Genomic DNA, 53,724 nt, shown 5'->3' on the forward strand with positions numbered 1-53,724 from the left:
CAAATGAACAACGAATTACACAGTGCCAGATGCACTAAAGCCGCTGGTTCTAAAATGCGACGATCCAGCTAAAGTGCATGCTATTTTTTCTAGCATCGTTGAGGCGACTTACCAAAAGCAGGGCGCAAGTGAGGGATAAAACAATTTCTATTGATAAAAAAGGAGCCAGGATAAATGCCTGGCTTTTTGAATAAAGGGCTTGATATATACTACCAATATATACTAATATATATGGGTAGTATATATCCCAGGGAGGGGAGCATGAAAGTGTTAATAGATATCGACGAAAAGAGAATCCAGGCGCTTGCGGCAATCGGGGCTGCGCGCGGAAATAAGCCACGCACAGAGCTGATTGATGAGGCATTGGACAGCTACATAAATACACATAAAGTATTGCCTGCGTCTGTCTTTGGCTTGCTGGCAGCCAATAAGGTAGATGGTGTGGAATACCAACGAAAAGCGAGGAAGGAATGGGACGAGCAGTAAAGTTTGACGGGGATGTGGTGGACTCATGCATCCTGATTGACTATTTGAATGGTGAGGTTAAGGCTCAGCAGTTCCTTGATAGCACGCCAAAATTGGGGATAAGCCCGATTACCTGGATGGAAGTTATGGCTGGTGTGCCGGCTCAGAATGAGCACCAGGTCACAGCATGGCTTGAGCGGTTTACGATACTGCCAGTAGATGAAGCTGTCATGACTGCCACAGTGAAATTGAGGAAACTCAAAAAGCTGAAGCTACCAGATGCCATCATTGCCGCGACTGGCGAGGTGCATGATTGTGTGATTCATACCCGCGACATCGATGCTTACGCCGCACTGGATAAATTCAGTTTCAAGGTGAACATGCCTTATCAGCTTTAACCATTAACCCGCTTCGACGGGTTTTTGTTTATGTGCTGCTCTCATTGTCTTGGCAAACAAGCCTTGTATCACATAGATGCAGTAATGACGGTTCTTTATTTGCCAACTGCCTGACTTCACCTTGTGTTGATTAAGCGTTGGGCATTGTTGTGACAGATATACCCTGATATGTAGGACTCCACCGACCCATTTTTGAGAAAACCGCCATTTGCGCCGCGCTGGTGGATTGCTATGCTTGATGCACTGACTTACATGCATTTTTTACGCACAATTTACGCATATTCAATTCACTATCTGGAGCAAGTTCATGTTTACGCCATCTATCAATTTCATTTCTCAAATTGCTTTTCGCAGGCAAGTTTTCCGGCCTGCGCAGGTGATGGCAGTTTTGCTGGCTTGTACGGCAGGGGGCAGTGCTGTGGCGGCCGATGGGCCGCATGCTGTGTCACCTGCGCTGGACCGCATGAGTGTTTCTGTTGGTGCATTCAGTGCCGATACCAATTTCCAGCTCGGCGTCAATACCAACTCGGGTCGCTATGAAACCCCGTCTTATGATGGCGAAAGAGTGACCATACCCAGAGTGAAGGCAGATTTCTTGCTGGGTCGCAGCCAGGGTATTTCTCTGGATTATTATCGCTACGACAAATCCTACTCTTCCAATCTGAATGGCAGCACGACCCTGAATGGCCAGCCTTTGAGCGGCACTGCGGCACTTGCTGCCAATGCCAGGCTGGAAATTGGCCAGGCGGCTTACAAATGGTGGATAGGTGAGGGTGCAGATGTAGTGGGTGTGGGCCTGGGCGCTGCTTATTACAGAGCAAGGGTAGGCGGTACGGTTAGTGGCACTGTTTCTGGCTCAGGTGCGGGCACTATTGCTGGCGCAGATAACAGTGCTACAGATGCGTTTGAGCGCAGCACATTTGCACCCTTGCTTGAACTTGGCTGGCGTCATTCTTTCTCACCATCGACGCGCATGTTTGCAGAAGCTTCTGGCATCAAGAAAAATGGTGGCAGCATCAATGGACATATCTATACGGCGACCATAGGTGCGGAGTGGTTTCCGGTAGAGAATATAGGTATCGTGGCCGACTATGGCATTTCCAGAATCAGCCTGACACGTGACCTTGGCCGCGAGGACAGTGCGCAGCTGAATCTGCGCCTTAATGGCCCGTCCTTGTATGTCAAAGCGCGGTTTTAAAAAAACCGGGCTTGTTCAGGATTGACGCCGGGCAGTGAGAAGACTGCCTGGCGTCGCTTCATTCAGAACAGCGCCATATGAGCGGGTAGCCCACAGCAATGCCATTGATTTGCGGATGCAGAGATTACATGCAGCGCATTATGATGCGCCCTAGTCACGGTATATCACGGTATATCAAGGTATATAGCCGGTAACATTTGTTGATACAGCTTATTCCTTCAGTAAAAAATTCGACATGGTTTGCTTGCCCAGTTGCACAGGCGCTTCGGTTTCATCCTTCAAGGCGATTCCCGTTAATCCACGCTTGCGTGCTTCTGTCAGCAGATAATGCAGCTTGTAGGCAGCCTCGGCATAGCTGAGGCCATCGGGCCGTATATTCGAGATGCAGTTGCGGGCAGCATCGGTCAGGCCGGGCTGCGGTGCCCAACTGAGGTAGGCACCCATGCTGTCGGGTGAGCTCAGGCCGGGGCGCTCACCTATCAAGACCAGCACGGCGCTGGCATTCAGCAGTGCGCCAGTCTCATCGCCGATGGCAACCCTGGCCTGGGTGGCGATGACGATGGGGGCCAGGCTCCAGTTGTCCGGCGCGAGCATGGTGAGCAAATTTATCAGGAAAGGCAGGGCGTTTTGCGCGACGGCGGGGGCAGACAAACCGTCTGCGATGACGATGGCGAGGTCAGTTGCCGGAGACGATAATTGCCCCAGATGCTGACGTGCTTCTTCATTCAATCTGCGACCCAGGTCTGGTCGTTGCAAGTAGGTATTGCGGTCATGTGCGGCGCTGTTGACGTGCAGGCTTTCATGCCCGGCTTGCTGCAAGGCCTGCGCCAGTGTGGCGACATCAAGCGCCTTATGCACGGCATCACGGGCACGCGCATGGGCGAGCTGGAAATCCAGTTGCGCTCCGGTAGGTAAGCTGACACCGGCACGGCCCAGGGCAATGCGGGCCTGGGTAAACTGGCGCAGGGCTTGCCATGGGTTGGTATGAAGAGGAGGCTTGGCTGCGCTCATGTCAGTCTTCGCAGTGCAGTTTCAAAACCAGATGGCAGGGCATCATGCAAATGCAATTGCTCATTGTGCTTATGATCATGTTGGTATATTTCCATTTGCTTGAGCCAGGCTTCAAATTCTGGCGCAGCCCGCAAGCCGAGAACTCGCCGCAAGTACAGCGCGTCATGGAAAGACGTGCTCTGGTAATTGAGCATGATATCGTCCGACCCCGGCACGCCCATGATGAAGTTGCAGCCAGCGGTGGCGAGGGAGGTCAGCAGGATATCCATGTCGTCCTGATCAGCCTCGGCATGGTTGGTGTAGCAGACATCGCAACCCATGGGCAAGCCCAGCAGCTTGGCGCAGAAATGGTCTTCGAGACCTGCGCGTATGATTTGCTTGCCATCGTAAAGATATTCAGGCCCGATGAAGCCGACTACAGAATTGACCAGCAAGGGCTGGAATTTGCGTGCCACGGCATAGGCACGCGCTTCGCAGGTTTGCTGGTCCAAGCCATGATGTGCGTTCGCTGACAATGCACTGCCCTGGCCGGTTTCAAAGTACATGACATTCTGGCCCACCGTGCCGCGCCCCAGCGACAAAGCGGCACTGCGCGCTTCTGCCAGCAAGGCCAGGTTGATGCCAAAGCTGCTGTTGGCCGCCTCCGTGCCCGCGATGGACTGGAACACCAGATCGACCGGCGCACCTCGTTTTATAGCCGCCATGGTGTTGGTCACATGCGTGAGCACGCAAGACTGGGTCGGTATCGCATATTGTTCTATGATGGCGTCCAGCATGTGCAACAGCTTGATGACTTGCGGCACATTGTCACTGGCGGGGTTGATGCCTATGACGGCATCACCACTGCCATACAATAAACCGTCGAGTATGCTGGCAGCGATGCCGGTCGTATCGTCAGTAGGGTGGTTGGGTTGCAGGCGCGTGGCAATGCGGTTGTCCAAGCCCAGGGTATTGCGAAATGCGGTGACAACACGGCATTTCTTGGCCACCAGTATCAAATCCTGAACCCGCATGAGCTTGCTGACGGCGGCTGCCATTTCTGGTGTGATGCCGGGTGCCAGTGCCGTCAGCGTTGCTGTATCTGCTGCATCCGACAACAGCCAGTTACGAAAGTCCCCCACGCTCAGATGGCTGATGGAGTTGAACGCAGTCGCATCATGTTCATCAATGATGAGGCGGGTGACTTCATCGCTCTCGTAAGGCACCAGTGCTTCATTGAGAAAGGTTTTCAGCGGCAGTTCTGCCAGACACATTTGCGCCAGCACGCGTTCTTCAGCCGTGCTTGCAGCAACACCTGCCAGCAAGTCGCCAGAGCGCAAAGGCGTGGCCTTGGCCAGCAAGTCTTTAAGGTCGCGAAACTGGTAAGTGCGCGTGCCGACGATGTGGCTGAATTGTGCAGGCTTGATGCTCATCTTGCTGCGGTTTCCGTGGTCATGGGATTGCTGTCTGCTTCATCCTGCAAAAGCGAGCGTTTGCCGACTGTCATCGCATGATAAACATAAGCAAGTCCCAGAAACAGGCAAAAAATCCCGAATATCAGCAGATTGTAATAGATCATGGTCGCCATGCAAATGCAGGCACTGATCAGCGCAAACACAGGTGAGTAAGGGTAAAACGGTGCGCGGAATGGCCGCACAGTATCCGGCTCTGCGCGACGCAGTTTGAACAGGGCCAGCATGCTGACGATATACATCAGCAGCGCACCAAAGACGCTCATGGTGAGGATATTCGCTGTCAAACTCTGACCACCTATCTTGATCAGTTCATCGCTATATATCGCAGCGATACCGATGGCACCACCTGCCAGAATGGCACGGTGCGGCGTTTTGAAACGCGGGTGGATTTTGGCAAAAAAATGCGGCAGATAATTCTCACGCGCCAGTGCAAAAATCTGCCTTGAATAACCAAGTATGATGCCGTGAAAAGAAGCGATCAAACCAAACAGACCCAGCCACACCAGCATGTGCAGCCAGTTGCTGTTATTACCGACCACCAGCTTCATCGCCTGCGGCAGCGGGTCATTGATGTTCGCCAGCTTGGTCCAGTCACCCACACCACCGGCAAATACCATCACGCCTATCGCCAGCACCACCAGGGTGACGATGCCACCTATGTAAGCGATGGGTATCGAGCGTTGCGGGTTGCGCGATTCTTCTGCCGCCATTGCCACACCCTCTATCGCCAGAAAGAACCAGATCGCAAACGGGATGGCGGCAAACATACCGGGTAAAGAGGCGATACTGAAATGATCTTGCCCGGCCCAGCCACCCCTGGTGAAATTGCTCATGCTAAAACCAGGCGACACCACGCCCATGAACACCAGCAATTCAAATATCGCCAGCAAAGTGACGGCCAGCTCAAAATTGGCGGCGATCTGTATGCCCAGGATATTCAGTGTCATGAACACCAGATAAGCCCCCACCGCTGCCGTCTTGGGATTGATTTCAGGAAATTGCACATTCAGATAAGCACCTATCGCCAGCGCAATGGCGGGTGGTGCAAACACGAATTCGATGAGGGTAGCAGCCCCGGCAAAGAATCCACCGAGAGGCCCAAAAGCCCGCCTGCTATAGGCAAACGGCCCGCCTGCATGCGGTATGGCCGTGGTCAGTTCAGTGAAGCTGAAGATAAAGCTGGTGTACATCGCCGCAATGAACAGCGCCGTGACCGTGAAACCCAAAGTGCCAGCAGAAGCCCAGCCATAACTCCAGCCAAAATACTCGCCCGAGATGACCAGCCCCACCGCAATGCCCCACAACTGCAAACTACCCAGCGTAGGTTTCAACTGCGCAGTCGTGCCTGAGCTTGCCTGATCGGGTGTCATGGATAGCCTCACTGTGGGGTAGGGTGAGTCAAGTATCCATGATTCAGGGAGTTATCACAAGTGCCAGAATTGGGTTGGAGGGGAGGCTCTAGAGGCGCGGGTAGGGGCTATGGTACTTGCTCACCTCTGGCAATCTTGAATTCTTCATAGCGCTGCATCGCGCCAGTGTCACCTGCTTGTTCTGCGATATGAGATTTGGCATGACTGCTGCCATCCAGTCCAGGAATCGCTTGAATGTATTCGCCCCAGTGCCCGGTAAAAGCCTGTTCGCGCAGATGAGGTTTCAGGTAAGCGTCCAGTATGCCTTTGCCCGGCTTTGCCAGCTCATTGCTCAACGCTTGAAGATAAGCGCCTTTTGATGAAGCTTGCCAGTCTATGAAGATACCAGCTCTTGCACATAGTTCGGTATGCACAAGCAGCATTGTACGACCGTTACCGTCGAGAAAAGGATGGCCCCAGGCGAAATAACCCATCACCTCTCCTGGTCTGTTGCGCATGATTTCTATCTCATTTCCTAAATCAAGCCCATGCTCAATGGCCCGACGACTCAGCTCTGCCACTTCAAACTGTATTTGGCTACCTTTGTTGATCAGGCGACCAACGCCCAAGGCGTGTCTGTCCTGACCAGCCCAAGGGTAGAAATCAACAAAGAGAATGTTATGAACCTGAAGAAAATCCTGGTAAGAAATTGGACCGTCAATGGATTGTAAATAGGCGATTGCGTCTGGAAGATTTGCTTCGAAGAAGACATGTTCCTGGATTTTGATGATTTCCAGGTCTTTCAAACCCTCATGGTTGCGAAGATATCCAGCAGCAGCAAAATCACCAAACGGATCAAACATTGATTTCTTTGAGATGATTCGTCATCAAGCGGGCTAGTTGGCGTCCATCGATCAAATGGCGTCTTTTCAGCATGACCAGTAATTTGCCGGTATGGTCCAGTTTTACGTTGTCACCTGAGGCACGTGTCGCTGCTTCAGCCCAGTCATCCAGCCCTGATCTCAGATATTCAACGTGATGCTGACTTGCGAAAAGTTCGACAAATTCCTTTACCCTGATTTGCGGCAACAAGTGTAGCTCGGAGGGCATGGAGATACTCCGCTCAGCTGCATTTTCCGTCTTGATTGTGTGCTTGAATGACTCAGGACTTTTCATGAACCGGCTCATTTTTTAAGACATATTTATAGCAATATTTTCATAAATTCCCTTATTTGTCAATGACTTATGGTGCGCATGCGCATGCAGCGAGATTTTCCTGAGCTAAGACAATTTCTTCTTCCGCCGCTCATAAATCGTCTCAATCAAACCCATCATCCAGCACATGGGACAGCCGCGCATCAATAAGAATGCAACTATGAGTGCCAGCCCTTGCCAGATAACTGACAAGCCTGGCACCAAAAAGGCCAGCAGTAACAAGCCCAGTGCACCAATACCGCGCAACAAGTGCACCGTGACAGACGTGCTACAAAACATGATTGCCTCCATTTTTTTCCATGACTTCAGGCGCACCATCCTTCATCCAGTAACCACTATTGAGCAATTGCTCGCGCACCTGTGCACGGGCGCGGTGCAAACGGCTTTTGACGGCCTCGAGGCTCAGGCCCAGTTGGGCGGCGACTTCGGGGGCGGTCAGTTCATGCACGTCACGCAGTATCAGGACTTCACGGTAAGGTGGCGACAGCCTTTCCATCGCGCGTATCAGGTCCATGCGCAAGTCAGTAGGTACCATATTTGCCATGGGCATGTCGTGCTCATTGAGATCATCCAGGGCATCATGGTATTTCTTGATGCGGAATAGGCGGTAACATTCACGTTCAACGATGCGGAACATCCAGGTCGCAAAGGTTGCCGCACAACGCAGCGCGCCTACCTTGCGGTACAGCGACCACAAGGCCATTTGCACCGCGTCTTCGGCATCTTCTGCGTTCGAGCAGGTGCGGCGGGCGAAGCGCTTGAGGTCGGGCTGGCAGACTTCCAGCAATGCGGCAATGGCTTTGCCATCACCTTGCCGGGCGGCTTCCAGTAATTGAGGGCGGGACAGGCTCATTTCAGTTATCCAGATATTTGCGCCCCACCATTGCACAGGCGGGGCAAAAGCCGATAAAGGCAGTCATGAGCATGGTGACAGCGCTGGCGATGATTGCCCAGTTCAGCATGCCGCCAACTTGACCACTATATGCCAGCCAGAACAGCAACAGGCCGCTGATGATGCGCAGGGCGCGTTCCCAATGGGGCAAATTACGTTTGAAATGAAACATGGTGAACTCCTCTTTGTAATGAATGACATAGACCAAGAGTGTTCAGACACTTAAAAGGATTCAGGTTTTATTAAATAATTTAAAAATCAGTTCAAACCCAGGATATCACCTATAGATTGTTGCAATTGTTCTACCAGTTCAGCATCCATGTATTTGTATTCGTCAGGGATATCCAGCACATGCACAGGCTTGTGGCCTATCAGGTTACGGTAGCTGGCCATGAGGCGTGACTTGTGTTTTTCTTCCATGACAAAGATCACTTCTGCCCATTCTATGTCGGCAATAGAGACAGGGTGGCGGGCATTGGGGCTGGTGCCGCCAGAACGGGCGCGCACCATGGGGTGCCTGCGCCAGACCTGCTCGGCAGTGGGGCTGCGCCACTGGTTGCGGCTGCAGACGAAGAGGGCGTTGATGGGGATATCCGGCATGATGCGTGCGCTGAAGCAAAAGCGTCATCATGCCAGAATTAGCTATCTCTTGGTGACTTGCATCCGGGCATTGGCTACGTCTATGATTCCTGTGGTTTTGCAATTTTCAGGTGTGGCGTCAGCATTGCCTTCAATCATGCCAGGTTCACAGGTATCTGCATCAAGCCAGAGCTGCAGATGACCATCTTTTTTGAGATTGGTGACTGCCATCAGTGCGCTGGTTTCATACAGGTCGTCCAGGTTTTTTACTCCCTTGAGTTCAAACACGCCACCCAGGGTCACTGACAGCATGATGCCGTAACTGGTGTCGTAGTAAGGTTCTACATTGTCGTCACCAGTTTCTTTCAGATAGTAACAATCGCTGACCAGCAGTTTTTCTGCCATGCCCAGTTTGCTGTACACCGTGATTTTTGGGGACAGGCAATGCTGATGCTTCAGGGCAGCCAGGGTTTGCTTGTGCTGGGCAGGTGTCAGGTATTGCGACAGTGCTGCGGGGTCTTCAAGCAGGTGCATGGAAAATTTTTCTGCTTCAGGTGCGGCTTGCAAACCAGGGTGGTCTTCATTGCCTGGCATGAAGATGAGTTCATCCTGCGTGCTGGTCGCTACTGGAATGCTGGCGCTGGATGCGGTAGCGACGCTGGATGCACTGGCAACAGCGTTGACAGGCATGGCAGCATTGCTATGCCATGAGCGCCCAAAAAACGCCGCTGTCGCGAGGACAGCAGCGCCCAGGATAATAAACGGAACTGACTTGTTCATATGGTCTACGGATACGGGGGGAATTACAAAAGCCGCCACCATAAACGAGCAGCCACAATATCACCATGATTTTTACTCAAGGTAACATATATGCATGGCGGAAATAAGTGAGAGTAAAGCAGCTATGTTGAGCAATGAATAATGCCCGCCTGGGGTACTGAAATCAAGCGCAACGATACTCTGGTTGCCTCTGATTGCAGGAGCGGCTTTAGCCGCGAACATCTCAGCCGTGTCGGGCATTCGCGGCTGAAGCCGCTCCTACAGGATATTGCTGTAACTGATACATTGCCAGATGTGGCTCAATGCGTGACTCAATGCGCGGCTCAATGTTGCCCGCTGCCTGAAAACACATTCATTACAATCACACCCGCAATAATCAGTGCCATGCCCAGTAGCGCAGGCATATCCAGTTTTTGCCCAAACACCAGCCAGCCCACGGCAGTGATCAGCACGATACCCACGCCCGACCAGACGGCATAGGCAATACCCACAGGGATGACCTTCAGTGTCAGCGACAGGAAATAAAATGCCAGTGCATAGCCAAGCACTACCAGTACCGAAGGTGCCAGCCGCGTAAAACCTTCACTGGATTTGAGTGCAGACGTGGCAATGGTTTCTGAAACGATGGCAATAGCCAGAAATAGCCAGTTTTTCATGATAATGTCCTCGGTGAAAGGACATTATGCAACTTGATGGAGATGCTGAACAGTCTTGTCAGCTCATTGAATGTCTGCGCAAATTACTCTTCAATTATTCTGAAATTAATGCGTCGCACCCGGCATAAAAAATAAATGATGATGTTACTGCCCCTGCCATGAGCAGACAGGGGCTGCCTGGATTACTTCGCTCCGTCGTCATAGAGTGCAGCAATGCCACCCGCCAATGCATGCGGTTGTGAGCCTTGCAGATTGGTCAGCACCACCACAGTCAAACGCTTTTCTGGCAGATGCACACGCCAGGTGGCTGCGCCGCCACCGTAAGAAATGGCAGGTTGTTTACCAAAGGGCATGAACATGAAGCCCAGGCCAAAGTCGCCATCCTGGCCATTGCGCAGTTTGTAGGGTGTGCTCATTTCCTTTAGCGAGGCAGGCTTGATGAGCTTGCCGCTGGCCAGTCCTTGCTCAAAATTGACGAGGTCGTGGATATTGCCATTCAAGAGTCCGGCAGGGGCCATATAATCGGGCATGAACTTCGCGCCATAATGGTAAATCTTGTCTTGCATGACGACAGGGCGGCCATTTTTCATCTCCAGTTTGCTATGGTCTTTGCTGATATCGAGAGACGTATATAAGTCACTGCGACCAGGGATGATGGACCAGGCATCACCAAATTTTGTGCCTGTGATACCCATGGGCTGGAACAAACGGGTTTGCAGGAACTGTTCATACGGCATGCCACTGATTTTTTCTATGACCATGCCCAGCAAGACATAGCCGGTCTGGTTATACACAGATTTTTCACCGGCGGGCTGTAGCGGCAATTTTGCCAGCTCTTGCAAGAGAACATCGCGGTCACCGCTGATAGTGGTGATGTTAACGTCATCGGTAATTGCATCCGGCAAGCCAGACGTATGCGAGAGACAATGGCGCAGCGTGACGCCAGACCAGGCAGCAGGCAATTGTGGCAGGATTTTTGTGATGGAGTCATCGAGCGTAATGCGACCATCCTGTACCAGCAACATGATGCCACTCGCCGTAAAGGTCTTGGTCATTGATGCCAGTGTATAGGCCGTATCTGCCCTGGTTGCCACATTGTGTTCTATGCTGGCCAGGCCATAAGTGCTTTCCTTGATGAGTTTGTTATCACGCAGCACAGCCACTGTCATGCCGGGTATATGCCGCTTTTGCATCTCGGCTCGTACATAATCATCGACGGTATCGGCATGTGCCTGCATGGTGCTGGCAGCCAGGCCACCCAGCAAGGCCAGGCTGGCGGCAAGGGCACGGCAAGTGGGACGCAGGGATATTGCAGGGCGACGTATTGATGACATTGAGTTCTCCAGGTTTGTTTTTTTATGCAGGCGGGGTGGATAAGACCACATCGCCTTCACGCTGTTTTTCTGTCTGTTGACAGGTGCAGGCGTACTTTATGGCAAGACAAAACAGGCCGCCATGGAGAAAAGATAGATTACAAAAACAGGGGAATGAAATGCAAAAATCGCAGATGAAAGGCAGGCAGATCAATTGGAATTAAAAAGCTTGAAAAATCCACAGGCAGCCCAAAGATTTGATGTTCGCCTTCCCTGACCCTGTTCCTGAAAAATCTGCCATGACACCTGAAACGACAAACAGCCTGCCCCCCAGCATCAAACACTTCATCGCAGACGCGACGTTGGCAACAGATGAAGTCGGTGCATCGCCATGTCAGGTCTATCAATTTTCCAAAGGCAATGAGAGATTTTTCCTGAAAACCTCTACACCAGTCTATGCCCCGACGACATACAGCGTCTTGCGTGAAGCGCGCGCCATAGAATGGCTGACTGGACGTATCAAGGTACCTGAACTGGTGCTGCTTGCGGAAAATGAATATGGTGAGGCCATGATCACCCGTGCCGTACCTGCCCGCCCCCTGGCTGACCGCATACATGCCGGGCAGCCAGTGACGCACTTATTCCAGGAAGCCCTGCGTCAGTTGCAAGGTTTGTCCATCAAGGATTGCCCCTTGCATGCGGGCGCGGCTTTTCGTCTGAAAGAACTCGAATACCTGATCAGCAAGGGCTTGCATGAGCAAGAGTATGAGCTTGATCAATGGCCGGGCGTGCATAGCGAGCAAGACCTGCTCAGGCTTTTACATGCCAGCCTGCCTGAAGAAGACCTGGTATTTGCCCACGGTGATCTGGGTGACAGCAATCTCTTTGTCGACGACAAAGACCAGATCTATTTTCTCGACCTCGGTCGTGCTGGCCTGGCAGACCGCTGGATGGATATCGCTTTCGTCCATCGCAATTTGCGCGAAGATGTTTCTGAAAAAGTGGCAGATGAATTTATTAAGTCGCTGCCTTATGCTGATGTGCCTGCCAAGCGGGAATTTTTTATGCAGCTTGATGAGTTGTTTTAACAGCGTGCAAAGCGTGAGCAGATGTCAGCAACGCGCACCACTCATAACTTGCACAGGCCCGTGCATTCAGTTGCAGACATTGCATCAATAATTTTGCGCAAATTGCTGGCGATCTCACCTGACGCATTTTTTTGCGTAGCGGTCGCCATATCCACAATTTGCTTGCGTACCGCTGGTTGAATCATACTGGCAAATGGTATTGCAGCTTCGGCCAGGGCTTGAGAGCTTTTTTCCCTGAAAGATTGTTTTAATTCTTGGTAACTAATGGCCTGTAAATACCCGTAATAGGCAGTAAGTATGCCATCTCTTGCTTGTTGCAAGCCACTGCGGCGGACTTCGGTGAATTCTTCGGGTTTCAGTTTTGCTGTGAATTCTGTCAGCAATGGCACTGCCGTTGCCATGCAACGTATCACAAAGGGGTGTAACTGTTCCAGCTCATGCTGGTAGGCCATGATGTTCGTGCCCATCAGTTTTCTTATCTGCTGAACGACAACTGCCTGATCATCGCCTTTTTTGACATGAGACTTCATATCGAACAAGGCATAAGACATGGCGATTTCATTGGTTTTTGTGCACATACCCATTAACGCAAGAATATCACCCTGCTGATAGGACGCTGGATTCAAAAAACGCTTATTGTCCGACAGTGTGCTTATCAGCGCTGCCACACCCTTGTCTTCAAGTCTCGGCATACGGCCCTGTGCTGTTTTCTCTGCAGTTATTTTTTCAAATTCCTGGCTCACCGCAAGATAAGCATTGATTTCATGTGCGCCAGCGTTTGTACTTGCGCATGCGCACATCAACATCAGTGTTACCAATTTTTTCCAGACTCTCATGCCTTGCTCCACGTTCGGCTTGTTTGTGAGCAGGGAGTGTACTATGGGCGATAAAGGCGTGCAAATGTACTACGTGAAAGCTGGCTACTCATTCCAGTACCCCAACAAGGCATTGAAGATGTGTTCCCACTCATGACGAAAATCTTCATCGTCCAGCCTTAAATTGAGATAAGCAACGACGACTGCCCTTTGTGCATCATCCAGGAGTGCAAACTTTTCTTCCATAGAAATGCTTTGTGTCAGGTGATAGATCAAATCGTAATTGACTTGAGAATCAAGGTCTCCCTGCATAAAGGCCGGTAAGTGAAAACGCATGCCTGCTGCGTTAAAAAAAGACAGGCTGCTGCTACAGAGATTCATGTCATCCATGCTGATACGCCGCCAGTCAGTCTTCTCATCCTTAGCTCGGTAGGCAGCGCAGGTCTGTGCATCTGCGTAATCATCCAGCCCCTGGGCTTCGTGCAAGCCTGTGCCATTTTCTAGCTGGACATCCGCAAACGCCAGGTGTATGGCCTGTTTCAGCGCGCTTGCCCGTTCACCCAGTTGCTGCCGCGCTTGTGCCTGCGCGATGGTGGCTGCTTCATGGCCGTCTTCACGCATGGCATCGATATCCTGTTGTGTGGGGTAGCTCATCATTGCTGGCTGTGTTGATGAAGCTTGATCAGCGTTCTATGCTGTACTCTATCGTCACCACGACGCGGGCCACTTTGTCGATGGTGGTCTTGTCGTAAGTGCCGCCGTATTCGTCTGAACTGGTTTCTGTACCCACAGGCAGGATATAAAAAGCACCTTGGGAGGCTGAACGCATGCTGCCCACCTTGACTGCGCCGTATTTGGCAAATTCAGAGGCGCGCTTGTTGGCATTTTCGGTGGCGGCACCTATCAATGACATCTTGATGTCTTCCAGCTTCGATACCAAAAATTGTGGTGCGCTGTAAAAGACGGGCTGGCCATCGGCTTCGAGTTGCAGTGCGGCGCGGCTGACATTGGTGATCTTGGTCAAATCCTTGGAAGTGACCAGTATGCTTTGCGTTGCCTTGTAGCCGCGCTGCACCTGACGGTTACGGCCTTCTGGCAATTCTTCAACCACCATATTGGGTTCTACTGCTTCTTCAGATTCTTTCAGCGCTGCCTTGTCAAAGGCTTGCTTGCTCAAGAATTCATCCAGTACCGGGCGTGACTTACGCAGCTTGGCCAGTGCTTCGGCAAAGCTGGGGGCAACCACCGTCACACCTATGCGCCACTGTGCATAATCAGCTTGTATGGGCTTTTCTGCCAGGCCCTTGACAGAGATACTCTGTTTGCCTGAGCCTATGTGTTTGGCCTGCACACCAAAGATAAAGGCGGCGGCAGACATGCCCAGGGCCAGCAGTACACCGAGTATGACCAGGGCGCGGGATAAATCTTTGTTCATTGCTATCTCCAGAAAATGGAATGCTCGCAGCCATGCAAAAAAAATTAAGGCAATCGCTGCTAAAATAAGCTACCTGCATATACTGCGACAAAGCATTTATTTTCCCTATACACTTTGCATTTGGTTGCAAATTTTAAAAAGCCATGAATAAAAAATGGTCTGCTCTGGAGAACTTGCTCGCCTGGTTCAAGACTTTCGCGCCTGCACAAATTGGTACTGACAATCGTGAACGCCTGCGTGCCTGTGCCGGCATGCTGGCAGGTTTGTTCCTCACTGGCCTGGCCACCAGGGCCATGCTGGGTTCATATGCCGCCATCCCCATGTTGCTGGCACCCATAGGTGCTTCTGCTGTGTTGCTGTTTGGTGTGCCAGCCAGCCCGCTGGCGCAACCCTGGTCTATCGTTGGTGGCAATATGCTGTCGGCCCTGGTGGGTGTCTTGTGTGTGCATATGCTAGGCGCATCCATGGCCAGCGCGGCAGTGGCGACGGCGCTGGCGGTGGCTGCCATGTTTTTTTTGCGTTGCCTGCATCCACCCGGTGGCGCAGTTGCCCTGACTGCCGTGCTGGGCGGGCCGGTGATACTTGGTTTAGGCTATAAGTTCGTGCTGATACCTGTCGGTATCAATTCCGTCTTGCTGGCCTTGTTTGCACTGGCCTATAACAATGCCACTGGCCGCCGTTACCCGCATGCGGCCCAGCCTGATCATACTGGCAAACATGGCACCAGCGATGCCCGGCCCATAGACAGGCTGGGCTTCCAGTCACGTGATCTGGATGAAGTGCTGCAAAAATATAACCAGGTGCTGGACGTTAGCCGTGATGATCTCGAATCCCTGTTCATGCAAACCGAGATGCATGCCTACCGCCGCCGTTTTGGTGAAATCACTTGTGCCGATATCATGTCAAAAGATCTCGTCACCACAGAATATGGCGCCAGCCTGGAAGAAGCCTGGACCCTGCTGCGTCAGCACAGGATCAAGGCCTTGCCCGTTATCGACAAGGCGCGCCGCGTCGTGGGCATCGTCACTCTGGTGGATTTCATGAAAAATGCCAATCTGGATGTGTATGACAGTTTTGAAGAAAAGCTGCGGCAATTGCTGCGCCGTACCCGCCTCATGCATTCCAGCAAGCCCGAAGTCGTCGGCCAGATCATGAGCCACCCGGTACGTACCGCCCGCCACGATATGCATATCGTGGAACTGGTGCCCCTGCTGTCTGACCAGGGCTTGCATCACATCCCCATCGTCAATGAAGAACGTCGCCTGATAGGCATGGTCACACAATCTGACCTGGTGGCGGCCTTGTACCGGGGGCGGCTGGTGGATACCGGTGCTGAAAAGATTTCGCAAGCCTCTGTTTGACAGCATTCGCCAGACCATGACTATCTACACCCCACACATATTTGCCATGCGCCAGATGTTGTACAGGGCTATGCCACTCGTCGTATTGTTACTGGCATTCTTTGTCGTCTATCTGTTTATCGGCAATCAATTCAATACGATCATCGTCATCCTTTCATCAGGTGGTTTGGCTTTTGTTTACCTGGGATGGTTCCTGAGTGCCTATTCAAAAGGTTTGATCGATACCCCAAGGCGGCAATGGCATGTCGTATTTGAGAATGGCATGATAAAAATCAATGCGATGTGGGGCAGCACGGACATTCCTTTGGACCTTATCAAAAGCCTGACCCTGGTGTGTGACGATAACTGGGATTTGATCAAAGGGCTGGAAGAGCAATGCCTGAAAGTCGTCCCGCTCTATGGATTTTCCATCATCATCCCAGGTAGTTCCGCCAACTTTGACGCTACGCTGGAGGCGATCAAACAGTTCAGGCAAGTTGATACTGTCCTGGTGAATTAGAAATGTGAGTAGATGGCAAGTGCCGCTAGAAAATCGACAATGCTGGAATCTCAATGAATAAATTTATTTCAAGAATACAAAATGATGTCCAGGATAAAAACTCGCTGGCATGGAAAAAACTATGTGATTATGTCGATCAGCTAGCAGACAGCGGAGGGGAAGAATTTTCTCCGCGAGCGTTTTTGGGTAATGAGCTTTTTTCGCAGATACATACACTGCCTGCATCCATAGGCAAGTTGAGTAAAGTCAAAAAGATCTTGCTTTATGGTAGCAAGCTGAAAAGGATACCAGCAGAAATAGGGGGCATGACTTCGCTGGAAGATTTTGACCCTTATACGTCTTATGACCTGCATTGGCTGCCGTATGAAATCACGCTGTGCAAGAACCTGGTTTCCAGCCGTATCAGCACACGTGCCTTGTATGGAAATTATAAGCATAGAATGGGTTTTCCCAGTCTGGCGCGCAACCCGGTCAGATATGATGGTGAGACGCTGAAATGCAGCATCTGTCAGCGTGCCATCAGCTATGCGGAAACAAATCAGCTTTGGGTCAGCTTGCGTATAGGGACGGATGTAGTTCCCTTGCTGGTAAATGCCTGTTCATCGTCATGCGAAGAAAAGCTGCCTTGTCCTCCAGAGGATTACGTACAAACACCGCATAAGGGTGGAAGTTTACTGATACAACCGCCTGCAAGCGAGCTTCGTTCATAACAATGGCAGCGGCTTACGCTTTGTAGTTTGCTTCTTTGTTCAATGATATTTTGAAGATTGTGAAACTTAGCGTCGTATGGCCGGACGATGGTTTGCATCAAATGCGGCATCGCATTGGTTTGCTGTAAACAATTGCCACAGCAGTCACAAGAAGATGTGCAATATGCTAATAAAGGTGGTAGGGCTGGCAAGTTAGCGTATCGATTAAATACCACTGTGAGCTGAATTTTTAGGCGTTAAATAGTGCTGATAGCCACGGCGAAATGCTTACAGTATCATCACCCGGTTCTATACTCTTATAGATGATTTTGGTCACCGTCAGCAATAACAGCGTCATTTTTCGTCATCGAGCTAGACGTATGTCAGGCATTACGACTAGCAGGTCTATACCCGAGAAAACAAGCTTCGTACATGTGATGAATTAATGTCTCTGGGGCCTGGCTGCGATGCCATGAGGGTTTTATTTTTCTTTATTTTGATGAATGAGAGCAAGTATGAAATACATGATCATGGCAGGTGCATTGCTCTTGTCGTCCTCTATCTCCAGTGCGACTGGCGTGTACACAGTAGGGGCAGGAAAACTCACCTGTGAAGATTTTATCCGGAGCAAATCGAACCAGGCTGAATCTTTTCAGATTTCGCAATGGGTCGCCGGATTTATTACCAGCTTTAATTTTTATTCGACAGGCAAGCCAGCAACACCGGAAACGGCTGAGGCTATGCATAAAAGCCTGGAAGTTTATTGCACCAAAAATCCGAAAGAAATGATCGTTTATGCGGCCGCCGTACTTGTTAAACAATATCGCTCCGAGCAATAAAATGCGTTCAAAATCCATGGAAAATTTACATTCCGTTTGTTGTACCTGGATATTGAGTTGCCTGCTTGCGCTAGTCCCTGTGCACATGAGTTGGGCACAAGCACCCTTGTCTCCTGCTATTGATTCAAAACTCACTAAATACGCAAGAGAGATAGGGACAATTGCCTTCCTTGAAAAAAACAAAATGGGTTTATCGTATTGCGGCACGACTTACCAGGATCTTGCAGCAAAGGCAGCAAGAGAAAAAAACGCTTACGACATGCGAAACAAGGAATATGCAGCGTTGGTTGAAACTGGCCGGGCGGAATTCTACTTGTTGTTGGCAGAAGCTGAAGGTAATTCGCCTCGACATATTGCTGAATTTTGGGATTCCAAGACGGCAAAATCACAGGAACAGACTTTAAGTGATTGGAAGCAGGGTTTGCTAAAAGACTGGACCAAATGTCTGGCATTTATTGAAGCCGTACAGCGCAGCGAATACGATATCAAAAACATTTTCCCAGAGATACACCAGTCTGTCATGGCACGTAAAGAACCCAATAGTCAGAAGCGCTGATCAGGCAGGGTGACTGGCATAAAGTGTCTCAGCTTGTTTTCCGCTTTTGTATTTGATGGCAAAGCTTGATAGCGCAGCGCAAATCGTAATAACATCGCTTCCTACTTCAGGCTTGAATCAAGCCTTTAATTTTATTTGAAATCTACTTATGTTCAATTGGCTACGTTCATCAAAATCTTCAGCAACTCCTGAAAACGACATTACAGAAAACCTCACTGCTGAGGATGAGGCCGAGCAATTGTGGCAAACCGTTTATGATGCGCGGGCAGCGGCATACACTGCGCAGTTTGGCCCTTTGCCTAATGATATTTTGAAGATGATGAATCTCAGTGGCGTCTGGCCGGGTGGTGGTTTGTATCAACTGGCAGCACCGCAATTGTCTGCGACAAGCTGGCTTACCTCCAGTTTTGGGCTTAGCAATCCTGACATGCCAGCGACGATAGTATCAGAAGAAATCGTCACTGAACATGATGAGTTGGGGCGTCCTGTCCGCACTTCCATGCAGCTCAGGGGCAAGGAAAATGTCGCCACTTATCCTGGCCGCCCTGGCTATGGCTATGAATTTATGGTCTTGACGCATGAGCAGGCAGAATGGCCGCTGTGGTTGCTGCAGTGGGCAGTCAATAGCGAAATCCAGCAAGATGTGGATTTTCTGGGGCGTGTCGATAAATACCAGGGCATGACAGTCGAAGATATTTATGTTGGTGGCGAGCAGATGGTCAACATCCTCATCACCAGGGCGCGCGCGCCGCTGCCTGCAAGCATCAAGCTGCCTAACGGTGAGATGAGCCTGCTGCTGGCGACCACGATTACTGACGATGAAATGATCTGGTCCAAGACCAATGGTCGTAATGCCCTCATGGATATCCTGCAAAAAGCTGGTGTAGGGCAGTACAGCCTGCCAGACCGGCCATCGGTGATTCATCCCCAGGGCGTGGATTATGCCAGCATCAAGAGCCGCGAGCAGGCCGAAGCACTTGCTGAGCAAGGTTTGCTGCGCAGAGGCTTTTTATTCCCGCTGCAATTTGGCGGACAAGATGTGGACTTTAATATTGCCTACATGCCGCGCCAGGGTTATATGCGCAAGCTGTTTGCCGACAAACAAGTCAATGAACTGGTACAACAGGGCCAGATCCAGAACTACGAAGCGCATCCTGAATACCTGGGTGACAGCTTTATTCCCAAGCGCATACGCATACAGGCCTCAGGTGATGCGAGCCTGAAATTTGATATAGACATGTACTAAGACCTTGTCATGTTGAAAATGGTGAGAGTGGTATATTGCCTCCGGCGCATCAGCTTTCTGGCACTGTTCGCAGGCAGTAGCATGGCCCAGGCATCTGGCGGCACAGGTGAATATGAACTCGATTGGCCCGTTCGTGGTGAGCTGCTTGCCTATCGTTCCAGCGGCTGTGCAGATGATTGCTGGGTGGCTGAGGTGCGTAGCAAACGCAGCCGCCAGGTCAGGGCGCGTTTGCGTTGCGATGACGGCAAACTGTATTTCTCCCATCCAGCAAAAAGCAGAGAACTGCAATTGCCTGAAGACTGCACCAGTATCAATACCAGCAATGACAAACCTGCCAGTATCAGCAATAAACTGACGCAACTTCTACAGTCAAAAAAGGAAAAAAACTGATATGCATTTTAAAAACGCCGTACTGACGGTGCTGGTGGCACTCTCTGTCAGCGCTGTCAATGCTATCACTAATGCCAGCCTGGCCGCCAATGAGATCGCTGTCTCTGGTCGCTATGAATACCGGACCGATGCGCAAAGCCTGGAAATGCTGGGTGACATGCCCTGCTTTTATCCAGGCCCGGAGTCGGCCAAACTCTTGCCACGTACTGCTGGTGTTAAACGCCTGGCCTGGTTTTGTTTCAAGAATAAAGAGGAATCCAAAAAGCTGCTGAATATCCCTGAACAGATCAAGGGAAAAAATTGTGGCATCTCAGGCCAGGCAGTATTAAAAGTTGCTAATTATGTCAGTTATAATGGCGAGGGTGATGGTGTTGATACAGCAGTCCTGGTGGCCGTGACAGAAAAATCTGCCCCCAGAAAACTGGCTTGTAAATAACTTTGCTTAGCCGCTGGTCACGCTTTGTTGGGCTTTGTCGGGCGCATCATCACAAAATCCTTAAGCAGTAACATCAACCTGCCTATGATGAAGGAGCGTGATCCGTGAGTGCCGACAGAATCGACAAGCTATTGCAAGACATACGCCTGCTCAATGAAGACCATTACGCCCTGGTGCAGGCCTTGCGTGAACAGATACTCAAGCTGGACAAGGGCGTGACAGAAGAAGTCAAATATGGCGGCTTGCTGTTTTCCGTCAACAAGCCTTTCTGCGGCGTGTTTTCTTATGCCAAACATGTGACACTGGAATTTGGCCTCGGAGCCTCCCTGCCAGATAAATACAAGATGCTGGAAGGCGAAGGCAAATACCGTCGCCACATCAAGCTGACTTCGCAGCAAGACATAGAAGACAAGCATGTGCATGCCTATCTGCTGCTGGCAATGAAGGCGGCACAGCAGGCATGAACAAGCAAATCGCTCTCATTTTCTTAAAGATTGCCCTCACAGCACCAGTCGCTTATGGGCTGGCTTATCCTTACTTCCACCCCGAAGCCTCTGGCGGCGTTTTCAAGGAACTGGAAATGCTGGGCACCCTGGGCAGCATCGTGCTGGTGCTGGTATTTTTGGACCTGGTGTTTTTATACTGCCGTGATTTGCAATCATCACTCGCTCTGGTCAGGCCCGAAGCCCGCAAGGCAGAGCCACGCAGCGTCTGGCTGATGTTCTTGCTGCCCTATAATTTCGTTGAAGATTTTTTCATCATCGCCAACGTCGCCAGGTCTTTGCAGCAAGAGGCCAGGTCCAATGTGGCATTGCAGGGCTTTCGCAGTTTTGGCATGCTGACAGGCATGGGCTGGTGTGGTTTGCAAATCGTTTCTTTGCTGCCAAATGAGGCAGGCGCTGCTGCTGGCTTTTTGGCGCTGCCTTGCTGGATTCTGCACTGGAGGCTGATACGCCGGGCCAATGCGGCTTTGCTTGCTGGTGTCAAGTAAGCCTGGTTCTAAGACCAAGACCAAGCATCTCACCACAGAGGCACAGAGGGGGGCGCAGAGGCAGGTCTGGAGTGCACGCAGTTAAAGGCATCACCTTGATAGTGCGTGCCAAGTGTACCAATTTATATCTGTGTACAAGGCCAAGCATAAGGATAGTGGCGCGCACAGCTCGCCATCATTTGATAGCAGGCTCTCTGCTGAGTACGTTATGAATATCACACTGTCTTTCTAAGTCTTCCTCTATGCACCTCTGTGCCTCGGTGTCTCAGTGGTGAGCTTTTGGGTCTTGATTTCACCGCTTCACACAGGGCTCCGCAAAGGCGGTAGCCGCGCCTGCCAGTCTTTGCGCAATAAACCATACAAGGCAGAATCCGACACCTGGCCTTCGATGATCCAGCGTTCGCGCAAATAGCCTTCGCGTATGAAGCTCAGTCTTTCCAGTATTTTGGCTGATCCTTCATTGTCCGGGTGGATGTCAGCTTCGACGCGATTCAGGTTCAATTGATCGAAGCCATAATCCAGCAAGGCTGTCAGTGCTTCTTGCATATAGCCCTGGCCCCAGTAGGCGGCGTCCATGTCGTAGCCAATTTCAGCACGGCGACAGCCTTCATCGAAATGGAACAGGATGCAACTGCCAAGAAAGACATTGTCGTCCTTGCGTATCATACCCAGGCGCACCAGATCACCCTTTTGCAGGGCAGCCTGATCACGTTCTACCATACCCGTGGCCTGGGCAATGTCGGTCCATGGCCCTGTGGTCATGTAGCGCATCACTTCAGGGTTGGAACGCATGCGCAGGATGGCGGGTGCATCATCCATGCACAGCGGGCGCATGTGTATGCGTGGCGTGTCGAGGGTGAGCTGGTCGAAAGATGGCATGATGAAGGTCCCGGCTGCTGATGGAAGTCAGATTATAAGCAGATTATTAGCAACTGCGCTTACGTAGTTGCACATCGCCGCGCATCAAACTCTGTGTACAATGAGATTTCACAACAGGGGAAAAATGTCCATGAAAACCTATCACGGCAGTTGCCATTGCCAGGCCATACGTTTTACTGCCGATATTGATCTGGCGGACGGCAGCATGCGCTGTAACTGCAGCTTTTGCCGCAAGATACGTTGCTGGGCGACGGTGGTCAAACCAGAAAATTTTCGCTTGCTGGCGGGTGAGGCAGAACTGAGTGAATACCAGTTTGGCGCAAAGAATGAACGCCATTTTTTTTGCAAGCACTGTGGCGTGCGGCCTTTTGGCATTGCCCATTCACCACGGCGCGGGCGCTTCTATGGCGTCAGCGTGAGCTGTCTCGATGATGCGACAATTGCAGAGCTGATGGCCGCGCCCGTGACATATGTCGATGGCCTCAATGATAACTGGGATACGCCACCGGCCGAGACTGCTTATTTGTGATTTGCCAGTAGCCTGGCTTTCGCCAGCGCCGCCAGGTCTGCGATTTGTTCATCATACGGCAGATGCTGCTTCAGGTAAGCCATCAGCCTCCCCATGTCCCTGGGTGTGCAGGCGCTGGTGGCTTGCATACCGGCTTCCAGCAAGGCCAGCATGGCAGCGTGGTCCAGAGGCAGTTGCAGTGGCACGCTGAAGTTAAACTCCAGCGGTAGTGGCAGCTCTTCAAACTGTATGTTACCCGTCACTTCCAGCGGTATTTGCAGGTTTTTCTCCATCCCAAATGTCAGCCTGGTAACATCTACCGCTTGATGCCTGCCTTGCAGGTACACTGATCCATCGATATAGCCATATGCCGGGTTCACAGGAAACGAAAAACTGCGCCCAGCCAGTCGACGTGGGTCTGCTTCCAGGCCAGCGATATGATCCAGCCGTATGGTGCTGACTGCCTGGCCTTGTTCCAGTCCATGCAGCTTGATGTGGATGGCGGGCAGGTCGTCCGGCCCGCGATGGCTGAAATACAGCGCAAGGAAGGGTCGCAAATCATCTGCAGCAAGTTGAGACGCAAGTTGCTCAGGCAAGGACATCTTTATCTACACCATCACCGCTGCCGTCATCTCAGAAGCCAGTAACCAGCCCAGCGTGGTGTACAGCGCGCGGCCCTCGTCCGTGGCAACCAGCACGCCCTGTTCAGCCTGTTTGCTAACTGCATGGTTGGACAGGCTTTGCATGATGGCATTGGCCAGGCCGCGGCGTCTGTGTGCGGGTTCTGTGACGATCTGGTCAAACACCGCATGTGTGCCGTGGATGGCCATGCGGCCTGTGGCAGCATGCTTGCCTTCCTGGTTACACACACGTGCTGTCACGGCATGGCCATCGACAGTCAGGGCGATGCTATACGTCTCTGGCATGTTGACTGTGGTATGGCTGAGTATTTTGCTCATCAGGTACTCAGGCGGCTTGATGTGCCAGCGTTCTGGCAACAGACCCACGATACTGCTGTGCGGCGCGCATATTTTTAACCAGGTGTCAGGTGTGTCTATCTCTCGCGCCAGTTTTTGTATGGTGCCAGGGATATTGCCAGGCAGGATATAGCGTTCCAGGTGGCCGGGCAAATCTACCTGTATGCGATAGGCAGAATCGGCCAGCGGGATGGGGGCATCAGTGCAGCGCGAAATGGTCCAGCCATGCGCCCATGCACCGAGCAACTGGTTTTTTTCCTGTATGCTGAATTGGCTCATCAAAGTCCTTGGGTGGAAGGCCTGGGCTGATTAGGTAGCAGGAGCGCCAGATATAGAGCTGGCCTGAAGCATTAATGCAATTTTTTGCTGATCCTGGCGTCAATCATGCTAGTGCCAAAATAACAATTTTACACGCAAAGTAAGGTGTATTGCTGATTCGCAAAAAATTGTTACAAACAGATTCGACATCAACTTAATTTGATTTGGCAAACGCATCCACCCGTATGCTGTAGGAGCGGCTTTAGCCGCGAAGATGTGGCCGTGTCCGACATTCACGGTCGTGTCAGACATTCGCGGCTGAAGCCGCTCCTACGAAAGTTCGCGTAACGTCTCGCTCGACAAGGCTGCTTCTTGCTGCATGGTGTAGGAGCGGCTTTAGCCGCGAACAGCATGCCGTATCGGTTATTGCTGCTTGTGTCAGGTTTTCGCGGCTGAAGCCGCTCCTACCGGGATTTGCTCAGCGTCTCCACCCGCAATAAAACCGCATCTTGCTCATCATTGAGCGCATCCATTTCCACCCAGTGGGCGCTGATGGCCTTGCCTTCGCGCAGTACAAAGCGCAGGCGAAAGTCGGGGTTGTCGTCATAAAAAAACTCAGTGGCAGACAGGGCGCTGATGGGCATGGCGGGCGAATCGGCAGAAAACGCCGCATACAATTTGCCTTTTTCCAGCGTGATCTTGCCAGTCTCACCGCCGTTCTGATACAGGCCCACATAAGCGGCCAGTTTTGCTGTATCAAATGCGATGGCTTTTGGCGCTTGATACGCCTGACCAGTGGCGATCAGGGCCAGGCGCTTGACCATGCCTTGCAAGCCGGTGCGGGCCACGCCTTCACCATTATGCAAGACAGCGACAAATACCCGCTTTGCTGGCAGGTACACCGTTTCGCTATGAAAGCCGGGGATATCGCCATTGCTTTGTATATATGCAGCCTTGTTCAAGGTATGCGGGCGCAAACCATAGCCATAATGCACTTGCTTGCCGTCAGTGAGTTTATAGGGCGTGTTCATCAAGGCCAGGCTGGCCGGGCTTAGCACTTTGCCGTCTTGCAAGGCCAGGGTCCATCTGGCGATATCACTGGCGTTTGAATAATAGCTGCCACCACCATAGCCCAAGTGATGACTCAGATAAGGTGCAGTGGCAGGGCCAGCCGCATAAGGCGTGACCAGACCAGGCACGACGGCATTGCCGATGGAGAATACCGTGTGCTTCAAACCCAGGGGCTGGATGAATTGTTCATCCACATAGGCTTCATAGGGTTGACCCGCGACCTTGCTGATGACCATGGCCAGCAGCGTATAGTTGATTGTGGCATAGTGAAACTGGCTGCCAGGTGCAGCCAGCAAGGGCAGCTCTCTGGCGATGGCAAATAATTCTGCCGGTGCCAGGTCTTCACGCAAGCGCGGCTGCATGATGGGCAGACCATACAGATTGGGGATGCCTGAAGTATGGCTGGCCAGATGGCTCAGGGTCATCGCAGCCCAGGCCGGTGGCGTATCGGGCAAATACTGGCTCACGGGTGCCTGCACATCCAGCTTGCCCTGTTCTGCCAGTTTCAACAAGGCCGCGCCGGTGAATTGCTTGCTGACCGAGGCGACATGAAAAACGGCATCGGTCTGCATGGCCACATTCAATTCCAGGCTGGCCTTGCCATAGGCTTTTTTAAACACAGGCTGGCCATCACGCAAGACCAGCACAGCTGCACCAGGCAAACCAGGCTTAAAGGTGGTTTGCAGATAGCTGTCCATGGTTTTTCTCATGGCAGTGTTGCTGCTGATTGCATTGGCAGCAGCAGTAAAAGTCGCAGCAGCGGCAGGCATGCAGACATTGCCCAGCAAGGCTACACAAAAAATCGCGCTTAATCGTGGTCTCATGAGTTTTTCTGGCTTTATGAAAATCGGATCAATAAGTGGACTAAACCAGCAGAGCAGCAAAGAGCATGCCATACAGATATGCACTATGTAAATCATGCAAAGCATGCTGCAAACACCTGCGCGCGCAATAGTATTACACGCGCATGCCAGTCCAGATCACCATTTCTGTTGCACCCGATACCGCAGCTTGCAAGGACTTGCTGCACATGCTTGATTTTTCCAAATGCGTGGCAGACTGGTCATGATGCATTTGCTCTTCTGCGACAATGGCAGTGATCACTTCTACGGCTTCGGCATCCTGATTTGCCAGAGTGCTGATTTGTGATTGCAAGTGGCGTAAGACCACACGTTCTACAGCTACCGTCGTGGCGGCAATGGCGCGGCGGCCAAACAGCGCAGTGACCGCGCCCAACACAAACCCGCCAGCGGCACATAAAAAAACACTATGGCATGGCCGGCAAGAGCGGCGTTGCAAGGCTGCCGCAAACAGGGCTCGATGCTTTTCTTCATGTGCCTTGAACTCACGCAGTTCGGTCAGCATGGCAGGTGCAGTCAGCCTGGCGACGAGGATTTGCCCGGCATAGATATGCACAGCCCCATGCTCGCCAGCATGATTGACTTGCAAGATACGGTTCGCGTGTGAGTTGCCAGTTGCAATCATATTTTCCCTTGTCTACATCAAAAAAAACGCGACAGACTGAGTAATTTAGTACATTCCAGCTCCTATGCGCATGCTAGCCTTTTCCAGCTTCAATGGTAAAGTAATAGCTAGCTTGTGCTTAAAAAAATCACATTACCGAAATTCAATATGAACTATGGCAGAAAAACTTGAAATCTACTTTTTTATTCCCCCAAGAGTAGCACCAAATGTTGGGCTGCTCTGGAATCTTGCCGATAAATATGATCTTGAGCATGTAGTCAGTGGAGAGTGCTATAGCCATACGCTGAGCGAAGACAGCCAGGATATTGAGTACGAAAGCAGATGCGACGGCATCTTCGTCAATACATTCGCTGAGCTGATGACTCTGGATGCAGACCGACAATTCAGCATGCGCCAGCATTGGCGACATCGCGGCAGCGGCATATGTTTCAGCAGTGCATTCGTAGCAGTCGATGTTGGTGGTTTTGTTTTTCATCTCACGACTGAACCGGACGATATCCATTCTGCCTTAAAAAAATTCATTGGAGACAGATACAGGAAAATAGCGTTCTGGCAGGATTTATCGCAAGGCCTTGAAGCCACTTTCTACAGCAGCGCCAAGCCTGAGAACGCTGATTTCCGCGAGATATATGCGCATTATCTGCGCTCATCATCGACACCATGGCCCATCGTTGATGAAGGCTGGTTGAGGCGCAAGTAAAGCGCTGAGCCTGGGTCATACATGATGGTGATAAACTGCACAGCGACATTTACCGCGCCATCCACCCCAGCCCCTTGCCATTGACGTTATGGATATACAGCCTGTTCGCCGTTTCTGTCACGCCCGTGACGGTGGGTGAGTCGCCGCTGGGGTCTTGCAGGTCAGCGATGACTTTGCCGTCCTCCTGAAAGGCGATGACATGGCCGTAGCTGGGCGGCATTTTCCATAGCATGCGCGGGATGCGCAGGGCCATGCTGCGCAGGTAGGGCCGTTCTGCCGTGAAGTCGAGAAAATTGCGCTGGCCAGCCAGGCCCAGCCAGATTTTTCCATCCTGGCCGCGGGTGAGGTTGTCTGGATAGCCGGGCAGGTTATCGAAGACGATGCTGGCTAGTGGTGTGAGCTGCGGTATGGACCTGTTGAGTTCAAGCTGCCTGGCAGCGACAGCTATTTTCCACACTCTGTATTTACCACTCTCACTGATGAACAGCGCCGTCTCATCGCTGCTGAGGACAATGCCATTGGAAAAACTTAATCCCTCCGCCACCACGCGCACTTCCTTGCTGGCAGGCTGGTATTCCAGTACCCGGCCTGTGGACGATTGTTCAAAAATATCCAGCATGGCTGCTTCTGTCGTGCTACCCCATAGTCTGGGGCTAAAACGCGTGGATGAATCGCTGAGATAGATATTGCCGTTTTTTGCTACCACCACCGCATCGGGGAAATGAAGCGGCCCACCTTCAGCCATGCCCAGCAAGACTGACACGCTGCCGTCCGCAGTCACAGACAGCAAGCCCTTGTAGGCATCTGCCACGATCAGCTTGCCATCGGCATCAAAAGCCATGCCCAGTGGCCTGCCGCCGGTATTGCAAAATACTTCCTGCCCGCTGCCATCGTGCTGCATGCGCAAGATATTGCCGCTCTCTACACCGGTGTAGAGCTTGCCATCAGGGCCCATGACCACATGCTCAGGCCCGACCTCACCATGCAAATCGATCTGGTGCAAACCCTGCAGTCTGGTATTGGCCGCATGCACACCGGTATAACCAGGCGCAGCAGGTGCCTGCCAGGCGTTTGGCGCTATGGGTACGGGTTTGAGAGTCAGATAGGCAGTAAAAGCGACGATGAGGGGGATTACCATGGCAAGACGTTTCATGCGGTTTTATATGACGAACAGGATGGTGATGGCAGGCTGCGCGCATCATATAACACATTGCGAAAATGAGTAGCAGTAGAGGTATCAGGCTCTTTGAAAAAACTATAATTTTTCTTGAGAAGACTGCGCAAATCCTTATCAAGCCATGCAAAATTTGTTGCTGGATGAGAAGCCTGGCCGCTACTACACTTTTTCAACCGAGTACTTAACATTATGTCCTGCAGAGCGCATTGCACGTACTACTGGCGGCAATCTACTCAGTGCCGCCTCTGTATCTCTGTATCTCTGTATCTCTGTATCTCTGTATCTCTGTATCTCTGTATCTCTGTATCTCTGTGCCTCTGTGGTGAGATTTTTGGTCTTTGTCTTTTGCAGGGTGCGTCGCCAGCACCCAACGGCCCGGCTATACTCTAGGCAATCACCAGCGCCATCGAGAAACCGTCATACCCCTTGCTGCCCACGGTTTGCAAGGCAGTGGCAGACAGGCGCGGGTTGTTGGCCATCAAATCCATAAAACTGCGCACGCCCTGTACATTGGCATCGGTGCTGGCGGGGTCAACTACCGCGCCATTGCGCACCACATTGTCACCAATGATGAGTGTGCCGGGGCGTGAGAGTTTTAATGACCATTCCAGGTAATGTGGATTATTTGGTTTGTCAGCATCGATAAAAATCAGATCAAATGGATGTATGCTTTCGGCCTGCAGTTGTGGCAAAGTATCCAGCGCCTTGCCAACGCGGATATCCACCATGTGCGACAAGCCTGCACGGTCTATATTTTTTTGCGCAATCGCTGCATTGTGTGGGTTAAATTCCAGCGACACCACACGCCCGCCTTCAGGCAGGGCACGTGCCAGCCATATCGTGCTGTAGCCACCCAGGGTGCCAAATTCCAGTACGGTTTTAGCGCCTTGCAAGCTTGCCAGCAAATGCAAAAACTTGCCCTGGTTGGGGGCCACGTTATGCTGCGGTAAATCCCCCGCATCACTGTTCTGCAATGTGGCCGTCAATACAGGGTCGGCAGGGATCAGGCGTTCACAAAAATAGTTATCGACAGCGATCCAGGTGGTTTCTTGCATGTGACATCCTTATTTGATTGAGAAATGCTTAGTCCTTATAGGACGCTGCGCGAAAGACAGCGCGTCTGCCATGGTGTATTTAAACAGCTATATCTATTCTAATACCTGCTAAGGATGGCAGCTAATTAGTGTGATGCACTTTGCTTCTCATCGCAGACTCTCCACTGAAAAAATTCAATCATAATCATAAACCCAAAGTCGCTCTTTGAAATCATAGTGCCATGCCTCAAACGGTACAAAGGTGGCTGCATACATCAGGTAAGGACCATCTTTGCCGTTCAGATACGCCAGCATGTGTGGACGCCTGCCATCGCTCGCCAGGGCCGGAATTTCATCCAGACTGACAGGGAGTTTTCCATATTGTTGTTGATGTTTTTCAAGTGCTGCAACAATAGTATCCGCATAGTCGCGCGCCTGATGATGACGCCATGTATGCACACCTGCCACGATGGCAGACGACAACAAGATGACAGCTGTGAGGAATGCATACTTGTTGCGCACTTTTGCAGAGCGCAAGTTGAACAGGCATCTGGTGACGGCATACACAAGGCTGGGCGCAGCAAGGAGGTAAATCACGAAGCCTGCATGTTCAGCACCACACATAAAAGTGATGACTGCCCATATCACTATCAGGTAAGGATGGCGGCTGGGCAGGCTTAATAAGAGCATAGATTGCTTTCTGATTTATTCCATCAATCTGCACAGATATCATGCAGCAGGGGTTTGGCGATGCGCAGATAATCATCGGTATTCAAGATGATGGATGTATCCAGCCGCCCGGCATTGAAAGCGATTTCTGCATAACGCGCCACCAGCGACGGGTCCAGCACCAGTTGTATCTCATCCGAAAACACAAAAGGCGGTATCGCACCAATCACGCAACCGGTTTTTGCCATTGCTGCTTCAGGGGCTGCAAAGCTGGTTTTTTTGACTTGTACAGCCGCCGCCAGTTTTTTGAAGTCAATTTTCTGGTCGCCAGGCAAAATCGCCAGTATCAATTTGGCTGCTTCATCCTTGCTCTGGCACAGCATGGCCTTGGCACCCTGGCCAACCTCGGTGCCACGTATGGCCGCCACTTTTTCTGACTGGCCCTCGGCGGGATGCTCCACTACGCGGAAACGGGCACCATTGGTTTGCAGCAGGGTTTTCAATTGTTCGAACATGGTGTCATCCTTGGCGAATAGCGCCGTCAAATTTCAAATCCTGACCGATGCATGCCGCAAGACTTCCAGCACCCTGGCCGGGTCGCAGCCATAGATGCCCGCGCCCCAGGCGGCGTTCTGTTCTACGCAAGCCCATGCACCCGTGGACAGCATGCCAGCATCGACCACGCAGGCCTCGGGCAAATCTACGCGCTCGTCAGCCAGCAAGCTGCTCATGAATGCGATGAGTGCCTGGTCTTCATCGGCGCTGCTGGCGAAATCAGTATCGCGTTGCACATCGCCAAAGCGTGAATAGATGGAGTAGGTAATGAGTTTGCGCTGCAAGATAAAGCAGCGAAATTCTTTTTCCCATGTCACCACGTCCGACACCAGTACCGCCATGTCGTCATCATATTCAGCTGGCAGCGTTGCGCCAGTATAGACATCCGCCGGAAAGCTCTTGTCATTCGGAGGCTTGATAAAAGCAGGCTGGGTAAGCTGGCGCGCCTGCCCCAGGGTTTGCAGGCTGATCGTGCGCAGCTTGTATTCCATGGGCAGACGTACCAGCCAGTCTTCAGGTGGACTGAGCAGGCGTAAGCCCAACTGCTCTGCCAGCGTTGGGCCAAACAGGGCTTCCCCATACAATACTGGTTCATCCAGATCTTGCATGTGATCTGGCACACGCCAGTTTGTCAGACGCTGCACTTGCCAGCCCAGCGCACCTGCAGCTTTCCACAAGGCTTGCGAGTCATCGGTGTAGCGTGGTGTGAATATCAGCGTAGGCATGTTATAAAATATTCCAGTTCGATGCGAAGACTATATATGGGAAGCAGCAATAATGGCAATGGGGATCTCATGCATTTCATACTGCACAGCCACACCAGGCCGTACGCAAGTCTCGGCCACATCTGCCTCATACCAGACAGATAGCACGACCGACAGACAAAAACCCGTCACGATAAACAGACCCGCCCGCCACACGCCTCGCCCTGTACTGACGCCAGGCCAGGTCACACAAATCACTGCCCCCAATAACAAGACCAGCCATTGACAGGCAGCAGAAATAAAACCCAGATCAAGGGAGGCGATTGTCGCCCCAACAGCGGGGCTTTGCGCGCAGCTAGCCTGATGCAAATAATCGATGGCGCGTGTCAGGAAGTAGAGCATCAGGATAAAGAAAATTGATAGTCTTATCCAGGACCTGGTTTTTGGGGACATGAATTTCTTATTATTGAATACGGCAGAATGAATTTTTCAGTCAGCCATGCGACGAAACGTAAAGGTGGCGCTTGCAAAGCCCTCTTGTAAGTGCCGCCATGTTATACGATGTGATTATAATCGTCATGTATTTCCAGCGTAGCACGTCAGAAGTAAACGCAGATGCGACGATTAGCGCATATTCGTATACATTCGGTTTGTAAAAAGAAACACTGTCGATATTTTTTGAGCTGCGTTGAGAAATCCAAAATTTTTAAATTCAAAGAAGGTAAAAAATGGGTCATGAAACCATACTTGTGATTGACGACAATTTCCTGGAGCAACTTGGTAAGTTTCAGCGCACTGAATATGCCGATCCTCTTTCAAAGCATATACTTTCGGTTGAAATATTGGACAAAGCAAAAGCGTATTACGAGAAAGGATCCAAAACAGAAGATAGCTTTTTGAGTTGGGTAAAAAGAATGTACGCCGTTGACATTCTTGTAGATGGCAGTGAACCTGATTTAACTGGAGCACAAAAAAATGGCTGGATAGTGCTCGATGCGAATGGCGAAATTTCTTCGGTGATAGAACGCATGATACCAGAAGGTTTTTTCGACTGGTTTGAAGGCACGCTCAGTTATTGGAAATTGAAGCCTGACGCAGAAGGGATAAACGTCAATTTTGCAGAAGAATTCTCAGTTGCCACTGAATATGCTGGGTCGGCAAAAAAATCAGCGATTGATCTGGCCAGTATGTGGGAAATCATAGAAAGATGCGCTGCCGAAAGATGGGATCATGCCATGGCAGCTTGTGGCTCACAGACATGGGAAGCTTTTGATGTTGTCTGGGATAAGTACAAATCAGAAAAATATAGTCATGAGCTTCAGCGGTTAGCAAGAACAGAGTGGGCAGAGCAGCCAGCCGTGAAAGCCATCTTAGCCATGCCTGAACCTGACGAGTCGCTATGGAAAGAGCTTTCTCAGCAAGAGTTTAATATGAGAAATCATCTTTGGCAGCGTCCAGTTAATTACGGTATCGACAAACTACACCTGCCAAGAAACACGTACATAAACAGCTATAGTCTTCGTTCTCTGTTGAGCTATTCCATAATCATCAAAGACGGCATATTACTGATAGAACCAGATGAGAGAGCATTATTTGACAGCCTTGCGGATGACACGTTGTTGACGATAGCTTATGTTCATTCTTGAGTGATTTTTCTTCGGGAAATATTGATATATGTCATCAATACAATTTGGCTGATCATGGGTTGCGACTCAAAATAAAGGTAAAACCATTTATGGGCCACCAAACTATTCTTGTCATTGGCGATAATTTCAGACATCAGCTCGGTAAATTTCAACGGGTAGATTATGCTGACCCTCTCTCAGAGCACATGACGTTAGCTGACATCATGGACGAAGCGATAGAAGAGTTTGAGACTTCAGATTGGCCAAGCAAAGGTAACTTACTGGAGTGGGTAGTAAGAATCCATGGTGTTGCAATTCTTAACCAAGATCAGGAGCCTGATTTCAGAGATACGCACAAAGAAGGATGGGTGCGACTAGATGATAAGGGTAATATTTGCGAAATTGTGAGCCGGACTATCCCGGAAGGTTTTTTCGATTACATAGAATGTTCGATTAATTCCTGGAAACTGAAATCAGGAGCGAAAGCTTATGTATTTGACCGCTACGACGACTTTCCTGCCAGCGATGGATTTGCAGGCTCTGCGCAGAAAGCGGCGATTGACTTTGAAGGTATGCGTGATTTGGTTCAACATCATGCGGCATGTCGCTGGGATAGCGCCGCAGAAGTGCGTGGATCAATGGTCTGGAAGCCTTTTTCATATTTTTGGGAAAAGTACCCGAATCAAAACTGCAGCGGCGATCCTTACAGTGACGTGATAAAAGAATGGCAGGAACAAACAGGCGTCGAAGCAATTCTTTGCCAGGCGCGTAAAGGGGCTTTTTATCCAGATGAAAGAATGCCAGAATTTGAGCGAGAAATCTGGAATTTTTTTTGGAATGATCATGCTCACCATTCGATTGACTTACTTCTTTTGTCAAAAATAGAATATATAAGACGTTTCGATATTCACAAATTTTTGAAATATAACTTAATAATTAAAAACAGTGTGTTAATAGAAGAGAGGAATCAAAAGGAATTATTCGACAGCCTGCCAAATGAAAGTTTGCTGACTTTGGTTTATGTTTATTCTTGAATTGAGGCGTAGTCGACATAACTTAAATTTTATGGCGCCTCCATGCATTGAGAATGCTGTTCTCATGTAAAAAATTTTTATTTCCATTGCAACGCCAACCCGTAGTTTGAAAACAGTCAAATTAGTTAAAGTTTAGCGCACTATAGATTAGCAATTCGCTTAGCAGTGTTTTAGAGACGGACACAAAAAATGATCAGCAAAGACCTCCTTTATGCCTTGCAGACCCGTAGCAAGAATATGATACGGCTTTTGGGCGACTTTGCGGACGATATTAAAAGTCATTCACCAGAAGAGGGCTGGACGGTCGTCGCTGAAACCATTAGCCTGGTAAGGGAACTTCCGCCGACCCAGGCCAAGTACAACCAATTCATCAAGGCCATCAATCGCGCATGGTTGAGCTTTGGCGAGCAGTCGCCAGCGGCAGCGAATCGCTTATACGATGCCATTGTCAGTACGCTGGAGAGCACAAGCTGGACCAATGCGCAGGAAGCACAAGCCGCTTATCAGCTTCTCTATGCTTTTCACGATAACCCATTTTATTTTCCTGGTAAAAACAACTGTTTGCACCTTGCCTTAAGGCAGTATTCGCCCACACTTCTTGAGGTGATTAAAAGAATTTCTGCACACGCGACGCAAAAGCTGTTCGCGATTCCCATCAAGCCATATACTGGCATCGGTACAGATGCGATTGAGTTACTGCTGGAGATTTATTTTTATCATGGCGGCCTCGATCAGGTGGATGATCTCAAGGCTGAGGCTGCTGGCCAGGTATTTTCTCTCGTGCAAGCTGCGCCACAATTTGGTAACGTCATTACGCTAGCCTTGATTGAACGCTCTCCACAGCGTTCAAGCATGCTGAGCCAGCTCATCGACTTTTATATCACCGCAGTTGCCCATGATGATTTGGGTGGAATGTTCTATGACATTATGCTGGATTTAATCGACAATAGCGGTGGCAGTTTTATCTACGACGATCTGGACAAGATTACTGCAGAGATTAAAGTCTATTCAAAAAATTGGACCGCCAGCCAGCTGGATACATTTACCCACTATGCCTTTTTCTATGGCTTGAAAACCGATGAAGACAGGCGTTTGCTGATGAGCAAATCGAAGAAAGCAATGCGCCTTGCGAGCATGATAGTCGATAGCGGGCATTCCGGAACGCACATCGATGCCTTGATATCACTATGTCAGACTACAGGATCACCATCCCCCGACCCAGCACCACCCGGGCAGGGTGCGCAGCAATTTAAAGACATCAACTTCAAGCTGCTAGTCATAGAAGAGCTGATGTACAAGCAGGCAAAGCTCCTGCCACGCTTTGATGTGCATGAGTTTGTCCGGCAGTATACAGAGCGCGAAATCATGATAGAGAAAGAAGGCTACGATGTCATCCCCGAAGTGCTGGCGTATTTCGAGAAGCTGCTGATTCCTGCTTCACTTTTGGAGCAAGTGGAACAGCTGGCATTTGACGGCAGCAATGAGATTTATCGCCAGATTTTTCCTTACTGGGATGGTGAATGCGATATCTTCGACGTAGCGTCCGCAGACGATGTCAGCCTCGTCCCTAACTTGAAAAGCATGTCGTCCATGCCGTCCCGGTTCCTTGAACAGTATGGGGTAGAGCTGGAAAAAAAATCCATACGAGTGAGTTAGGCAATGGATGCCGGATCAAGTCCGGCATGACGGGTTTGAGGGTAATGGTAAAAATAGAGCAAAGCGCAATCAGCGCCGTAAGGTAGGGCGCATTGCAATGCGCCGCATGTATGCAAAAAAACAGAATGGCTTATTCTTCCATATGCGCAGCTGGTCAAACACCAGTATGATTTCCAGTATGCGGCGATTTCATACGGTGCATTGCAATGCACCCTACGCTTATCCTTTTGCAGACATTGCTGTGACGCGGGTGCAATCTCGTTGCGCGTCAGACAAAAATCGGTGCTTACGGAGCACCGTTAGGCAAGACATGAAATCAAGGATATTGCCTGTCAGGCTTTCGGCGGTTCCCACAACTCCACCCTATTACCCTCCGGGTCCATGACCCAGCCAAATTTGCCATATTCTGAATCATCGACTTTGGCATCGACATCACAACCTTCTTCGCGCAGGGCGGCGAGCAGGGCGAGCAGGTCGTCGACGCGGTAATTGATCATGAAGGGCTGGGTGCTGGGCGCAAAATAGGTCGAGTCGCCAGGGAATAATGACCAGGCGGTTTTTGCCTCATTGTTGCTGCCATTGGCCTCGAATACTGCGCCACCCCATTCGCTCAGGTCAAAACCAAGATGATCTCGATACCAAGCACCCAGGGCTTTGGGATCTTTTGCTTTAAAAAACACGCCGCCTATGCCAACAACACGTTTCATATTGCCTCCTTGAAGATGTCTGACGAAAATTTGATGGTCGCGATCGATCACCTGGCACAGATACTACATGAGCAAATCGGGCCATGCAAATGACCTTGGCTTCAGCTTGAATCGTTGCTCAAACATGGGCATCTGCATTATCAATAAATCGAAGTATCCTGGCGCACTTGTCGTCGTAGGGGCCAAAGTCCCGCTCCAGAAAAAACGCGATGTAGGCACGCAATGCGGATCTCTGTGAGGTATTCAGTCTTGCCACCACAGCCGGTCCCTGGAAGCTGGAAAGCCTGGATAAAATGCCTGCCGCATTGGTATCGGACACTTCAGGTTCTTCGATGTCAGCAATCAGATAGGCGGGCAGGTAATAGGCAAAGGCTTCGTCAGTAAATACGGTGAGCGCAAAACCCAGGCGACGCAATGTCGCCGCACTATGTCCCTGCCATGGCTTGTTGGTGAAATAGCTGGCAACGCCTTCGTCATCATCAGTTGGTCCTGAGATGTTACCTGGCAGCGGCGGTGCCGCGCCTGCCCAGGCAGAGCGGATCATGGTAATGATATCTGTGTGTTGGGTCATATTAGCATCTGCAAAAAAACAATTTAGCATGGACGTGGACAAAGCTTCACGCTGCTTTCAACTGCAGCCCCATATCTTCCACCATCAAGGTCTCGACAATAATCTCGCGCAATCTTTGCACTGCCAGCTCAGGCTCGGCCTCCATGCGATGCAGGCTCAGGCCCAGCGTGGGTAGGGCGGGCAGGGCGGGGTTGGCTATGATGCGCAGGTGATTGGGCAGGCCAACGGCGGTGCGGACGGTCACGCCCAGGCCTGCGGCGACGGCGGCCCAGATGCCGCTGAGGCTGGGGCTGGTGAAGGATAAACGCCAGGGTATGTTGGCGCGGTCCAGCGCGCTGGTGGCGCAACTGCGCATGAGGCAGGGCGATTCGAAGGCGACCAGGGGCAAGGGTTCATCGCTGGAATAGCTGGCTTGCAGTTGCGGGTCTGCTGGGCCTATCCAGTGCATGGCAAAATTGCGCAGGTGTTCGCTGTGCGGGGTGCTGATGCTGGCATCCCAGGTCAGCGCCAGATCCAGTTGGCCTGCGGTGATAAGGTCTAGCAGGGCAGCATTACGGGCGATTTTGGCTTCTATCCTGACCCTGGGATGGGCGCGGGCGAAGCGGCCCAGTACGTCGGTAAGTATGCGTTCGCCAAAGTCTTCAGGTATGCCCAGCCTGATCCAGCCTTCCAGGTCAACTCCGCGCACGGCAGCGGCGGCTTCGTCATTGAGTTCCAGCAGGCGGCGGCCATAGGCCAGCAGGGTTTCGCCCGCAGCCGTGGGCAGCATGCCGCGGCCTGACTTGCGCAGGATGGGGCTGCCGACCTGGTCTTCCAGCTTTTTGAGCTGGGCGCTGACGGCAGAGGTAGAGCGGCCCAGCCTGTCTGCCGCCTTGGCAAAGCTGCCAAGCTCTATGCCAGTCACAAAGGTGCGCATGACATCGAGGTCAAAGGTGATCTTGCTCACTGGCTCACTCCTTTTGTTTATTTTATGTCCATCCCGTTTTTTGGAATGATTGGTTTGAAATTATCTGATTTTATGGATGAAGATAGTGGCGTATCTTGTGCATGTCAACCTCTTTTTTGGAGTTACAGCATGCAAATCACCCCCAGCACCATCGCCCGTGAACTGATGGGCGACATCGCCCCCAGGTTTGCCGAGCTGACCGATCAGGTCTTGTTCGATGACATCTGGCAAAGGCCAGGCCTGCCAGCGCGTGAACGCAGCCTGATCACGGTTGCCAGCCTGATCGCCCTGAACCGCAGTGAGCAATTGCCCTTCCACTTGCAGCGTGCGCTGGACAACGGCATCACCCATGCAGAGCTGGTGGAAGTGATTACACATCTGGCGTTTTATGCGGGCTGGCCCACGGCTGCGTCGGCCATCAGCGCGCTGCGCCAGTTACCTGGATACCCAACCACTGCAAAATCAAAGGAGTAAATCATGCCCATGAGCCGCGTATCCCTGTTGAAGGGTAAATCATCTGCATACCTGCAAGCCTTGTCTGATGCCTTGCACCAGGCCCTGGTCGATGCCTATGAAGTGCCACTCAAAGACCGCTTCCAGATCATCCAGCAACACGAGGCCCATGAGCTGGTGTTTGACCGCGATTATCTCAGTCACCAGGGCCAGCCAAGGTCGGATGATTTTGTGCTGATACAGATCACCGCTGGCCGCCAGCGCAGTGCCGCCACCAAGCAGGCGTTCTACCAGCGCCTGGTTGAACTGCTGGCACAGTCGCCGGGGCTGAGGGCAGAGGATGTGATGGTCATCATCACTACCACAGCGGCAGAGGACTGGTCATTTAGTGGCGGGCTTATATATGACGGGGTGGCGCGGTATGAGTGAGGCTGTGCAATTAAGGAGGTTGGGCCGGGTTCGTAGGTTGGGCTACGCTTCATCAGCCCAACACTCGGCGCTTGAATAAGGCATATGTTTATTAAAGGTCCAGTGTTGGGCTGATAACCCGTAGCCCAACCTACAATGCATAGACTGCCGAGGCCAAGCCCAAGCTACGAAGTTTTACCTTTCCCCTGTGATGGTAACGGAAGAAAAAATATTAATTAAAGGATGCTAAACATGCTCGCCATGCAATACAACTTCACCCTCCCTGCCGACTATGACATGGACATCGTGCGCCAGCGCATCGCCAGCAAGGGGCATATGCTGGACAACTTCCCTGGCCTGGCTTTCAAAGCTTATCTGCACACCAGCAAAGACAGCATAGCCACGGCATCGAGCCAGAATGTCTACGCCCCTTTTTATCTGTGGCATGACAATGAGGGCATGAACAATTTTCTCTGCGGCGATGGCTTCAGGGCCGTCTCGCATGCCTTTGGCTGGCCTGCGGTCAAGCAATGGTCGGTATGGCATAGCCATGTCGGTGAGCAGGTGCGCAGCGCCACATTCGCCACTCGCCAGATCAGCAGTATCGCGCCTTACACCGCACTGTGCAGCTTGCGTGAAGAAGAAACGGGCGCCGCAAAAAGACTCAGCCAGCAAGACGGCGTGCTGGCAACACTGGTGGCTTTTGATCCCAATGAATGGACACTGGTGCGCTTTACTTTATGGCGCGATGCGGCAGTGGCTAAAACTGCCGCACTGGCCGCGGGTTTTCCTGCGCATGTGCAGGTGTATGAAGTGGGGCATGTGTCCGCGCCGGATATGTATGTATCTTATTCTACGATAAGTAACTGATCCATCCTGTCCCAAAACGTGAACTCCAGCCCTTGCCTGAGCGCCGTGAACTGCGCGTCGCTGATGTTGAGGCAGATTTCAAAGCTGCTGATCTCTTTGCGCTGGTATAAGGGGGCGGCGAGTATGACGGTGAGCAGGTTTCTGCTGAGGCTCACGCTGGCGACGATGTTTTCACCGGCCTGGCACTGATCCTGGTATTCGATATATACGCCGGTGTCGTCTTCATCGCCGTGGATTTCATGGCGCTGGAATAGCAGGTATTCTTCACCATTGGTGACGCCCGTGGTGACGGTCTCATATTCGGTGTCCATGGCTGCTTCGCTGGCAGAGAACTGGATGATCAAGGTATGTTCCTGGTGGTAGTTTTTCTTGGGGATGATACAGCGATGAATGCGTTCAAATTTTCAGCCACTTTGACGGCAAACGAACTTTGCATCAATGTTCATACTGGCAGCGATGTGCGGTTCATCCACGATAAAAACAGGTATTAAGAAAAATTTGTAAGGAGTACGCGAGTTGTGTACTATACATCCTTACGGGGGATGCGTGCATCTTATGCCCAAGCCTGACGTTTTTATTCTCTCTCTTTTCCGGATTGCATTTGCATAGTATTTTGCAGTGCATTCGTTGCGCATTCGTCGCGAACTCTCCGCACATTAATTCGCATACTTAGCACGTCGGTACATTGCTGCTCTTCCGTATTTCAAAACAGTAGTTTCAAAACTGCACTTTCAATAATTAATTCCACACACAGCTCATCTGGCTGTGTTTCATCACGCATTTTTTAAGGACTTCATTGAATATGATGATACCGACGTACACGCACGGCCATGCAAATCCAGGGCTGGCCTCCGACTATATCAAGCGCTGCCAGGTAGCAAGCACAGTGGGAGGCCAGGTATGAATTTCTATCCTTTCCACCTGGGCGATTATGCCTCGCACACCCGTCATCTTGGCTTGCTGGAAGACCTGGCTTACCGCCGTATGCTGGACTTGTATTACACCACTGAAACTGCCTTGCCAGCCGACGCAGAAAAAGTGGCGCGCCTGATAGGCATGCGCGCACATCTGCAAGAAGTGAGCGATGTCTTGTCTGATTTCTTTGTGATCACAGATGCAGGTCATACCCATAGCCGTTGTGAAGAGGAACTGGCTTTGTACCGGGCCAAGGCTGATCGTGCCAAGTCGGCCAACAAGGCGCGCTGGGGTGGTGCCAGGGTAAATGGGATAAGAGATGCAGATGAGGAGTTTGTGAAATCAGAAACAAGATCAGAAGCGAACTTATATCCAGCCTCACATGCAAACACATCTGCAAAAACACAAACAACATCACAAGCGGTTCAGATCGCAACCAATAACCATGAACCAGCAAGCAAGAACCATAAACCAGTAAACAATCAACCAGTAAAAAAAATAGAACCAAAATCAAAATCAAAAACAAAAGCTGCGGCGACGCCGCAGCTGTGCGATGAACTTTTTGAATACGCATGGGAAGATTATCCCAAGACTGCTGCATGCAATAAAGATGCCGCTTACCAGGCCTGGACTGCCCGTCTTGCAGAAGGCGCCAACGCCAATATCATGTTTGGTGGTGCCGCTTGTTATGGTTCTTTTGTTCAAGATAAACAGGTCGAGCTTGATGCCGTGATGAATATCAGTGTGTTCTTTGGCCCTGAAAAACATTATCTGCAAGACTGGGAAAAGCGTCCGTTATGGAAGCCTGAAGAGACTTATTTTGATGAGGAAGAATATTGATTTGCATGCAGACTTTGAAGATAACTCAGGCGGCATAGTGAAGCAGCAGGGGGGGGAATTATATTTTATGCGGCAGACATGATCAGTTCCCCAATCCAGTAAAATAAACTATAAAATACTGTAGACAATTACCGTGATTATCCTGCACGCACGTCCAGCATATGGAATTTATTCCGGAGCAAATAATGATCCCCGTCACCTTATATGAAATCCCTTATTTCACTTGCGACGTGGCACCGGTAGAGCAGGTGCTGAGTGCTAGCGATCTTGCGCAGTCAGCCGCGAAGCTAAAAAATGGCAAGCATCTGGTGCGTTGTCTTACCAGGCGTGAAGCATTTGTCAGTACCCAGGCGCTTGTCATACCAGGCAAGGCTTGTGTGTTCGATGCAATGAGTATCAACTGGGAAAACCGGGCCTGGAATTTTGTTGATAGCGAAGTCAGAAAATATGCGGCGCGGATCAACAGCAAGGGGCAGTGCCCGGTAGTGGATTATCGTGAAAAATTCTACCCCGGCCAGCATTGGACAGAAATTTATCCTGGAACGACGCTGGAAGCTGCGATGGAAATCAAGAACCTGGCCGAACTTAGCGGCATCGCCCTCTTGCGCAAGGCCGGCCTGCCATGGGACAGGTATAGTCGTAACCCGGATGATCCAGCCAAGTTGCACGTAGAGGCTGTACATGAGGTAGAGGCAGAGCGTTGCCTGGATGAGTGGGACCGTCTCTGGCCTGTTAGTCTGAATCTTGATAAACCTGTGCAGTGCTACCGAGCTTCGATGATTCGAGGTTTTGATTATGTTGAATGGATGGAATTTGCCAGATACAAGGATGGCAGCATTCGTTTCAAGGGAACGAATTACGTCATTGCCTGACTTACAGCTTTGTAGCCAGGAGTGGCTTTGGCCGCGAACATTCGTTAGTGCTGGCTATAAGTGTAATCCGGGCAATGTTGTACTTGCTGTTCGTGGCTAAAGCTGCTTCAACGTGCCGACGCTGGCACTGCGCGGAAAGCCGCCGTCTGGTCAGACATGATTTTTACCGGCGGCAGCTCATAGGTAGAACTGGTGGCAGTAAAAGTAAAGCTCTGGTAAGCCGCGCCGGCATTGGCGTTGAAGGATGAATTGGGTATGGCCTTCAGTGAATTGTATTGATACACATTATATTTAACACCAGCGGTCAAACCGTAAACGGTGGCGGTCAGTGTCAATGGAGCTGCTGCTGGCGGCGTGCTTGAGCCTTTGCTCATGGCAGGGTTTTCGTAGTTCAAATTCGTTGCCAGGCGCACTGGCACAGTTTCCTTATTCAAGTCGATGATACCGGTGATTGCCACTGCTGAATTTTGATTGCTGCTATTGGTGTGCAAGGCCAGCGAATAAGGTGGCGAAGTTGGTGCATTCGCCTGTACCCGCGTCATCTGGAACTTGTCGAAGCCATACTGGAACAAATATGCTGCCGCGACAGGTGGCGCCGTAAACTGATTGGGGTAGTTGACATTGTTGGTGCCGTCATTGTCACTGATCTGCAAAATATCGTCAGGGTAGTAAGTCTGGTTAAAACCCGGCACCAAAGGGTGGTTGGAGGCAATGCCATTGACCGGCACGATATGGTCATAGCTGGAAAAACCTGCCGAGGGATTGCCACCAGGCGCATACCAATTGACATAGACCCCCATGATCACAGGATAGCCTGCCAGCACATGGCCCTTGATCCAGGCCAGATACTGGTTGGTGCTAACCATGTTTGCCTGCCCATCCCATTCAACTGCCGTCAGATGCATATTGGCTGCGGCTGTCAAATCATTGACTGACACAAGCAACTGGCTTTTTTCGTCGGTTTGGTTGATGCCCGGGGTTGCCGCATCGCGCGCCGTGTATTGCGACACATACTGGCCATAATATAAACCCGCACTGATAAAGGCTGTTTCACCACAATAACCGTAATTGGCATTCCACTGATGGCGTGGCGGGATCGCCAATGACATGGAGTACGTTGCCCCCGCTGGCGGCGGAGGAGAATCTGCTGGAACCGGCCCCGGCAATATCACGGGCACCAGGCCAGTGCTGACCGGGATTTGCGTGCTGTTATCCTGCACATTGCTGCTACCACCGCCTGAGCCGCCACCGCAGCCTGCCAATATCGTTCCCAACAAACTAACTGCCAGGATGCCAGTGATCTTTTTATGCATGAAGTCTCCGTATTTTGCGTGAAATTTTTATTCGCGTCATTCTTCTCACAGGTCTTGCTGATTCACCTGAAGTGGCCGGACAGTTGAGTGCTAGCAATTATGCAATGATTTCCTTGCCAGATGAGAAAAATCGCAAACTCTTTAAGCAAGCAAGCAAGCAAGCAAGCAAGCCAGCCAGCAAGCCAGCAAGCCAGCAAGCCAGCAAGCCAGGCCAGGCCATGCCACAAGCACTGGAAGAGGAAGAGTAAATGCATTGCTGCGGCAGTCTTGTACGCTTTGTGGCCTGTGCTAGACTGCCAATTTCTCGCTAAACCCAGTCATCTACCATGCCAGAAACTATCCATACTGCAGGCCAGGGGCATGCGCAATTACAACTCAATACGCATATCACACCGGCCTTTATAGCTAGGCTGGATGTAGAGTTACAACAGTTGCTGCATGGCCGCTTCAAGGCATTACGCCAGCGCATGATGCCAGCAAAAACGGCAGCACGGCTGACGACCATCGTCAAATATCTGAGCATTGCCGGCTTGTGTCTGTGTGTGCTGCTGTTTGCACTGGGTGGCTTGCTGTTTCATGGTATCAGGCTAGAGGTGGCATTTGCTGTTTTTTTCCTGATCATGCTGGTCCTGCACTGGGACAAGAATAAGCGTATCGCAAAGAATGAAAAATTCTTTGGCCCGTATTGGAACTGGCTTGCCAGAAACAGCACAAACCGCATGCTCAAAGTCGCCAAAGCCGCGGCTCCCTTCAATGCCGAATATCACTTCCAGGGTAATATCGCCAGCTATTACCGCGTCGGCAGCGCAGGCAAGGTCCTGGCCTGGAAGCGCGAAATGCGCCACTTCTACCTGCCTGGCCAGCATGTCAGCCTGCTGTTCAAAAAGCAGACATCCATCTATCCCTATGCAATTATCCTGCATGAGCAAGCGCAAGAGCTAGCGGCTTATCTGGAGAGGCTAGGAGTGGTGCGGATAGGCTAGCTTTGAGATGTTGGCCTGATCCTAAGGGTTAAGCGCTGCTACCCCAGTAGCCTTGAAATCTCCCACACTACAGGTAATCACTGTTATGCCATGCACCAGCGCTGTCTGCCTTCATGCACGACAGCGCATTTCATGCACCGGAATTTTCTATTTGAACGAACCGGAAACACAGATAAAGAACGAAATGGCTTTCCTTGACAGGTTAGTACAATTGCCTGTCTCAGCATACCTTGACTTGATCTTGAAGAGAGGCAAAGATCGGAGAGGGCTTTTAAGGCTCTTCGCAAAAATGTATACCGGGTTCCTGCTCTAGTATTTGTTTCAATTCACGATCTAATTTTTCATAAGCTGTTTTTGTATCGAGTTTCCCCAGCATACTTAAAAAATGTGACTTGAAATAGAAAAATGGAATTTCCACTTCCGCGAAGGCACGCCAGATGATATCTGATGGCTTTGGCGTAACGGCTGGATCAAAATTTTCCGCGGCGGTTTCTGTCAGCAGGGAACCACAGCCTACCCAAAGCAAATAACTATCTCTCCTGCACATGACACACCAGCCCCAGTCTTCAGGTATCAACTCTTCAACTTCGTAGCCAAGCTCCTTGAATTTCACGCATAGCCAGTTGCCCAGTTCTTTTCCATAACACGCCGGATTGGTCTCGTCATCTTCACCAGGCAGGACACTGAAAAGATTGGATGTAAACGAGTATGTCGGATTCATATTGCTTTCAATTACTGATGCGCTTGATACCATGGACACTGCTTCCTTCCAGGTAGAGGGTAAGTGTGGTGCAAGATAACTCTCTACCCTGCATGTTACATCACGATTACCCGCCTGCCACTACTTCCCACCCTGCAAAGCCTTCTTCAAGAACGCCATCGTCGCAGGCCAGGCAATAGTCTGTGCCTGTCCGTCTTCTCTGGCATTGCCACCCATGGCAAACGGTGTTTGGTAATCATTGGGGCTATAGCCATCGCCACCGACCAGGTGCCCGGCTTTGGGGAAGGAGAGTAGCTCTGTCTCTAGCCCCGCAGCTTTGCGGCTGGTGACGATGTTGTTGGCCATTTCCAGCGCTGGCCACATCTGGTCGTCGCCACCGGCAATCAGCAAGAGTTTGCCCTTGAAGTTTTCTACCGCGATGCGGGCAGCTTTGGCGCGTTCAGGGTTGGCTTTGCGGCCTTCTATGTAGATATGGCCCAGCACAGGCTGGGTGGTGGCAAAGGCCTTGTCCAGCCCGGCATTGGGTGTGAAGGGCAGGGGTTTGCCCTGATAGCTGAAGCTGCCATAGCGGCCAGCTTCGAGCAGCCTGTCCATGGCAAAACCTTCCCACACCAGGTCGCTGGGGGCGATGGCGACCACGGCTTTGACCCAGGGCAACAGGCTGGCAGACAGCAATGCCATCTCTGCACCTTTGGAGCCGCCCATCAAGGCGATATGGCTGCTGTCTATGTCATTGCGTGCGGCCAGGGTTTTATACAGGGCATCGAGGCCATCGATGGGGATGTCGATAAAGTCCTTGGGCAAGCCTGGCACTTCCTGCCCGCGTGGTGTGTTGGGCGAGTAGTAAGGGTAGCTGACGGCAGCAAAGCCGCGGGCTGCCAGCTTGAGGCCAAAGCGCCGTCCGGCAGAATCACCGCCTTCAGAACCGCCAAGGATGATGACGACAGGTGGTTTGCTGTCAGCGTTGACGCTGGTGGCGGGCAGGTAAATCTTAGTACCGGCATGCCCGCCGATGGTTTCAGTCTTGACGGGTGTGATGCTGCTGCGCAGAGCAAACTTCATTTGTGCCAGTTGTTGCTGGCCTGCCAGTGCGGTCAGCCGGGTTTCTGCGGCTTGCCAGTCTGCATCGACTTTATTGCTGGGTTGCATGGACCAGAACAGGCCAGCCGCATCCACACCGGTATAGCTGCCTGCTTTTGATGCGCTTGTGGCCAGCGTGATATTACCCTGCGCATCGGCCTGCATTTCTACAGTTGACATATAGATGGGCGCATTGGGGGCAAAGCGGCGCTCGGCAAGGATATTGACCGTCTGGCCTGGCTGCAAGCCCTTGAGGCTGATGCCCAGAGGCTCACCAGACAGTGCAGGGTTGCTGGCTGTCATGCTGAAGCTGGCGGCTTCTTGCGCGCTGGCATGATGTGCACTGAAGGCGCCAAGCAAGAGCAGGCTGGCTAATGCCCTGGATAGCAAAGGTTCGGCATAGTGATGAAGATACATGTCCTGGTCTCCGGATTGTTTTTTGAATAATATGCAGACAGGACTATAACCAGACAAGGCCAGACTGTGCAAGTGCAGCAGGGCGGTAATCGCGGGTGGTTTTTACCATGGCTGATGTTGTGAGAAAATAGCGATCTTCAACACGTCTGCCACCTCAGCAATAATTAAAATGTGCATTAACTACACCCCCACACGTCCAGAGCTGATGGAATACTTTAAAGTCCACGGCAAGAGCATGAAAGCCTGGGATGTTGAAGTCTGGCAGGATTATGATGCCCCCATCATCGTGCATGATGCAGATGGCAATCGCCAGGCTTTGCTGGGTGCCTACAGCATGATACCCAAGTCAAGAATGCAGCCCGGCGTTAAACGCTTTTCTACCATGAACGCGAGGGCAGAGACGCTGGGGGCACTGCGCAGCTATGCGCCTTCCTGGCACAGTGGCAAGCTTTGCCTGGTGCCCATGCAAAACTTCTTTGAACCCAATTATGAAAGCGGTGAGGCAGAACGCTGGCGCATAGGTCTCATCGAAGAACCCGACTTTGCCGTCGCTGGTTTGTACAAGGAGTGGCCACAGGAAGACGGCAGCGTCAGTTATTCCTTCACCCAGATCACCATCAACGCCGACGAGCATCCGCTCATGAAGCGCTTCCACAAACCCGGCGAAGAAAAACGCTCCCTCGTCATCGTGCCACCAGAAGACTTTGACGACTGGCTATCCTGCCGCGACCCGGAATTTGCCCGCGCTTTCTTGCGGCCATATCCGGCAGAACGCATGTTTGGCGAGTTTTTCCCTAAACCTCCAGTGGAGAAGGTGGCCAGGATCATCAAGCCCAAAATGCCCAAAAAGCCGCAGATTATTGTGCCTGCTAATATGGATTTGTTTGATTGAAATGACCTTGATCTTACATCGAGGTCTGGTGGCGAAGTATTTTTTGCAGTGAAGGTTATTCTCGAGTTAAAGGTCCTTGCAAGAGCGGTGTTAGTCAAGAATGGCAAATGCCCAATGCGCTGCTGTTCATTCTGATCTCGCTGCGAATACCAAAGAAGGACTTGGCTTGCTGTTCTGCCTTCATGCTCTGTATATCATCTCCGTCGGATAAGAAACAAAGCCCAGGTCCTGGTACAGCGCCTGGCCTTGTTCCGAAGCACTCAGATTGAATGTTTTCAGGCCGCGCTCTTTGCCCAGTTGCAGCACGCCTGCGACCAGTGCCCTGGCGATACCCAGTCTGCGCCAGTCTGGTGCGGTATAGACATTGACTATCCTGCCGCGATGGCCTTGTGTATCACCCCGGATTGGCCCCCAGTCCAGTATCGAAAGGCCAGCACCAGCGACCACGGTGTCGCCAGACTGGGCCAGCAAGCCTAGGTAATTGCCCGCCGCCAGTGTGCCTGCCAGCCAGTTAGCATAAGCATCCAGGTCTTGTTGTTGTTCATCTTCACGATGGAAGCGGTGGCGGGTAATGATGGCGATATCCGCGTGCGTTGCCGGGCGTATGCTCCAGTTGTTTTTCATGTTGTCAATCCAGCCGCAGTTCCCAGTACCCTACATCCACCCATTGCTCAAACTTGCGCCCTACGTCCTTGAAATGGGCGACTTTCTCGAAGCCCAGGCTTTCATGCAGGGCGACGCTGGCGACGTTGGGTTGGGCGATGCCGCCCAGCACAACGTGGATGCCGCGCTGGCGCAGGTCGGCGATCAGGGTTTGATACAGGCGCTTTCCTATGCCTTTGCCAGCATGGCTGGCGGCGACATAGACCGTGCTTTCCACAGAAAACCGATAAGCACTGCGCACCCGCCATGGGGTGGCATAGGCATAGCCAAGGATTTCACCATCCTGCTCTTCTACATACCAGGGCAGGCTGGCGCTGACATTCTCGATGCGCTGCTTCATTTCCTGCTCAGAGACGGGGTTTTCTTCAAAACTGATTGTGGTCCGGGCGACGTAGTGGTTGTAGATGCTTGCGATGGCGGCGGCGTCTGCTGGCGTGGCTGTTCTTATCATGGTGTTGAAGGTGAGGTTGGCTATGACGCTCGCACACTGTCTGCCTTTGCCTAAATGGCAAGTGCTTGAAGATCCTGCGAGGGCATGTGAAAAAGCAAGCTTATCAGCAAAATGCCTGAGGCCTGTGTTTAAGTACGGGATTAATTTAAAAATGCTCTCGTCAAACCAGGCCTCCAGCCAGCTTCACAAACGCATCCACCAGTGGCGACATTTCACCCTTGCGCTGGGCCAGCAGCAGTGAGGTGGTCGCTTCTGCATCTGCAATAGGGCGGTAACAGATACCATCAAAATGAATAGTGTAAAACGAGCCGGGCAAGATGGAGACGCCAAAGCCTGCTGCCACCAGGCCGATGATGGTGGAGGCATCGTTGGCTTCTTGTGCGATTTTTGGGGCAAAGCCTGCAGCGTGGCATAGCCGCAATATGTGCGGGTAAATGCCGGTGCCTGCGCTGGGTGGGTACATGATGAAGGGTTCCTGTGCCAGGTCTTTCATCGGGACTTTTTTCTTTTTCGCCAGCACATGGGTGCTCGGCAGCACGGCCACCAGCGGGTCTTCACGCAGTTTGCGAAAGCGCAGTGGTGACGATACTCCGCGCGCCAGCTCGCCGCCTTCTGGCGGGCGTATGAAGCCTACATCAAGGTGGTGCTGGCTTAAGGCTTCGAGTTGCTTATTGGTTGCCATCTCGCGCAAGGTCAGCTTCACATCTGGATATTGTTGGCGGTAGCTGTTGATGATGGCGGCAAACAGGGGCGTGAACGGCGTCGAGAAAGTAAAGCCTATGCGCAGCTCGCCCGTTTCGCCACGCTGGGCGCGGCGGGCGTTTTCGCTGGCCTGCTCGGACAGGGCCAGGATATGCCGCGCATCCTGCAAAAACAGCTTGCCAGCCTCCGTCAGGCGCACCCAGCGTTTGCTGCGCTCAAATAACTGCGCACCGACATCGGCCTCCAGCATTTGTATGGCATGGCTGAGCGGCGGCTGGCCTATGTGCAGACGCTCGGCGGCGCGGGTGAAGTGCAGTTCTTCGGCGACGGCGATGAAGTATTTGAGGTGGCGGAGTTCCATGGGGGTGTGGGAGAGTGTAAATTGGTTGGTGTAGGTTGGGCTACGGGTTATCAGCCCAACACTGGGCCTCAACAAACGTATACTTTATTCAAGCGCCGAGTGTTGGGCTGGTGAAGCGTAGCCCAACCTACGAAATCACAACCGCGCCCATCATTCAATCATCTAAAAAATGTATTACTAACGCCTTAAATATATATTGGACGCTATAAAAGCGCAAATATAAGATGGGCACTCCCTGATCGTCCAGCCACACCATCATGACCGTCGCCAGCACTAGCCCGTCGCAGCAAATAAGCCGGCCCACCCGCATCGCCGCAGGCACGCCAGCATTCCGGCATATCACCCGCGCCATGATATTTGGCGGTTTCTCTACCTTTTCATTGTTGTACAGCATGCAACCACTGATGCCTTCGCTGGCTTTGCAATTTGCGCTGACACCGGCGCAAAGTAGCTGGGTCTTGTCGATATCGACTTTATCGCTGGCGTTTTCTTTGCTGATCAGCAGCGCCATCAGTGAACGTGTGGGCCGCAAGCCCATGATGGTGGCGGCGCTGGCTCTGGCGGCCATTGCCACGGTCTTGTGCGCGCTGACGCAAGACTTTAGCCAGTTGCTGCTCTTGCGGGGCTTGCTGGGTTTTGCCCTGGGGGGCATGCCTGCAGTGGCGGTGGCTTATATGGGCGAAGAGATTGAGGCCGCTGCCATGGGCACGGCGGTGGGCCTGTATATCGCTGGCAGTGCCCTGGGCGGCATGATAGGGCGCTTGCTGTCAGCCCTGTTGAGTGATCACTTTGGCTGGCGCACGGCGATGGCGGTGATCGGTGTTGCTGGCATTTATGCCGCATGGGAATTCTGGCGCAGCCTGCCGCTGGCGCGCAACTTCAAACCAGCTGCCCGGGTCTGGGACAGCCTGCATCAGGGCGTACGCCTGCATCTGGCCGATGGTGGCCTGTGCATGTTGTTCTGCCTGGCCTTCATGCTGACAGGCTGTTTCGTCAGTGTGTATAACTATATAGGCTACCGCCTGCAGGGTACGCCGTTTGGCTTTAGCCAGAGTACGGCGGGGGCGATTGCCCTGCTGTATGTGCTGGGCATGGGCAGCTCGGTATGGGTAGGGCGGCTGGTAGACCGTATAGGCCGCCGTGGTGTGCTGTGGATAGTCTTGCTGGTGATGATGGTGGGTTTGCTGCTGAGCCTGTCGAACTCCCTGCTTGTCATGATCCCTGGCGTGGCCTTGTTCACCTTTGGTTTCTTTGCTTCTCATTCAGTCGCCAGCAGCTGGGTGGCTCGCCGTGCACAGGGCTACAAGGCAGTTGCTTCTGCGATTTACCTGTGTTTCTACTATCTGGGTTCCAGTCTAATTGGTTCCTTCACGGGCATGGTCTGGGCCAGCCACGGCTGGACTGGCGTGGTCATGCTGCTGGGCGGCATACTCAGCGTGGGTTTGATGATCACCCTGAGATTGCGGACTTTGCTACCTGTGGTGGCTGTTTGATATAAGCAGGCTGAATTGCGCGAGCTGGCTTAGAATGGCAGTCTGCAGGAGATAAAGCAACGAGACAGTCATTCAATTCATCAGGGAATTCTGGCATGGCAAAGCGAACAGTCATCATCGCCGGGGCAAACGGCATGGTAGGGAAGGAAATTCTTGAGGGCCTGCTGGCTGATGACAGCGTGACTGAAGTGCATAGCCTTGGCCGCAAGCTACCCTCGATGGCACATCCAAAACTGACAGCGCATGTCGTCGACTTTGCCAGCTTGCCGGGTTTGCCGCAGGCAGATGAAGTGTATCTGGCGCTGGGAACGACCATTAAGGTCGCTGGCAGCCAGCAGGCTTTTCGTGCCGTTGACCATGATGCCAACCTGGCTGTGGCCAGGGCAGCACAGGCTGCGGGCGTCAAAAAACTGGGGCTGGTCAGCGCCATGGGGGCAGACGCCAGCTCTGGGGTTTTCTATAATCGCGTCAAAGGTGAACTGGAAGAGGCGCTGGAAAAACTGGCCTTTGAAGGGCTGGTCATCGCCAGGCCTTCTCTGCTGGTTGGTGACCGGGATGCTTTAGGCCAGCCAGTGCGGCGCGGTGAAAAACTGGGGCTCGCATTCAGCAAGGTATTTGGCTTCCTCATTCCTGCAAACTACCGGCCAGTCGCAGCGGCTGATGTTGCGAAGTCTTTGTTATCTGCTGTGCCGCAGGCGCAAGGGAAAAACATTTTACTTTCCGGTGCCTTGCATTGAACTTGCCCTGTTAGCGATCAAAAAGCTGACACTATTTTGATTCCCTCTTAACTGGTACTTTCGCTGGCAAGCAAACTGTATATTCCAGGTTAAACGGCACAAAAAGCTTGAGATACTCATCCGGTATGGATACTCTCTGTGTTTGTTTGTCGTCCTCGAAGTTACATCTCAATTGCCCATCTTTGCCACGCTTATGAATCAGCCGGATCGCTTTACCTCACTTGTCGTCAAATTGCGCTGGGCCTTGTGGCTGTATCTTCCCGGCCTGGTGGCAGGCTGCTTCATGCTATACATGCTGCTAGGGATGGGTGCCAGGCACGGTGGTGAAGCGGCAATGGGGCAGGTATTGATGATAGTCGTCCCGCTTTTCCTGGTCATGTTGTTCCCGCCACTGGCACTGCTGTCAAATAGCACCTCGGTGTCAATGCGGCTAGTACAGACCATAGGCATAATCCAGTTGCTGCTTGCCTGTGTATTGCTGGGGGGGCTGGTTTTCTTTAGTTCGCTACAACCTAAATTCCGGCAGGCAAAATTTGCCCTGCTAAGCAGATCTGTGGTGCTGGAAAAAGTCACAGCGACAGCGTATATCCGGCCTGAGCTCGGCAGTGCACAAACCCCGCTGGGCTTGACTATAGTCTCTTCTGTACGCATTACCGACGACATCGTATTGGACAGATATGGCAACGCCATACTGGAGGCTCTGGAGGGCGGAGTCCAGCTTGTTGAGATGAGCAGCGATAAGCGTGTGGTCGCCTCATTTACTTCATTTGGTGATCAAACCGTGAGCTTGAATGGCCGCCCATTGCGGGACTTGCCCGCGCTGGCGAATTACAGTTTTCGTGAATCGGACACGCAGGCCAGAACGGTCTTGCCGGCAGGCTTGTACCAGATCAACCAGGTTTTTTTATTCCCGGGTTTGAACAGAGGTCCGTATGTGCTTCAGAATGAGTCCGGGCAAGAGAAAAGCCGTGCTCTGATGCGCTCATCCACAGTCTGCAAAGCTGAGCATTTCCCTCAATATGAGGCACAGGAACAGACGCAGACGCAGGATCAGAAACGAGGCATTACTGCGCTGCTTGAGGGGAAAGTAAAATTTCCTGGTCGTAGTATCAATGTGGGTTTCGTCAGGAAAGCAGATATTCAGTATCCTTACAATGTTTCTGCCTGGAAGGCCAGCTTTGAGCAATCCAGCCTGCCACTCTGTATTGATCTGGAGCGTGAGGCCAGTGTAGAAAAGTCCAGCTACGATGCCCTGGAAAAGAGCAAAAAAGAAAAGCGCGATTATCTCGACGGCAGCATCAACCCACGCGATTCTGAATTGTATGCAGAAGCATGTAATGGT

At 51.7% G+C, this 53,724-nt stretch carries 66 protein-coding genes (1 of these 66 cut by a window edge); 30 read left to right on the forward strand and 36 right to left on the reverse strand.

Annotation, left to right across the window (positions count from 1 at the left end; translation table 11 throughout):
• Positions 1–261: 261 nt before the first annotated feature.
• The 3 genes from DFR42_RS19105 to DFR42_RS19115 all read left to right on the forward strand — a co-directional run bounded on the left by DFR42_RS19105 (position 262) and on the right by DFR42_RS19115 (position 2,061).
• Entirely contained in the window at positions 262–486 is a 225-nt protein-coding gene (locus DFR42_RS19105; protein ID WP_146218895.1) for a CopG family transcriptional regulator, read from the forward strand.
• On the forward strand, positions 471–863 hold the full coding sequence (locus tag DFR42_RS19110) for a PIN domain-containing protein (protein WP_110256635.1): 393 nt from the start codon (positions 471–473) through the stop codon (positions 861–863). Before DFR42_RS19105 ends, DFR42_RS19110 begins: the two co-directional genes overlap by 16 nt.
• 307 nt (positions 864–1,170) lie before the next feature.
• Positions 1,171–2,061, forward strand: coding sequence for an autotransporter outer membrane beta-barrel domain-containing protein (locus DFR42_RS19115; RefSeq protein ID WP_110256636.1), 891 nt, complete (start codon positions 1,171–1,173; stop codon positions 2,059–2,061).
• 210 nt (positions 2,062–2,271) lie between these two features.
• Here DFR42_RS19115 and eutC read toward each other — a convergent pair whose 3' ends face one another.
• The 12 genes from eutC to DFR42_RS19175 all read right to left on the reverse strand — a co-directional run bounded on the left by eutC (position 2,272) and on the right by DFR42_RS19175 (position 11,331).
• Positions 2,272–3,072, reverse strand: a complete 801-nt coding sequence (eutC, locus tag DFR42_RS19120) for an ethanolamine ammonia-lyase subunit EutC (RefSeq protein WP_110256637.1) — start codon at positions 3,070–3,072, stop codon at positions 2,272–2,274.
• A complete protein-coding gene (locus tag DFR42_RS19125; protein ID WP_110256638.1) occupies positions 3,069–4,484 on the reverse strand; it encodes an ethanolamine ammonia-lyase subunit EutB in 1,416 nt (471 codons plus the stop codon). Before DFR42_RS19125 ends, eutC begins: the two co-directional genes overlap by 4 nt.
• Complete coding sequence (gene eat, locus DFR42_RS19130; RefSeq protein WP_110256639.1) at positions 4,481–5,896, reverse strand: ethanolamine permease; 1,416 nt, start codon at positions 5,894–5,896, stop codon at positions 4,481–4,483. Before eat ends, DFR42_RS19125 begins: the two co-directional genes overlap by 4 nt.
• Positions 5,897–6,003: 107 nt before the next feature.
• Positions 6,004–6,738 (reverse strand): Fic family protein, encoded by a 735-nt coding sequence (locus DFR42_RS19135; protein ID WP_110256640.1) that lies wholly within the window; start codon positions 6,736–6,738, stop codon positions 6,004–6,006.
• Positions 6,731–6,985 (reverse strand): hypothetical protein, encoded by a 255-nt coding sequence (locus tag DFR42_RS19140; RefSeq protein WP_146218896.1) that lies wholly within the window; start codon positions 6,983–6,985, stop codon positions 6,731–6,733. Before DFR42_RS19140 ends, DFR42_RS19135 begins: the two co-directional genes overlap by 8 nt.
• Before the next feature lie 171 nt (positions 6,986–7,156).
• Positions 7,157–7,369, reverse strand: coding sequence for a hypothetical protein (locus DFR42_RS19145; protein WP_110256642.1), 213 nt, complete (start codon positions 7,367–7,369; stop codon positions 7,157–7,159).
• Complete coding sequence (locus DFR42_RS19150) at positions 7,359–7,943, reverse strand: RNA polymerase sigma factor (protein WP_110256643.1); 585 nt, start codon at positions 7,941–7,943, stop codon at positions 7,359–7,361. Before DFR42_RS19150 ends, DFR42_RS19145 begins: the two co-directional genes overlap by 11 nt.
• Position 7,944: 1 nt before the next feature.
• Entirely contained in the window at positions 7,945–8,154 is a 210-nt protein-coding gene (locus DFR42_RS19155) for a YgaP family membrane protein (RefSeq protein WP_110256644.1), read from the reverse strand.
• An 86-nt stretch (positions 8,155–8,240) separates the two neighbouring features.
• Complete coding sequence (locus DFR42_RS19160) at positions 8,241–8,582, reverse strand: low molecular weight protein tyrosine phosphatase family protein (protein WP_110256645.1); 342 nt, start codon at positions 8,580–8,582, stop codon at positions 8,241–8,243.
• Between the two features lie 42 nt (positions 8,583–8,624).
• Positions 8,625–9,341 carry a hypothetical protein gene (locus DFR42_RS19165; protein WP_110256646.1) on the reverse strand — a complete coding sequence of 239 codons (717 nt, stop codon included), beginning with the start codon at positions 9,339–9,341 and terminating at the stop codon, positions 8,625–8,627.
• A gap of 323 nt (positions 9,342–9,664) precedes the next feature.
• Positions 9,665–9,997 carry a DMT family transporter gene (locus DFR42_RS19170; protein WP_110256647.1) on the reverse strand — a complete coding sequence of 111 codons (333 nt, stop codon included), beginning with the start codon at positions 9,995–9,997 and terminating at the stop codon, positions 9,665–9,667.
• Between the two features lie 182 nt (positions 9,998–10,179).
• Positions 10,180–11,331: a serine hydrolase domain-containing protein gene (locus tag DFR42_RS19175; RefSeq protein WP_170133582.1), complete on the reverse strand. Its 1,152-nt coding sequence runs from the start codon at positions 11,329–11,331 to the stop codon at positions 10,180–10,182.
• Positions 11,332–11,570: 239 nt separating this feature from the next.
• Here DFR42_RS19175 and DFR42_RS19180 point away from each other — a divergent pair, with 239 nt between their 5' ends.
• Positions 11,571–12,398, forward strand: a complete 828-nt coding sequence (locus DFR42_RS19180) for an APH(3') family aminoglycoside O-phosphotransferase (RefSeq protein ID WP_245937018.1) — start codon at positions 11,571–11,573, stop codon at positions 12,396–12,398.
• Between the two features lie 41 nt (positions 12,399–12,439).
• Here DFR42_RS19180 and DFR42_RS19185 read toward each other — a convergent pair whose 3' ends face one another.
• From DFR42_RS19185 to DFR42_RS19195, 3 genes are all read right to left on the reverse strand, one after another.
• Positions 12,440–13,234, reverse strand: coding sequence for a hypothetical protein (locus tag DFR42_RS19185; RefSeq protein ID WP_110256649.1), 795 nt, complete (start codon positions 13,232–13,234; stop codon positions 12,440–12,442).
• A gap of 84 nt (positions 13,235–13,318) precedes the next feature.
• Positions 13,319–13,867, reverse strand: coding sequence for a DUF6714 family protein (locus DFR42_RS19190; protein ID WP_110256650.1), 549 nt, complete (start codon positions 13,865–13,867; stop codon positions 13,319–13,321).
• A gap of 28 nt (positions 13,868–13,895) precedes the next feature.
• On the reverse strand, positions 13,896–14,648 hold the full coding sequence (locus DFR42_RS19195) for an SIMPL domain-containing protein (RefSeq protein ID WP_110256651.1): 753 nt from the start codon (positions 14,646–14,648) through the stop codon (positions 13,896–13,898).
• 143 nt (positions 14,649–14,791) lie between these two features.
• Here DFR42_RS19195 and DFR42_RS19200 point away from each other — a divergent pair, with 143 nt between their 5' ends.
• From DFR42_RS19200 to DFR42_RS19245, 10 genes are all read left to right on the forward strand, one after another.
• On the forward strand, positions 14,792–16,009 hold the full coding sequence (locus tag DFR42_RS19200) for an HPP family protein (protein ID WP_110256652.1): 1,218 nt from the start codon (positions 14,792–14,794) through the stop codon (positions 16,007–16,009).
• Positions 16,010–16,025: 16 nt separating this feature from the next.
• Positions 16,026–16,508: a hypothetical protein gene (locus DFR42_RS19205; RefSeq protein WP_146218899.1), complete on the forward strand. Its 483-nt coding sequence runs from the start codon at positions 16,026–16,028 to the stop codon at positions 16,506–16,508.
• 53 nt (positions 16,509–16,561) lie between these two features.
• Positions 16,562–17,218: a leucine-rich repeat domain-containing protein gene (locus DFR42_RS19210; RefSeq protein ID WP_110256654.1), complete on the forward strand. Its 657-nt coding sequence runs from the start codon at positions 16,562–16,564 to the stop codon at positions 17,216–17,218.
• Between the two features lie 494 nt (positions 17,219–17,712).
• The gene (locus DFR42_RS19215; protein WP_170133583.1) at positions 17,713–18,036 is read left to right on the forward strand and encodes an HdeA/HdeB family chaperone; all 324 of its coding nucleotides are present in this window, start codon (positions 17,713–17,715) and stop codon (positions 18,034–18,036) included.
• Position 18,037: 1 nt separating this feature from the next.
• Positions 18,038–18,592 carry a hypothetical protein gene (locus tag DFR42_RS19220; RefSeq protein WP_146218900.1) on the forward strand — a complete coding sequence of 185 codons (555 nt, stop codon included), beginning with the start codon at positions 18,038–18,040 and terminating at the stop codon, positions 18,590–18,592.
• 148 nt (positions 18,593–18,740) lie between these two features.
• Positions 18,741–19,838, forward strand: a complete 1,098-nt coding sequence (locus tag DFR42_RS19225) for a suppressor of fused domain protein (RefSeq protein WP_110256657.1) — start codon at positions 18,741–18,743, stop codon at positions 19,836–19,838.
• 9 nt (positions 19,839–19,847) lie between these two features.
• Entirely contained in the window at positions 19,848–20,228 is a 381-nt protein-coding gene (locus DFR42_RS19230) for a hypothetical protein (RefSeq protein ID WP_110256658.1), read from the forward strand.
• 1 nt (position 20,229) lies between these two features.
• On the forward strand, positions 20,230–20,664 hold the full coding sequence (locus DFR42_RS19235) for a hypothetical protein (protein WP_110256659.1): 435 nt from the start codon (positions 20,230–20,232) through the stop codon (positions 20,662–20,664).
• A 104-nt stretch (positions 20,665–20,768) separates the two neighbouring features.
• Positions 20,769–21,128, forward strand: coding sequence for a DUF1801 domain-containing protein (locus tag DFR42_RS19240; RefSeq protein WP_110256660.1), 360 nt, complete (start codon positions 20,769–20,771; stop codon positions 21,126–21,128).
• Positions 21,125–21,655 (forward strand): hypothetical protein, encoded by a 531-nt coding sequence (locus DFR42_RS19245; RefSeq protein ID WP_110256661.1) that lies wholly within the window; start codon positions 21,125–21,127, stop codon positions 21,653–21,655. Before DFR42_RS19240 ends, DFR42_RS19245 begins: the two co-directional genes overlap by 4 nt.
• A gap of 300 nt (positions 21,656–21,955) precedes the next feature.
• On the opposite strand, the gene DFR42_RS19250 is transcribed toward DFR42_RS19245, so the two are convergent.
• Complete coding sequence (locus tag DFR42_RS19250) at positions 21,956–22,534, reverse strand: GNAT family N-acetyltransferase (RefSeq protein ID WP_110256662.1); 579 nt, start codon at positions 22,532–22,534, stop codon at positions 21,956–21,958.
• A gap of 130 nt (positions 22,535–22,664) precedes the next feature.
• On the opposite strand from DFR42_RS19250, the gene DFR42_RS19255 reads away from it, so the two are divergent.
• Positions 22,665–23,063 (forward strand): GFA family protein, encoded by a 399-nt coding sequence (locus DFR42_RS19255; protein WP_110256663.1) that lies wholly within the window; start codon positions 22,665–22,667, stop codon positions 23,061–23,063.
• Here DFR42_RS19255 and DFR42_RS19260 read toward each other — a convergent pair.
• The 4 genes from DFR42_RS19260 to DFR42_RS19275 form a co-directional block, all read right to left on the reverse strand.
• Positions 23,054–23,644: a hypothetical protein gene (locus tag DFR42_RS19260; RefSeq protein WP_110256664.1), complete on the reverse strand. Its 591-nt coding sequence runs from the start codon at positions 23,642–23,644 to the stop codon at positions 23,054–23,056. The two genes, DFR42_RS19255 and DFR42_RS19260, sit on opposite strands and share 10 nt — an antisense overlap.
• 6 nt (positions 23,645–23,650) lie before the next feature.
• Positions 23,651–24,298 carry a GNAT family N-acetyltransferase gene (locus DFR42_RS19265; protein ID WP_110256665.1) on the reverse strand — a complete coding sequence of 216 codons (648 nt, stop codon included), beginning with the start codon at positions 24,296–24,298 and terminating at the stop codon, positions 23,651–23,653.
• Between the two features lie 443 nt (positions 24,299–24,741).
• Positions 24,742–26,172 (reverse strand): serine hydrolase, encoded by a 1,431-nt coding sequence (locus tag DFR42_RS19270; RefSeq protein WP_170133585.1) that lies wholly within the window; start codon positions 26,170–26,172, stop codon positions 24,742–24,744.
• Positions 26,173–26,305: 133 nt separating this feature from the next.
• Positions 26,306–26,833 carry a demethoxyubiquinone hydroxylase family protein gene (locus tag DFR42_RS19275; protein WP_110256667.1) on the reverse strand — a complete coding sequence of 176 codons (528 nt, stop codon included), beginning with the start codon at positions 26,831–26,833 and terminating at the stop codon, positions 26,306–26,308.
• A gap of 154 nt (positions 26,834–26,987) precedes the next feature.
• Between DFR42_RS19275 and DFR42_RS19280 the strand changes: the two genes are divergently transcribed.
• Complete coding sequence (locus tag DFR42_RS19280; RefSeq protein WP_110256668.1) at positions 26,988–27,533, forward strand: hypothetical protein; 546 nt, start codon at positions 26,988–26,990, stop codon at positions 27,531–27,533.
• Between the two features lie 49 nt (positions 27,534–27,582).
• On the opposite strand, the gene DFR42_RS19285 is transcribed toward DFR42_RS19280, so the two are convergent.
• The 6 genes from DFR42_RS19285 to DFR42_RS19315 all read right to left on the reverse strand — a co-directional run bounded on the left by DFR42_RS19285 (position 27,583) and on the right by DFR42_RS19315 (position 32,125).
• The gene (locus DFR42_RS19285; protein WP_245937019.1) at positions 27,583–28,686 is read right to left on the reverse strand and encodes an SMP-30/gluconolactonase/LRE family protein; all 1,104 of its coding nucleotides are present in this window, start codon (positions 28,684–28,686) and stop codon (positions 27,583–27,585) included.
• Positions 28,687–29,096: 410 nt separating this feature from the next.
• A complete protein-coding gene (locus tag DFR42_RS19295) occupies positions 29,097–29,765 on the reverse strand; it encodes an O-methyltransferase (protein ID WP_110256670.1) in 669 nt (222 codons plus the stop codon).
• Positions 29,766–29,939: 174 nt separating this feature from the next.
• Positions 29,940–30,434 carry a hypothetical protein gene (locus DFR42_RS19300; protein ID WP_110256671.1) on the reverse strand — a complete coding sequence of 165 codons (495 nt, stop codon included), beginning with the start codon at positions 30,432–30,434 and terminating at the stop codon, positions 29,940–29,942.
• Positions 30,435–30,457: 23 nt separating this feature from the next.
• Positions 30,458–30,928 carry a YbaK/prolyl-tRNA synthetase associated domain-containing protein gene (locus DFR42_RS19305; protein ID WP_110256672.1) on the reverse strand — a complete coding sequence of 157 codons (471 nt, stop codon included), beginning with the start codon at positions 30,926–30,928 and terminating at the stop codon, positions 30,458–30,460.
• A gap of 33 nt (positions 30,929–30,961) precedes the next feature.
• Positions 30,962–31,693 (reverse strand): ATP-grasp domain-containing protein, encoded by a 732-nt coding sequence (locus DFR42_RS19310; RefSeq protein ID WP_110256673.1) that lies wholly within the window; start codon positions 31,691–31,693, stop codon positions 30,962–30,964.
• A gap of 30 nt (positions 31,694–31,723) precedes the next feature.
• Entirely contained in the window at positions 31,724–32,125 is a 402-nt protein-coding gene (locus DFR42_RS19315; RefSeq protein WP_146218901.1) for a hypothetical protein, read from the reverse strand.
• Positions 32,126–32,400: 275 nt separating this feature from the next.
• On the opposite strand from DFR42_RS19315, the gene DFR42_RS19320 reads away from it, so the two are divergent.
• The 3 genes from DFR42_RS19320 (at position 32,401) to DFR42_RS19330 (ending at position 35,987) form a co-directional block, all read left to right on the forward strand.
• Positions 32,401–33,318: a hypothetical protein gene (locus DFR42_RS19320; protein ID WP_110256675.1), complete on the forward strand. Its 918-nt coding sequence runs from the start codon at positions 32,401–32,403 to the stop codon at positions 33,316–33,318.
• Positions 33,315–34,331: a hypothetical protein gene (locus DFR42_RS19325; RefSeq protein ID WP_146218902.1), complete on the forward strand. Its 1,017-nt coding sequence runs from the start codon at positions 33,315–33,317 to the stop codon at positions 34,329–34,331. The genes DFR42_RS19320 and DFR42_RS19325 overlap by 4 nt, the downstream gene beginning before the upstream one ends.
• A 189-nt stretch (positions 34,332–34,520) precedes the next feature.
• Positions 34,521–35,987, forward strand: a complete 1,467-nt coding sequence (locus tag DFR42_RS19330; RefSeq protein WP_110256677.1) for a DUF6892 domain-containing protein — start codon at positions 34,521–34,523, stop codon at positions 35,985–35,987.
• Between the two features lie 332 nt (positions 35,988–36,319).
• On the opposite strand, the gene DFR42_RS19335 is transcribed toward DFR42_RS19330, so the two are convergent.
• The 3 genes from DFR42_RS19335 to DFR42_RS19345 form a co-directional block, all read right to left on the reverse strand.
• Positions 36,320–36,694 (reverse strand): VOC family protein, encoded by a 375-nt coding sequence (locus tag DFR42_RS19335; RefSeq protein WP_110256678.1) that lies wholly within the window; start codon positions 36,692–36,694, stop codon positions 36,320–36,322.
• A 118-nt stretch (positions 36,695–36,812) separates the two neighbouring features.
• Positions 36,813–37,265, reverse strand: coding sequence for a DUF6714 family protein (locus DFR42_RS19340; RefSeq protein WP_110256679.1), 453 nt, complete (start codon positions 37,263–37,265; stop codon positions 36,813–36,815).
• 46 nt (positions 37,266–37,311) lie between these two features.
• On the reverse strand, positions 37,312–38,211 hold the full coding sequence (locus DFR42_RS19345; protein WP_110256680.1) for a LysR substrate-binding domain-containing protein: 900 nt from the start codon (positions 38,209–38,211) through the stop codon (positions 37,312–37,314).
• Between the two features lie 129 nt (positions 38,212–38,340).
• Between DFR42_RS19345 and DFR42_RS19350 the strand changes: the two genes are divergently transcribed.
• The 3 genes from DFR42_RS19350 to DFR42_RS19360 all read left to right on the forward strand — a co-directional run bounded on the left by DFR42_RS19350 (position 38,341) and on the right by DFR42_RS19360 (position 39,942).
• A complete protein-coding gene (locus DFR42_RS19350) occupies positions 38,341–38,685 on the forward strand; it encodes a carboxymuconolactone decarboxylase family protein (RefSeq protein ID WP_110256681.1) in 345 nt (114 codons plus the stop codon).
• Between the two features lie 3 nt (positions 38,686–38,688).
• Positions 38,689–39,093, forward strand: a complete 405-nt coding sequence (locus DFR42_RS19355; protein WP_110256682.1) for a tautomerase family protein — start codon at positions 38,689–38,691, stop codon at positions 39,091–39,093.
• 231 nt (positions 39,094–39,324) lie between these two features.
• Positions 39,325–39,942, forward strand: coding sequence for a DUF4865 family protein (locus DFR42_RS19360; protein ID WP_110256683.1), 618 nt, complete (start codon positions 39,325–39,327; stop codon positions 39,940–39,942).
• Here DFR42_RS19360 and DFR42_RS19365 read toward each other — a convergent pair.
• Positions 39,921–40,286 carry a hypothetical protein gene (locus DFR42_RS19365; protein WP_110256684.1) on the reverse strand — a complete coding sequence of 122 codons (366 nt, stop codon included), beginning with the start codon at positions 40,284–40,286 and terminating at the stop codon, positions 39,921–39,923. The genes DFR42_RS19360 and DFR42_RS19365 overlap by 22 nt on opposite strands.
• 556 nt (positions 40,287–40,842) lie before the next feature.
• Here DFR42_RS19365 and DFR42_RS19370 point away from each other — a divergent pair.
• On the forward strand, positions 40,843–41,697 hold the full coding sequence (locus tag DFR42_RS19370) for a YdaU family protein (RefSeq protein WP_110256685.1): 855 nt from the start codon (positions 40,843–40,845) through the stop codon (positions 41,695–41,697).
• 185 nt (positions 41,698–41,882) lie between these two features.
• Positions 41,883–42,569: a hypothetical protein gene (locus DFR42_RS19375; protein WP_110256686.1), complete on the forward strand. Its 687-nt coding sequence runs from the start codon at positions 41,883–41,885 to the stop codon at positions 42,567–42,569.
• Positions 42,570–42,676: 107 nt separating this feature from the next.
• On the opposite strand, the gene DFR42_RS19380 is transcribed toward DFR42_RS19375, so the two are convergent.
• On the reverse strand, positions 42,677–43,882 hold the full coding sequence (locus DFR42_RS19380) for a hypothetical protein (protein WP_211324361.1): 1,206 nt from the start codon (positions 43,880–43,882) through the stop codon (positions 42,677–42,679).
• A 104-nt stretch (positions 43,883–43,986) separates the two neighbouring features.
• On the opposite strand from DFR42_RS19380, the gene DFR42_RS29280 reads away from it, so the two are divergent.
• Both DFR42_RS29280 and DFR42_RS19385 read left to right on the forward strand, forming a co-directional pair.
• Positions 43,987–44,130 carry a hypothetical protein gene (locus DFR42_RS29280; RefSeq protein ID WP_170133586.1) on the forward strand — a complete coding sequence of 48 codons (144 nt, stop codon included), beginning with the start codon at positions 43,987–43,989 and terminating at the stop codon, positions 44,128–44,130.
• A 78-nt stretch (positions 44,131–44,208) separates the two neighbouring features.
• Positions 44,209–44,865 (forward strand): hypothetical protein, encoded by a 657-nt coding sequence (locus DFR42_RS19385; protein WP_110256687.1) that lies wholly within the window; start codon positions 44,209–44,211, stop codon positions 44,863–44,865.
• Positions 44,866–45,136: 271 nt separating this feature from the next.
• Here DFR42_RS19385 and DFR42_RS19395 read toward each other — a convergent pair whose 3' ends face one another.
• Positions 45,137–45,619: a hypothetical protein gene (locus DFR42_RS19395; RefSeq protein WP_146218903.1), complete on the reverse strand. Its 483-nt coding sequence runs from the start codon at positions 45,617–45,619 to the stop codon at positions 45,137–45,139.
• An 87-nt stretch (positions 45,620–45,706) separates the two neighbouring features.
• Entirely contained in the window at positions 45,707–47,083 is a 1,377-nt protein-coding gene (locus DFR42_RS19400) for an acyl-CoA thioester hydrolase/BAAT C-terminal domain-containing protein (RefSeq protein ID WP_110256689.1), read from the reverse strand.
• A 205-nt stretch (positions 47,084–47,288) separates the two neighbouring features.
• Between DFR42_RS19400 and DFR42_RS19405 the strand changes: the two genes are divergently transcribed.
• Positions 47,289–47,975 carry an SOS response-associated peptidase family protein gene (locus tag DFR42_RS19405; RefSeq protein ID WP_245937020.1) on the forward strand — a complete coding sequence of 229 codons (687 nt, stop codon included), beginning with the start codon at positions 47,289–47,291 and terminating at the stop codon, positions 47,973–47,975.
• A gap of 180 nt (positions 47,976–48,155) precedes the next feature.
• Here the strand turns inward: DFR42_RS19405 and DFR42_RS19410 are convergent, their stop codons facing one another.
• The 3 genes from DFR42_RS19410 to DFR42_RS19420 all read right to left on the reverse strand — a co-directional run bounded on the left by DFR42_RS19410 (position 48,156) and on the right by DFR42_RS19420 (position 50,152).
• Complete coding sequence (locus tag DFR42_RS19410) at positions 48,156–48,599, reverse strand: GNAT family N-acetyltransferase (RefSeq protein ID WP_110256691.1); 444 nt, start codon at positions 48,597–48,599, stop codon at positions 48,156–48,158.
• A gap of 4 nt (positions 48,600–48,603) precedes the next feature.
• The gene (locus tag DFR42_RS19415) at positions 48,604–49,089 is read right to left on the reverse strand and encodes an arsinothricin resistance N-acetyltransferase ArsN1 family B (protein ID WP_110256692.1); all 486 of its coding nucleotides are present in this window, start codon (positions 49,087–49,089) and stop codon (positions 48,604–48,606) included.
• A 160-nt stretch (positions 49,090–49,249) separates the two neighbouring features.
• Positions 49,250–50,152, reverse strand: coding sequence for a LysR family transcriptional regulator (locus DFR42_RS19420; RefSeq protein ID WP_110256693.1), 903 nt, complete (start codon positions 50,150–50,152; stop codon positions 49,250–49,252).
• Between the two features lie 257 nt (positions 50,153–50,409).
• On the opposite strand from DFR42_RS19420, the gene DFR42_RS19425 reads away from it, so the two are divergent.
• The 3 genes from DFR42_RS19425 to DFR42_RS19435 all read left to right on the forward strand — a co-directional run.
• Positions 50,410–51,645 carry an MFS transporter gene (locus tag DFR42_RS19425; RefSeq protein WP_110256694.1) on the forward strand — a complete coding sequence of 412 codons (1,236 nt, stop codon included), beginning with the start codon at positions 50,410–50,412 and terminating at the stop codon, positions 51,643–51,645.
• A 95-nt stretch (positions 51,646–51,740) separates the two neighbouring features.
• Positions 51,741–52,382, forward strand: a complete 642-nt coding sequence (locus DFR42_RS19430) for an NAD(P)H-binding protein (protein ID WP_110256695.1) — start codon at positions 51,741–51,743, stop codon at positions 52,380–52,382.
• A 193-nt stretch (positions 52,383–52,575) separates the two neighbouring features.
• On the forward strand, positions 52,576–53,724 hold the 5' portion of the coding sequence (locus DFR42_RS19435; RefSeq protein ID WP_110256696.1) for a DUF998 domain-containing protein. 1,131 nt of this gene lie beyond the right edge of the window; the window shows 1,149 of its 2,280 coding nt (coding positions 1–1,149); it begins with the start codon at positions 52,576–52,578; its stop codon lies beyond the right edge, outside the window.

Source organism: Undibacterium pigrum, assembly GCF_003201815.1.
In the GTDB taxonomy this organism is placed as follows: Bacteria; Pseudomonadota; Gammaproteobacteria; order Burkholderiales; family Burkholderiaceae_D; genus Undibacterium; species Undibacterium pigrum.

Bases quoted from the DNA above. Each gene is read 5' to 3' on its own strand.
- DFR42_RS19105 (WP_146218895.1), top strand. From the start codon at position 262: ATGAAAGTGTTAATAGATATCGACGAAAAGAGAATCCAGGCGCTTGCG.
- DFR42_RS19110 (WP_110256635.1), top strand. From the start codon at position 471: ATGGGACGAGCAGTAAAGTTTGACGGGGATGTGGTGGACTCATGCATC.
- DFR42_RS19115 (WP_110256636.1), top strand. From the start codon at position 1,171: ATGTTTACGCCATCTATCAATTTCATTTCTCAAATTGCTTTTCGCAGG.
- eutC (WP_110256637.1), bottom strand. From the start codon at position 3,072: ATGAGCGCAGCCAAGCCTCCTCTTCATACCAACCCATGGCAAGCCCTG.
- DFR42_RS19125 (WP_110256638.1), bottom strand. From the start codon at position 4,484: ATGAGCATCAAGCCTGCACAATTCAGCCACATCGTCGGCACGCGCACT.
- eat (WP_110256639.1), bottom strand. From the start codon at position 5,896: ATGACACCCGATCAGGCAAGCTCAGGCACGACTGCGCAGTTGAAACCT.
- DFR42_RS19135 (WP_110256640.1), bottom strand. From the start codon at position 6,738: ATGTTTGATCCGTTTGGTGATTTTGCTGCTGCTGGATATCTTCGCAAC.
- DFR42_RS19140 (WP_146218896.1), bottom strand. From the start codon at position 6,985: ATGCCCTCCGAGCTACACTTGTTGCCGCAAATCAGGGTAAAGGAATTT.
- DFR42_RS19145 (WP_110256642.1), bottom strand. From the start codon at position 7,369: ATGTTTTGTAGCACGTCTGTCACGGTGCACTTGTTGCGCGGTATTGGT.
- DFR42_RS19150 (WP_110256643.1), bottom strand. From the start codon at position 7,943: ATGAGCCTGTCCCGCCCTCAATTACTGGAAGCCGCCCGGCAAGGTGAT.
- DFR42_RS19155 (WP_110256644.1), bottom strand. From the start codon at position 8,154: ATGTTTCATTTCAAACGTAATTTGCCCCATTGGGAACGCGCCCTGCGC.
- DFR42_RS19160 (WP_110256645.1), bottom strand. From the start codon at position 8,582: ATGCCGGATATCCCCATCAACGCCCTCTTCGTCTGCAGCCGCAACCAG.
- DFR42_RS19165 (WP_110256646.1), bottom strand. From the start codon at position 9,341: ATGAACAAGTCAGTTCCGTTTATTATCCTGGGCGCTGCTGTCCTCGCG.
- DFR42_RS19170 (WP_110256647.1), bottom strand. From the start codon at position 9,997: ATGAAAAACTGGCTATTTCTGGCTATTGCCATCGTTTCAGAAACCATT.
- DFR42_RS19175 (WP_170133582.1), bottom strand. From the start codon at position 11,331: ATGTCATCAATACGTCGCCCTGCAATATCCCTGCGTCCCACTTGCCGT.
- DFR42_RS19180 (WP_245937018.1), top strand. From the start codon at position 11,571: ATGTTCGCCTTCCCTGACCCTGTTCCTGAAAAATCTGCCATGACACCT.
- DFR42_RS19185 (WP_110256649.1), bottom strand. From the start codon at position 13,234: ATGAGAGTCTGGAAAAAATTGGTAACACTGATGTTGATGTGCGCATGC.
- DFR42_RS19190 (WP_110256650.1), bottom strand. From the start codon at position 13,867: ATGAGCTACCCCACACAACAGGATATCGATGCCATGCGTGAAGACGGC.
- DFR42_RS19195 (WP_110256651.1), bottom strand. From the start codon at position 14,648: ATGAACAAAGATTTATCCCGCGCCCTGGTCATACTCGGTGTACTGCTG.
- DFR42_RS19200 (WP_110256652.1), top strand. From the start codon at position 14,792: ATGAATAAAAAATGGTCTGCTCTGGAGAACTTGCTCGCCTGGTTCAAG.
- DFR42_RS19205 (WP_146218899.1), top strand. From the start codon at position 16,026: ATGACTATCTACACCCCACACATATTTGCCATGCGCCAGATGTTGTAC.
- DFR42_RS19210 (WP_110256654.1), top strand. From the start codon at position 16,562: ATGAATAAATTTATTTCAAGAATACAAAATGATGTCCAGGATAAAAAC.
- DFR42_RS19215 (WP_170133583.1), top strand. From the start codon at position 17,713: ATGAAATACATGATCATGGCAGGTGCATTGCTCTTGTCGTCCTCTATC.
- DFR42_RS19220 (WP_146218900.1), top strand. From the start codon at position 18,038: ATGCGTTCAAAATCCATGGAAAATTTACATTCCGTTTGTTGTACCTGG.
- DFR42_RS19225 (WP_110256657.1), top strand. From the start codon at position 18,741: ATGTTCAATTGGCTACGTTCATCAAAATCTTCAGCAACTCCTGAAAAC.
- DFR42_RS19230 (WP_110256658.1), top strand. From the start codon at position 19,848: ATGTTGAAAATGGTGAGAGTGGTATATTGCCTCCGGCGCATCAGCTTT.
- DFR42_RS19235 (WP_110256659.1), top strand. From the start codon at position 20,230: ATGCATTTTAAAAACGCCGTACTGACGGTGCTGGTGGCACTCTCTGTC.
- DFR42_RS19245 (WP_110256661.1), top strand. From the start codon at position 21,125: ATGAACAAGCAAATCGCTCTCATTTTCTTAAAGATTGCCCTCACAGCA.
- DFR42_RS19250 (WP_110256662.1), bottom strand. From the start codon at position 22,534: ATGCCATCTTTCGACCAGCTCACCCTCGACACGCCACGCATACACATG.
- DFR42_RS19255 (WP_110256663.1), top strand. From the start codon at position 22,665: ATGAAAACCTATCACGGCAGTTGCCATTGCCAGGCCATACGTTTTACT.
- DFR42_RS19260 (WP_110256664.1), bottom strand. From the start codon at position 23,644: ATGTCCTTGCCTGAGCAACTTGCGTCTCAACTTGCTGCAGATGATTTG.
- DFR42_RS19265 (WP_110256665.1), bottom strand. From the start codon at position 24,298: ATGAGCCAATTCAGCATACAGGAAAAAAACCAGTTGCTCGGTGCATGG.
- DFR42_RS19270 (WP_170133585.1), bottom strand. From the start codon at position 26,172: ATGAGACCACGATTAAGCGCGATTTTTTGTGTAGCCTTGCTGGGCAAT.
- DFR42_RS19275 (WP_110256667.1), bottom strand. From the start codon at position 26,833: ATGATTGCAACTGGCAACTCACACGCGAACCGTATCTTGCAAGTCAAT.
- DFR42_RS19280 (WP_110256668.1), top strand. From the start codon at position 26,988: ATGGCAGAAAAACTTGAAATCTACTTTTTTATTCCCCCAAGAGTAGCA.
- DFR42_RS19285 (WP_245937019.1), bottom strand. From the start codon at position 28,686: ATGAAACGTCTTGCCATGGTAATCCCCCTCATCGTCGCTTTTACTGCC.
- DFR42_RS19295 (WP_110256670.1), bottom strand. From the start codon at position 29,765: ATGCAAGAAACCACCTGGATCGCTGTCGATAACTATTTTTGTGAACGC.
- DFR42_RS19300 (WP_110256671.1), bottom strand. From the start codon at position 30,434: ATGCTCTTATTAAGCCTGCCCAGCCGCCATCCTTACCTGATAGTGATA.
- DFR42_RS19305 (WP_110256672.1), bottom strand. From the start codon at position 30,928: ATGTTCGAACAATTGAAAACCCTGCTGCAAACCAATGGTGCCCGTTTC.
- DFR42_RS19310 (WP_110256673.1), bottom strand. From the start codon at position 31,693: ATGCCTACGCTGATATTCACACCACGCTACACCGATGACTCGCAAGCC.
- DFR42_RS19315 (WP_146218901.1), bottom strand. From the start codon at position 32,125: ATGTCCCCAAAAACCAGGTCCTGGATAAGACTATCAATTTTCTTTATC.
- DFR42_RS19320 (WP_110256675.1), top strand. From the start codon at position 32,401: ATGGGTCATGAAACCATACTTGTGATTGACGACAATTTCCTGGAGCAA.
- DFR42_RS19330 (WP_110256677.1), top strand. From the start codon at position 34,521: ATGATCAGCAAAGACCTCCTTTATGCCTTGCAGACCCGTAGCAAGAAT.
- DFR42_RS19335 (WP_110256678.1), bottom strand. From the start codon at position 36,694: ATGAAACGTGTTGTTGGCATAGGCGGCGTGTTTTTTAAAGCAAAAGAT.
- DFR42_RS19340 (WP_110256679.1), bottom strand. From the start codon at position 37,265: ATGACCCAACACACAGATATCATTACCATGATCCGCTCTGCCTGGGCA.
- DFR42_RS19350 (WP_110256681.1), top strand. From the start codon at position 38,341: ATGCAAATCACCCCCAGCACCATCGCCCGTGAACTGATGGGCGACATC.
- DFR42_RS19355 (WP_110256682.1), top strand. From the start codon at position 38,689: ATGCCCATGAGCCGCGTATCCCTGTTGAAGGGTAAATCATCTGCATAC.
- DFR42_RS19360 (WP_110256683.1), top strand. From the start codon at position 39,325: ATGCTCGCCATGCAATACAACTTCACCCTCCCTGCCGACTATGACATG.
- DFR42_RS19370 (WP_110256685.1), top strand. From the start codon at position 40,843: ATGAATTTCTATCCTTTCCACCTGGGCGATTATGCCTCGCACACCCGT.
- DFR42_RS19375 (WP_110256686.1), top strand. From the start codon at position 41,883: ATGATCCCCGTCACCTTATATGAAATCCCTTATTTCACTTGCGACGTG.
- DFR42_RS19380 (WP_211324361.1), bottom strand. From the start codon at position 43,882: ATGCATAAAAAGATCACTGGCATCCTGGCAGTTAGTTTGTTGGGAACG.
- DFR42_RS29280 (WP_170133586.1), top strand. From the start codon at position 43,987: ATGATTTCCTTGCCAGATGAGAAAAATCGCAAACTCTTTAAGCAAGCA.
- DFR42_RS19385 (WP_110256687.1), top strand. From the start codon at position 44,209: ATGCCAGAAACTATCCATACTGCAGGCCAGGGGCATGCGCAATTACAA.
- DFR42_RS19395 (WP_146218903.1), bottom strand. From the start codon at position 45,619: ATGGTATCAAGCGCATCAGTAATTGAAAGCAATATGAATCCGACATAC.
- DFR42_RS19400 (WP_110256689.1), bottom strand. From the start codon at position 47,083: ATGTATCTTCATCACTATGCCGAACCTTTGCTATCCAGGGCATTAGCC.
- DFR42_RS19405 (WP_245937020.1), top strand. From the start codon at position 47,289: ATGGAATACTTTAAAGTCCACGGCAAGAGCATGAAAGCCTGGGATGTT.
- DFR42_RS19410 (WP_110256691.1), bottom strand. From the start codon at position 48,599: ATGAAAAACAACTGGAGCATACGCCCGGCAACGCACGCGGATATCGCC.
- DFR42_RS19415 (WP_110256692.1), bottom strand. From the start codon at position 49,089: ATGATAAGAACAGCCACGCCAGCAGACGCCGCCGCCATCGCAAGCATC.
- DFR42_RS19420 (WP_110256693.1), bottom strand. From the start codon at position 50,152: ATGGAACTCCGCCACCTCAAATACTTCATCGCCGTCGCCGAAGAACTG.
- DFR42_RS19425 (WP_110256694.1), top strand. From the start codon at position 50,410: ATGACCGTCGCCAGCACTAGCCCGTCGCAGCAAATAAGCCGGCCCACC.
- DFR42_RS19430 (WP_110256695.1), top strand. From the start codon at position 51,741: ATGGCAAAGCGAACAGTCATCATCGCCGGGGCAAACGGCATGGTAGGG.